Raw genomic sequence first — 46,681 nt, 5'->3', positions numbered from 1 at the left:
AAACATCTACTCTTCCCTGACTTGCTCGTTTGATCTGCTTATTTAATTATTAGGATTGGAATGCTTACATTATGTCTCACGGTCTCCACCGTCGTTCCGAATATTAGGTCACTTATGCCCTTGTGGCCATGCGCTCCCATTACCAGGAGATCCAGATTTTTAGTTTCAACCAGTTGAGAAATTGCTTTCGAAGCAACTCCGTATCCAATGGCGATCTCTGCATCATAACCAAGTTCTTTTAAGTTAAGCTGATATTTTTCCAAGTTATTGGTATCACTTTGTGTTTCGTGATCAAGTACTATCTCACCATGGAAACGTGCGCCCGCAGTTTCTACAATGTGTATCATCACATACTTAGCATCTTTGCCGCCCTGAATCAATGCGTGGCGAATAGTATTTATATCCTTCTTAGAAAAATCAACAGTGATTCCGATCATCTTATATTGTATGCTTTCGATGTTGCCAATTTCCAAAGCACCGCCATGCGGCACATTAGATAAACTTCCGCTGTGTTTCTTATACAATGGAACGAATATCACATATAATAATAACACACTAACGCTCATTATAACTGGTATTACGAACACATAAATTAGCCACACATCTTCGCCCCCGCTTAGCCAATTTGTAACTTCCTGAATCACAAGCTTGACATTTAGTCCTACAATTATAAGTGCGCTTAACCATGCGAGGATCTTAACCCATGGTTTTATAACATATTCCTTCATCGCTTTGTTATCGGAATTAAAATGTATCAAAGGAATAATAGCAAATCCAAGCTGTAAACTTAATACCACCTGGCTCAATACCAGAAGACTTCCAAGCGCTTCTTCGCCGAAATATACTATCGTAAAAAATGCTGGAATAATTGCCAGTAGACGAGTTAATAGTCGCCTTATCCAGGGCTGAATACGTAGATTGAGATGACCCTCCATAACAATCTGCCCGGCTAGGGTTCCAGTTATGGTTGAGCTTTGTCCGGATGCAATCAGTGCTATAGCAAAAAGAGTTGGGGCTACAGAACCAAAAATATTATCCAGTAGCATATATGCATCCTGAATCTCCGCAACTTCATACAGACCATTTTTATAAAAAGCCGTAGCAGCTAGAATTAGTATGGCCGCATTTACGAAAAATGCGAGGTTGAGCGCAATAGTGGTGTCAATAAGATTAAATTTTAGCGCGTCTTTTATCCCCTTGGTGGTACGATCGATCTTTCTTGTTTGGACTAGAGAAGAGTGCAGGTATAAATTATGGGGCATTACGGTAGCACCAATAATTCCTATGGCGATATATAACGCGTTGCCCGATAAAATTGATGGTTTAAATCCTGACAATACTTCACCCAGTATAGGTTTTACAATAAACATCTCTGTCAGAAAAGAAATACCGACTATAAATACCATGGAAACAATAAATACTTCCATCATCCGCATCCCTTTATTCATTAGAAAAAGTAACAGGAACGTATCCAGAATGGTGATAGACACACCCCAGATGAGGGGCAATCCAAAAAGCAAGTTCAGACCTATAGCCATTCCAATTATTTCGGCAAGATCGCAGGCGATTATGGCGATCTGAGCTAAAACATATAAAGGATAATTGATGTACTTCGGGTAGGCGTTTCGGGATGCCTGCGCCAGATCGAGTCCTCTTACTATACCTAAACGGGCGCTAAGGGACTGTAACAAAAGTGCAATTAGATTCGACATAAGCAACACCCAAATAAGCTTATAACCAAATTGGCTTCCCCCTGCAATATCGGTCGCCCAGTTACCCGGATCCATGTACCCTACGCTTACCAGATAAGCCGGACCTATAAATGCCATTAGTTTTCTCCACCCGGTTTTCCCGGATGTGACTACAGAGCCGTGTACTTCACTCAAAGATTCGTCGTTCTTGCTCATAAAATCACTAAAATATTTTTAGCCACTTCGCGACTAATTGTTACTTCTGTTTTTCCATCGACCCCCAGGATTATGGACCCATCGAACTCCACGAGCTCGGCAATGATTATTTTAGTCCCAAGTGTCAGCCTAAGTTTCTCAAGATGTTTAAGAAAGACAGATGAATGTTCATTTACACCCGAAATTGTGCCGCCTTGCCCTTCCTTCATTTCGGCGACCTTCAGAAGCTTCTTATGCATGAAATTACCGATTCTGTCTGGGATAGGGTCACCATGTGGATCAGCGGCCGGGTTTCCGAGGAAGTCATCCAGCCGATCAATCAGAGCAGCGGAATTAATATGTTCCAGTTCCTCAGCAATGTCGTGCACTTCATCCCATTTAAATCCAAGCTTTTCTACTAGAAAAACCTCCCATAAGCGGTGCTTTCGGATGATGTTCACGGCAGCCTTTGCACCAATATCCGTTAACGTTACTCCCTTGTATTTAATATAGTTGATCAGTTTTTTGTCGGCAAGTTTCTTGAGCATATCAGTTACTGATGCGGCTTTAGTGTTTGTTACTTCGGCTATGGCATTAGTGCTGACCTCAGTTTTATTTTGATCACTTAAATGATAGATGGCTTTGAGGTAATTTTCTTCTGTGAATGAATGCATAAAATAATAAATTAAGCAAACCTAATTAAAAATTTAGATTAATCTAAATTGAGATTAAAAATATGTGCAATAAATTTAAGCGTTTTTTAAAATAAAATTTGGTTGCATGGGGAAAAACTCTATTTTTGAACAAGTATGGCTGTAGAACTTGATAAGATAGATTTTAAAATTCTGAAGATTCTTCAGGAAAATGGGCGAATTACAAATTTGCAGCTATCCCATGACGTGGGATTGTCACCGGCTCCAACGCTCGAACGGGTTAGGAAATTAGAACAGGCACATTACATAAAAAGCTACCACGCCTTGGTGGACGAAGAGCTTTTAGGCCTGGGCATAAAGACATTTATTCAGATCCAACTGGATTTCCATAAAAATAATACTATTCAGGTTTTTCTCGAGGAAATCGCAGCTATTAAAGAAATTACAGAATGTCATCACGTTACAGGGCAGTGCGATTTTCTTTTGAAAGTTTACGTGAAAGATATTAAATCTTATGAACGAGTTATTATGGACAAGATCAGCAGGATCTCGGTTGTTAAAACCTTCCAGACAATGATGATCATGTCTACAAATAAAAAAGAGCCAGCAGTACCATTGGAATACTAAATGAGCGAATAAATTTGATAGTTGCCTAAAGATCTTGGAAGTTGAATAAAGGAAAAGTCATAAAACACTGTTCCATTGCTTATTTGATTTGTTCCCAACGGGCTCATTTGCTAATTAACCAACCTGCCAATCAATTCCCGTCTTTCCCTCTTTCTCCAAAATTTCATTTACTCTACTAAAATGTCCATTACCAAAAAAGCCTTTGTGAACTGAGAAAGGAGAGGGGTGAGCAGAGATCAAAACATGATGCTTATTTGGGTCGATCAGGGCTGATTTTGCCTGTGCGTATTTACCCCAGAGAAGAAATATAATTCCTGATCTTTGTTCGGCAAGTGTTTGGATGACCTTGTCGGTAAACACTTCCCAGCCTTGTTTTTGGTGGGAGCCTGGTTTGTTAGCCCCAACTGTTAAGGTGGCATTCAAAAGCAGCACGCCCTGGTCTGCCCACTTGGTAAGGTTGCCATGGCTGGGATATTTGAAATCTTTAAACTCAGTCAATAGTTCTTTAAAAATATTCTGCAGGGAAGGGGGGAATTGCATGCCTTTTTGTACGGAAAAAGAGAGCCCATGTGCCTGATTGGGCTTGTGATATGGATCCTGGCCCAGGATTACGACCTTGACTTTATCAAAAGGGGTATGTGCAAATGCACTGAAAATATCCTTGCTTTCCGGATATATAGTGCGACTAGCAGTTTTCTCGGTTTTCAGGAAGCTACGAAGGTTTATCATGTAAGATTTTTCAAATTCATCCTGCAGGACTTTCTTCCAGCTCTCCTCAAGTTGACCAGACATAATTTCTAAGATAGATATTGGTTAAACGCTCAAATAAACGGATATTTGCAGCAAATTTAACAGATAACAAGACAATGCCTAATTTTATAAGATTGATTATTGCATCCATCGTGTTGGGTGCAGCAGTAACATTAATGGTTTACGGATACTGGGGATGGGGTATACCTTTAGTTTTCGTTGCTATATTAATCGGAGTAACTTTTTTATTTAACGAAAAGATGCTTATTGCTCAGTACTTTCTGAGAAAAGATAAAATGGATCACGCTGCTGTATGGCTTGCGAAAATTACCAACTATGAAACAGAACTGTTCAAAGGACAGCATGGGTATTATAACTTGTTATTAGGCCTTGTCGAATCTAGAAAAGCACCCCTTCAATCAGAAAAATATTTTAAAAGGGCTATAAGCCTCGGCATGACTATGGACCATAATATTGCGCTGGCGAAACTCAGCCTGGCAGGTATTGCTATGGCAAAGCGAAACAAACGTGAAGCTACTGTGTATCTCCAGGAAGCGAAAAAGGCAGATAAAAATAAATTACTTGCTGATCAGATCAAAATGATGAAAGAGCAGATGGGGCAGATGGATAGGACTGTGGTGCAGCAGAGAGGGAACGCAAGGAGATTTTAACAAAATTGAAAGTTGACGGTCGCCAGTTGACAAGTTGTTTTGAAAGTTGACATTTTACGGATGTCATCATATCGGTTATTTCATGGCCTTGTTTCAGCAAACACCTTTCACCTCTCCACTCGATTAAACCATTCCATTACACTCTCTTTCGAAGGCATCGCAATCTCCAGCTTCATCTTCTTACGCATTCCGCCAAGGTCGTTAAACACTTTATTTGGGTTGCCTGCCTTTAATTCTTCTGCTGTCTTATAACCCATTTTATTCAGAACGGGAACCCATTCAGCCGGAACACCCAGGGATGTAAATTCATGTGCAGAAATCATTTTTGTCTTTTTTTCTGGCCTCATTTGTGGGAAAAATAGTACTTCCTGAATCGTACTTTGATCAGTCATGAGCATTACCAGTCGATCGATACCAATTCCCAGGCCTGATGTCGGCGGCATACCATATTCAAGGGCACGCAAGAAATCCTCGTCCATGGCCATTGCCTCTTCATCACCCCGGCCTGCAAGAAGCAACTGATCTTCGAGGCGTTGACGCTGATCGATGGGGTCATTAAGTTCTGTATAAGCATTGGCAATTTCCTTGCCCATAACGAATAATTCGAATCGTTCCACAAGTCCCTCTTCACTGCGATGTTTTTTAGCAAGTGGGGTCATCTCAATGGGATAATCGGTTATGTATGTAGGCTGTATAAGGTGAGATTCCACTTTTTCGGAAAAGATTTCGTCGATCAATTTTCCTCTTCCCATCGTCGCGTCAGTTTCGATCCTCAACTCTTTACAGGTTGTCCTTAGAGTATCTTCATCCATTTTAGAAACATCGATGCCGGTATGTTTCTTAATCGAATCATACATTGAAAGTTTTTCATAAGGACCTGCAAAATCAATTTCGTGTTGGCCAACTTTGATGGTTGCCTGGCCATGTATAGCTATTGCAATCTTTTCAAGGCACTCTTCAACCATACCCATCATCCAGATATAGTCTTTATAGGCTACATAGATTTCCATAGAGGTAAACTCCGGATTATGAGTTCGGTCCATGCCTTCGTTTCGGAACATTTTGCCGAATTCATAAACCCCATCAAACCCTGCTACAATTAGCCGTTTCAGGTACAATTCGTTCGCAATACGCAGATATAAGGGCATGTCTAAAGCATTATGATGCGTATTAAAGGGCCTTGCGGCTGCACCACCATGAATTGGCTGCAGGATTGGAGTTTCTACTTCCATCCATCCCTGGTTATCAAAATAGTTCCGCATGGTGTTAATTACCTTCGATCGGTGCTGGAAGATTTTTTTAAACTCAGGATTTACGGTAAGATCGACATAACGCTGGCGATAACGCATCTCCGGATCAGTAAATCCATCATAAATATGTCCCTCATCATCCCGCTTTACAATGGGCAGCGGTTTTAGCGACTTCGCCAGTATCTTCATTTCACTTACGTGAATTGAAATCTCGCCAGTCTTGGTTGTAAAAACATATCCTTTGACACCAATGAAATCGCCAATGTCTAATAGTTTTTTAAACACAGTATTATAAAGAGTTTTATCTTCTCCGGTACAAATTTCATCCCTGTTAAGATATGCCTGAATTCGCCCGGTTGAGTCTTGAAGTTCAGCAAATGAGGCGCTCCCCATTATCCGACGGCTCATTATCCGACCAGCAAAACTGACGCTTTTATAGGATGTTTTATTACGTTCGTAATTGTCCTTAATATCCTTTGCATTTACATTTACCTCAAATGCTTCAGGCGGATAAGGATTAATCCCCAGTTTGCGAAGTTCAGTCATTGCCTCTCGGCGTAAAATTTCCTGTTCAGATAACCCGTTGCTCATTATTGTATTTGAATTTGTGCAAAAGTAAAGATTTTGAGGGAATTTGGGCTAGAGTTGAAATTGGAATATTGAAAGGGAGGGAGGAAATTTACTTACAGCGTTAGGTTTGACAGCTAACTACCAAAAACCGTTAACTAAATAATTACTACCGTTCCTCCAACTTAATCATTTCAAGTCAGTTGCACAGTTACTTTTGTTGTATAATCTTAAGATTTTTTATCTATCTATGATGATATGCCTGGTTTATCATCAGCGGCCGAAACGATTGGGGCGTTTCGCCGCTTTTTTATCTCCGCCAAATAAGCTAAATTCAATTATTATACGAGTCGCTTAAATATCTCTCATCATCTGCCGTGAAAAGGAAATATTACAAGTATCTGATTTACATTTTTTTGTCTGTTGGAACAGGTGTCATTGCTATTTATAGTTTCCGGTTAAATGTACCTTCGTTTGCATACAACTCGTTCAGTGCAAATAATATTGATCCAAGAGACTCCATACTTGTGATCATTTTGAATAAAAAGGCTTTTAAGTCTCGACTATCTGATCCGAAAAATTCCATTGAAATTGCAGACAGTGCGCTAAGGATAGCTCAGCGAATAAATTATCTCCCTGGCATAGCCGAGTCCTATCGGATAAAGGGAGTGGGCTTTGCCTATTTAGAAAATAATTCATTATCAATGAAGAATTACATCGAAGCATTGCGATGTTTCAAACAACTGAATGATGATAAGAAAATTGCGAGAACTTACAATAATATTGGCACCTTATATAAGCACAATGATCCTGATAAGGCACTGCGCTATTTTAATACTGCTTTTCAGATAGCCCAAAAGGTAAAGGACGAAGAACTAATTGGCGGAATATATTTTAATATCGCCTTGGCGTATTCCAAAAAATTAGAATACGATAAATCGCTGCAATATTTGGAACGTAGCTATGAAATTTTCCGGAAACTTAAGGACACCGTATCGATGGTGATTTATCTGCAAAATACCGGACGGGTTTACTATCGTCTGAATCAGATTGATCTGGCGAAATCCCGATTGATTCAGGCGATTCAAATGGCAAAGGATCTTAAATTATATACAACGCTAGGTAGCTGCTATTTATCTCTATCGTATATTTATTTGGATCAGAATGAGTTTAGTTTAGCTGACTCTGCAATTTCAGTAGGCTTGAATTATTCTAAAAAAGTAGATAGTCGAAGCATGGATAATGACTTTGTGCGGTTATCATACGACTTAGAATTGAAAAGAAAGAATTATGAAAAAGCTATAAAATACCTTTCACTAGCCTATCATAATGACAGTTTGGTATTAAACCAAAATCTCTCTTCGAATATTGATTTTAATTCCCGGCATTATCTACAGCAGCAGAAAATTCAGGAAAGTGAACTGATAATTGCAAGGCAGAAATATAGAGAGGCTACTTCAAAATGGATAAGCAGTTTAAGTCTTTTGGTAGTATTGTTACTAGTAATCGGTGCACTCTTATACAATTCCTGGAAAGAAAAAAATAGAAAACGCAGGGAATTTGCTGACCAGAGTACTATCACGACACTGGAGCAGAAAGCGTTACAAGCAATGATGAACCCTCACTTTGTATTTAATGTAATGAACTCGATTCAACACTTCATTAATATGGCCGATGTCAAAAGTGCTAATCAGGTTCTTTCAGGATGTGCCCGGCTTGCGAGAAAACATCTTGAAATCTGTATGAACGGTACCATATCTGTTCAAGAGGAATTGGCTTACCTCATTTTATATCTGTCGCTGGAGAAGGTAAGATTTCCAGATAAAATGGAATATGAAATCACCATCGATGAAAATATTGATACTGAGGAGATAATCATTCCCTCAATGCTTGTACAACCTTTCCTTGAAAATGCTATCTGGCATGGAATTATGCCTATGGTGGAAGGAGGTATTGTAAAATTGAAATTCCATCTGGAAGATTCAGATCTCGTGATAAGGATTATAGATAATGGGATAGGAATCAACAATTCTGCTCATATAACTAAAGCTGGGCATATTAGCAGGGGAATGGATCTAATACGGGAAAGAGTGAGTTTGTTAAACAAGCTTAGCAAACGGCATATATTTATACACCAGCAACAAACAGGTCATTTTGGAACCGAAGTCCTGATAAGAATTCCAACATAAAAAAAGGGAGTCTTTCGACTCCCTTTCCACTCATCTCTAAAACTTTCCACTAAACAATAAATGGGTCTACTATTCCTAAAACCTGGCCCATTGTTAAAGGTTCATCAAATGACTCGGTTGCAGCGTTGAAGCTGATCGCCTGGCCGTTGATGCCTGTGATCTTAATTCCTGCCTGAGTATCCAGTTCTTCACCATCATATGAAGGTTGAACCGCTGCTAGGCCGATACCGTTATCTTTACCTGTAATCCAAGGTTTAACATTCGCGCCACGTGCTTTGCGCATTTGACGGACCTTAGCTGCATGTCGCGCTTCTACTGAATGTATATTCAGAGCCGCGGTCAATAAGGCACCTTGTCTTAATAGATTCGGAGCCTGACCTTTATATGCTCTTACACCAGTATCTTCAAAAACCTGTGCTACAGCTAGAAAAATGTCATAATTAGTAAACACTGTTGCGAATGGTCCTGTACCTGATCCATTACCTGCAGAAAAATCAAATGTCGGTTTGGCAACAGGAGTTTTTCCTAAACCCTGTAATGCTTTACGAAGGAATGCCACATGCTGGGTTTCGTGATCACGAATAACAGTGATTGCTCCCAAAGAGGCACCAGCTGGAATTAGACCAGGAGCTGCTACTCCTCTTACATAAAATTCTGCTTCCAGATACTCAAGAGTGAGGGCATATTGAAATACTTGCTCAACAGTTGCCGTTGTCTGACCATATGCTGTCTTGAACATAGATCCAATAGCAAATGGAAGAGATGCTGCGGCAACTTTGCTTCCGAAGTTGAAGAAATCCTTCATGGCTTTTCTTCTCGGATTCAATCGTTCGTAGACTTCACCGTCCACTTTTTCAATTTCGTCTAATATATTTAAAATGTTCATGTCTGTTTAATTAAGTAGTTGGTAAATCGTTAGCGTTTATTTTGGTTTTAACAAATGCTGATGCTATCCCTAACACTTCCAAAGGCATACGGGATTTATCGAGCCCGTCGGCATCGAGTACTTCATTGTTAGCAAAAGAATTTGGGGTGAGCAACTCGCGGATTACTGCAGCATGTCTGGCTTCTACCGAAACAATTTTACCTGCAACTGTTAAATAACCTGCATCTCTAAGTAAAAATCCAGCACCGTTGTAAGCAGAAACACCCAGATCTTCAAATGCCTTCGCGGTACCCAAAACACTTGTTCTATCGGCAAAATTGATTGACGAGAAATTTACTTCAAGTCCACCGATTGCGCTGGTTCCTAATACATTCTTAAAAAATTCCCGGTGTGCAACTTCATGATCACGAATGTCAATAAGTATGTCTTTCTCAGCTTGAGTAGCGCCAGTGTAAAATGAACTTGCAACTTGCACATAAAATGCAGCTTCTAACTGCTCCAATGCATAAGCGTAATTCAGGATACCTATGTCGCCACTTCCAAGATACACGCCGGATTCAAGTTTGTCTTTTTTACATCCAGCGGCAACCAAGGCAATCCCTGCTGCACCAGCACCTGCAAAGCGCAAGAAGGAGCGACGCTCTACTTTAGACGAAAAGAAATCTTGCTCTTTTAGTAAAGCCTGATCCTCCGATTTTGTTGAGTTTTTCATATTCATAGGTTTTAATTTTGTCCGCAAACCTGCTTTTCTTAATCGTTATACAGGTTCGATCTCTTTTGGGTTATAATTGAATACTGTTGATTGGCTATATGTACGACAATATTTTAAGAGTGGTTTTTCGATCTTTACAACTTTTAGGAATGTTGCATTACTGCCTATGATAATACTTATAGAAATATTTTTCGATAAATGTGCTTTATGCTATGTTTGTTTATGGGTTTAGAGAAGCTAGACAACTTCATTGAAGCACTAATATTTGCTTCTGAAAAAAGTATAGGCGTGGATGAAATAGGACAGGTGATGGAAGGAGCCCAGTTGAAAAAATTAAAGTCAGAGAAGATAAAGTCGATTATAGACGACATCCGTCGTAAATATGATTCGCTTGATCTGGCTCTGGAACTGGTTTTTATCAACGGTGGGTACCAGTTTCTCACCCGTAAAGAATATTACCCGGTGATCAACCAGCTCCAAATCCAGCGCTCGAAGAAAAAGCTAAGCCAAGCTGCACTTGAAACGCTTGCTATCGTTGCCTATAAACAGCCAATAGCTAAACTTGAGATCGAGCAAATACGTGGCGTAAACTGTGATTACACGGTTCAAAAGCTTTTAGAAAGGGAGCTGATTACTATTTTGGGGAAAGCTGACACCGTGGGAAGGCCAATATTATATGGAACTAGCAGCCTTTTTATGGATTATTTCGGAATTAATTCCACTTTAGACCTGCCTCAATTGTCAGATATCCAAATAGAAAGCAATACAATAGGGCACCCCAAAGATTAGGATTTATTAAATTTTCAAAAGAAGTCTTTTAAAGTCAAAAACTTCCTATTTTTATATTCATAAATCAAAACGAAGTATAATTGCTAGAGATGATAACGTCAATAAAAGCGCCAATAGCCAGGGATACTTTTAGAAGTTCCCTAGATCCGAGGAAGAGGGTTCAGGATGACGACGACGAAGATGATGATGAACTGAACTACAAAAAGCCTGTCATTGACGACGAAGATGATGATGATTTTGATCTTCCTTTGGACGATGATATTAAGGGATTTGACGAGTACAATGATGATGAGGAGGAAGACGATTTTTAAGAATTTATTATTGTAATATTTAGGGCATTCAGTAAAAAGCTGAATGCTTTTTTATGTAGTTAAATATGATTATAAAAGAAGTGGCTGATGCGAGGAGTGCTCATGAGTTTTTGGACGTGGCGAGACGAATATACGAAAGTGATAAAACCTGGGTTTGTCCGCTGGATAAGGACTTAATCGCAGTATTTGATCCTAACCTAAATGTTTTTCACAGCCACGGCTCCATAACAAGATGGGTTTTGAGGTCGGATGATGGGAAATTAATAGGACGTATTGCTGCATTTATCAATGAGGATAAAGCTTACCAGGCAGCGCAGCCGACTGGCGGTGTAGGTTTCTTCGAATGCATAAATGACCAAAATGCCGCCGGGCTATTGTTTGATACTGCGCAGGCATGGCTTGCAGCAAGGGGAATGAGGGCCATGGACGGACCTATAAATTTCGGCGAAAATGATAGTTTCTGGGGGCTATTGATCGAAGGGTTTACTACCCCTTCTTATGGAATGAATTACAATCATTATTATTATCAAAAGCTCTTTGAAGATTATGGGTTTAAGATATTATATGAACAAATCACTAATCATCTGGATGTGAATAAGCCGTTTCCGGAGCGTTTTACAAAGATCGCTACGTGGGTATCTAACAAACCTGGATATACATTTAAAAATCTTGAAGCATTTAAGCTCGAAAAATTCGCCGCTGATTTTGTTGAAATTTATAATGATGCCTGGAAGGATTTTGAAAACTTCGTTCCATTAAACGTTAAAAAAGCCCTCGAAGCTTTTAACAAGATGAAAGCAGTGATGGACGAAAAACTCATCTGGTTCGCTTATGTAAATAATGAGCCAGCGTCCGTTATCGTAATGCTGCCCGATGCCAATCAAATGATCAGGAATTTTAATGGAAAGTTGGGAATTATTCAAAAACTCCAATTCGTTTACAGACGTTGGATAGGAGTTACCCGTATGAGAGCTGTAGTAATGGGTACTAAACAGGCATTTCAAAAACACGGATTGGAGTCAGTACTATTCATAAAGCTTAAGGAATATGTAATACCTTTAAATCAATACAAAGAGCTTGAACTTTCATGGGTGGGCGATTTTAATGATAAAATGTTGGCAATTCACGAAGCGGCAGGTGCAACTTTTGGGAAAAGGCATGCTACGATGAGGAAGGTGTTTGAGACCCAATAGCTATGAGATTGACAATTGACCAGGATGGTTGACGGCAGACAAATTCAGATGACGGTTAACATCCATATATTAAAGACTGCCTGGCTGCTGCTTTAGATCAATGATTGTTTCACAATGAACTGAAATTGTGGCCTCTGTAATAAAAGTTATATTCGGTATGGGGTGAAAGTAGTTACTGTCTACTGTTATTAGATCTTAACCGTCCTAAGCTCTTCATACAAATCTATAATCCTTTTTTGAAGGTCGATAACTTCTTTTTCTCTTTCAGCTACTTTTTTACTCAGTTCATCCAATTCCGAAGTGTATTTTTCCTGGCTTTCCGCGTCGTTGAATGTTAGTAACTGAACGACACTCATGTCGAAGAGTTTTGAAATCTGCTCAAGGCGAGATAAATTTACATCGGTGATGCCAGTTTCTATTTTAGAGAACGCAGGAATCGATATCTCCAGTCGTTTTGCAACATCTTCCTGGCTCCAGCTCTTTTGATGCCTCAATAATCTAATTTTTTTCCCTAATGTCTTCATCGTATTGTTAATTAATTATCTCGAACCAATAATGTCAGCCTATACATCGCTTATTTTGTAAAAATAGCTATATAGCTTTCTAATTTTTAAGTAATTGATTCAAAAACCTTTCCAATATTTAGGAATTATGATTATTGTTTAAATTAATTACGAAAACAAATATTTGCAATAGAGAAAAAAAAAGAAAACGGTCATTCAGCACAAACCAAATTTACGCCTCTTAGGGCTTTGAATGCCGAAGTTTATAGATAAATGACATTGCGGGATCAAGCGCAGAAGGTCAATAGCAACATTAATTTAACATCTTATTAATATAAAATAATATTTTCGATCTATTATTTAGAAAAAATTTGACAATCAAATGTAGATAATGTTATTTCAAACGAATTAATTTTTCGTCTACTATAATATACAATCACGCTGAATCATGAGATTTCGATTGAAATTTTGCTGCTATCCAGTTACTCTGATTCTTATGGGAGATATAGTTCAGGCCATTTGCTTTAGATTTATTAGTAATTATGTCCAAATCTGGATTCTCATAAAAGCCACTGAAGAAAATGATTCCACCGGGCGACAAAACTTCTGCATACCGGTCTATTTGATCCAAAAGAATATTCCGATTAATATTCGCAAGGATAATATTAAAAGTTGCATTTGGAATTGCTTCTTTTGATCCGCAAAGAGGGGAGATGTTAGTCACTTTATTGAGAGTAGAATTTTCTTTAGTACTTTCATAACAGATTTGGTCGTAGTCAATAGCTATAATTTCAGTGGCTCCTAAATGAGAAGCAAGTATCGCAAGGATCCCGGTTCCGCAGCCCATATCAAGTACTTTTTTATTTCTGAAGTCAGTTTCCATCATCAGTTCCATCATTAGGGACGTAGTCTGATGGTGCCCTGTACCAAATGCCATTTTCGGATCGATAATTATCTCAAATTCATATTCCGGATGCGGTTCATGAAAAGTTGCACGAATATAGCATCGGTCTTTAATCCGAAGCGGTTGGTAGTTACTTTCCCAAACCTCATTCCAGTTTTGATGAGGTATTGATTTGACATTGAAGTTGAATCTGAACATATCTGAATACAAGCTAGCAATTTCATTCAGCTGATCACCGACAGATTTTTCTTCAGGAATATAAGCTTTAAAACCGCTTTCCATGTCCTCAAATGTGTCGAAACCTATCTCAGAAAGAGATTTTATAAGAAGATCCTGGTGAAATTCTTCTGCCCCATGAATTGTAAAGTTATACTCTTGATAGTTCATAATTAGTTAAAGATCGAAAGTTATTGGCGAGAATTTGTAAACTACAGCATTTCCTATCTTTTCCAATGAGCATGGATTTTGCTAGTAATCTTAGTCCGTCTAAGAATTAAAAACCTTTATTATGTCTATGAAATCCCTTGCTTTCAAGGAAGCGCCGCCGATTAGTCCTCCGTCAATGTCTTTTTGGCTGAATAATTCAGCGGCGTTTTTGGGGTTACAACTTCCGCCGTAAAGTATCGATAGTTCGTTCGCTAAATCAGAACTATAGTGTTCGGCTACTTTTGCGCGTATAAACGCATGGACCTCCTGGGCTTGTTCGGGTGTGGCAGTCAGGCCTGTACCAATTGCCCAAACAGGTTCGTAAGCAAGCACTAGTTTTTGGAATTGGCTTCCGTCCAGATGAAACGCAGCCTCTTTTAACTGACTTTCAATTATGTCAAAATGAGTTCCGGCGTTGCGTTGTTCTAATGTTTCTCCAATACAAAATATTGGAATGAGTCCATTTTCCAGAACAACATCCAGTTTTTGCGCAAGTACAAGGTCATCTTCTGCAAAAAATGCCCTGCGCTCCGAATGTCCGATAATTACATAATCCGCTCCTGAGGATTTCAGCATAGATGCGGAAATTTCACCTGTATAGGCGCCCGAGTTAAATTGATGGCAATTTTGTGCTCCTAAAGCGACAATTGAATTGCCAATTGAAAGTTGTGTCAGGCTAGTTATATGGATAGATGGTGGGCAAACTACCACTTTCTGCTGACCTTTAACATCTTCGTTGATCAGCTTAAGTATCTCAGCATACAGCTGCAGGCCAGCCGCATGATCTAGATTCATTTTCCAGTTTCCGGCAACAATTTTTTTTCTCATTTATTTAGAATTTTTGTTAAGCAAATTGGTTGTTCGTTGTTGGTTGTTAGGCTGAGCGGATAGACCCGCCACTTATAACTTATTACTTACAACTTATAACTCCTCGTATTGGTAATTTTAACCCGATAAATATCGAGTCTCTACTGCCCACTGTCTACCGTCAATGGCCTTAAAATCTCCTGTATTTATTACTGAGCTCGAAAACCCTTGTCAATATCTTTTTATCCATTTCTCCAAAAACTTCCTTTTTGCGATCATAAACCCGCTCCGCAGTTTCGAACATTTTCGCCAGACTATATGTCCCAAAGCCCTGACTACCTCCCCATGCAAAATCAGGGACATAATTGCGGGGAAAGCCAGCGCCAAATATATTTGCACTAACGCCTACAACAGTTCCAGTATTAAACATTGTGTTGATACCACACTTTGAGTGATCGCCCATTATTAAGCCGCAAAACTGCAGCCCTGTCGGGCGATAATTTTCCATTTGGTAATCCCATAGCCTTACTTCCGCGTAATTATTCTTCATGTTCGAATTATTGCTGTCGGCACCGATATTACACCATTCTCCAACAACTGAGTTACCCAGATATCCTTCATGACCTTTTGCCGAATTGCCAAAGATTACTGAGTTATTTAATTCACCGGCTGCTTTTGAGTAAGGCCCGATGGTGGTCATTCCATATATTTTAGCGCCCATTTTAACAATCGACCCTTCACAAAGTGCAAATGAGCCTCTGATATGAGAGCCTTCCCAAATCTGAGAATCCCTTCCCAAATAAATTGGACCTTGTATAGTATTAAAAGTTGAGCATTCAGCAGTTGCACCTTCTTCTACGAATATGTTATCTCCTAAAACTGTGTTAGTGCTGCTTAATGATGCCGATGAACGCCCCTTTGTCAGAATGCTAAAATCCATTCTAATCTCTTGGTCATTATTGCTGAAAATATCTTCTGGAAATGATATTCTTAGAAGACGGCTTGTGTACTCATTTTTATTGTATTCCTCTGTTCGATTTAAATTGAATTCCTTTACTCCTGACTCGTTTAATTTTACAGCAATCAAAATCCCGTCTGCAACAATTGCATCGCCCTCAGCCAGCCTTTCTATTGCTTCCACCAGCTCTTCGTCAGGACAGATAGATCCGTTAACCATAATATTAAATTCGCTGACGCGGAAGGGATATTTTTCCTGCAGATATTGTTCTGTTAGGTAGAAAGGAGTAGTTTTAAAATAGAAAGCCCACTTTTCAGCAATGGTAAGAATTCCTACCCTAATCGCTGATACCGGTCGGGTATAAGTTAGTGGAAGCAAGTTATTTCGGAACTGGTCGTCGAAAAGAATTACAGTCATGGTCAAAAATAAAAAAAAGTCCCGGCCTTATCGGTCGGGACTTTCATTTATTATTTGAAATATTATTATTTCTTTTCGTAACGTGAACGGAATTTGTCAATCCGGCCTGCGGTATCAACCAGTTTCATTTTACCAGTGTAAAACGGATGAGATGTGTGTGATATCTCTAGTTTTACAAGTGGATATTCGTTTCCATCTTCCCATTTAATACTTTCTTTCGTGTCAATGCAAGATTTCGTTAAGAAAGAATATTCATTAGACATGTCTTTAAACACTACTAACCTATAATTTTTGGGATGCAATTCAGCTTTCATCTTCAATACTTTTTAAGAGGTGCAAATATAGGAAAAAATCTAATTAGTTAAAATGAATTTGAAAATATTTGAAGACCAGCGACTGGAGCCTATGGTCCTCTTATGAATAGTACGCCAAGACTTTTGAAGTCATTAACTCTCCATTCTGCATTGTTGACCTGTCCAAATCCATACTCAGCGTAAATAAAAGGTACCTGTGCACTCGCCGCAGCATCATAATCCCAAATTGGATCGCCGATGTAAACGGGCTTTTAAGGCTGTTCTTTCAACTATCGATCTAATGTTCTCGCTTGTTGGTTTTCCTGTTTTACCAGAGCACGGTCAAGTCCATTAATACATTCTTGACTTCCGGATATAAGGTTCCGCCAAATTTTTTCATGTACTCCGATTCTTTTGGTTTCTAAGCATCCAGAAGTTGTTAACGCATACTTTCCGGGATAAATGTAAAGTGTTCTTTAAAAACTTTATCGATGCTCAAACCAGATACTGCGCGAATAGTAGGTGCATCGATGGAGTACTCGGTTATTCCAAGCCCGGTCAGCAAGTCGCTCCATGCCTTTGCGCAGATTTCGGATGCGTCCCAAAGGGTTCCGTCTAGATCCAAAATCAGGCTGTCGGTTGTGGTAGAATTAATAGTTTTCACATTTCACCTTTCAATCGACTCACATAATTCAATCAAAACTCCACTCATCGCCTTCGGGTGCACAAAACAAACTAGCTTATTATCAGCACCTTTTTTGGGCTTTTCGCTAAGTAATTGAAATCCATCCGCTTTTAATCTGGCCATTTCATCAACGATATTATCTACAGCAAAAGCAATGTGGTGAATCCCTTCACCTCGTTTTTCTATGAATTTCGCAATTGCACTCTCGTCGGAGCTGGCCTGAAGCAACTCAAGCTTACTTTCGTTAATTTTGAAAAACTCAGTGATTACTTTCTCCGTATCGACGATCTCGGTTTTGTAACTTCCGTAACCCAGAAGCCGCCGATATAAATCAGACGAGTGTGCAAGGTCTTTAACAGCGATACCGATATGATCAATCTTCTTCATAATTACCTTTTTATGGCATAAAAATGACCATTTTATGCCTATGTAGGTAGTGATATTTGATAATTACTGCAAAAAATATTTCGTATCTTTGGACTAATGAAAAAACTGAACATAAATATATAAAAATGAATTTGCCGATATACCTAGATAACAATGCAACAACACCTATGGATCCCAGGGTTCTGGATGCAATGCTGCCATATTTTAACGCGAAATTTGGTAATGCTGCGAGCAGAAACCATCCTTTTGGATGGGCGGCTGAGGAGGGTGTTGATTATGCACGTGAGCAGGTTGCAAAGCTAATAGGGGCGAGTGAAAAAGAAATTATTTTCACTTCCGGCGCGACCGAGTCTGACAACCTTGCGATCAAAGGTGTTTTCGAAATGTATAAAGAAAAGGGTAATCACATCATTACATGTGTTACTGAACATAAGGCAGTTATTGATGCCTGCAAACACGTAGAGAAACTGGGAGGCGAAGTAACTTATCTCGGCGTAAAAGCTGATGGTTTAATTGATCTTGCCGAGCTGGAAGCTGCAATAACGGAAAAAACTATACTTGTTGCTATCATGTATGGCAACAACGAAATTGGCGTTATTCAACCGATAAGAGAAATTTCTGCTATTACGCACAAGCACGGAGCCTTGTTTATGACCGACGCAACGCAAGCTGTTGGTAAAATCCCTGTAAACGTTAATGCTGATGGTATAGATTTGATGGCTTTTACGGCGCATAAAATGTACGGGCCAAAAGGAGTTGGGGCACTCTATGTTCGTCGTAAAAATCCAAGAGTTAAAGTAACTGCTCAAATGGACGGTGGTGGCCACGAGCGAGGAATGCGTTCAGGTACATTAAACGTCCCCGGGATAGTTGGATTAGGTAAGGCATGTGAACTTTGTGAGCTGGAAATGGAATCTGAGGCGTCCCGTTTATCGGCTTTGCGCGACAAATTGCAGGCCTCACTAACAACTATGGAAGAAAGTTATGTGAACGGTAATACTGAACATCGATTACCTCACGTTGCAAACATTTCTTTCAAATATGTTGAAGGCGAAGGTTTGATGATGGCAATGAAAGATCTGGCGGTATCGTCCGGATCGGCTTGTACTTCGGCTTCACTTGAACCCTCTTACGTTCTCAAAAGCCTTGGGTTATCTGATGATCTTGCACACTCTTCCATTCGTTTCGGCCTGGGCCGCTTTACAACAGAAGAAGAAGTAGATTTTGCTATAGAACAAACTAAAAAAGCGGTTAATCATTTAAGGGATCTTTCACCACTTTGGGAAATGTTTAAAGAAGGAGTCGACTTGGATAAGATCGAATGGGCGGAACATTAGACGTTATACGTTTACGTAATACGTTGTACGTGATAGACGCTTGAAAGTTATACGTTGTTCGTAATAAGTGTTGACGCATGCTTAAGCGCCCAGTTTGACTAGCCCACAACCAAACAAAATAGAATTTAGATACAAAAAATATTAAATTAATACCTTTTTGACAAAGGAAAAATAAACATCAACAAAATGGCATACTCAGAAAAAGTAATTGATCACTACACACATCCCCGGAATGTTGGAACTTTAGATAAAGCCAGTAGCGCTGTAGGGACTGGATTAGTTGGGGCACCTGAATGCGGCGACGTAATGCGCCTTCAGATCGAGGTTGATGAAAATCATATGATTACCGATGCTAAATTCAAAACTTTTGGATGCGGATCGGCAATTGCCTCATCTTCATTGGCAACAGAATGGCTTAAAGGGAAGTCCATAGATGACGCAATGAAAATTGACAACATGGATATTGTTGAGGAACTCGCACTGCCGCCGGTAAAAATCCATTGTTCTGTATTAGCAGAAGATGCGATTAAGGCAGCGATCAATGATTATCGTGTTAAAAATGGAATGGAAGCTTTAGAAGTTGCTAAATCTCATCATTAAGATTAGCGATTCCTAAGACTGAAAAAAATGGTAACTGTAACCGAAAAAGCTAAAAGCAAAGTAGAGCAGCTAATGTCTGAAAATGGACTGGACAACAGTTATTTTCTTCGTGTGTCTGTTCAGGGAGGCGGATGCTCCGGGTTATCCTATAAGATGGATTTCGACAACGAAGAAAAACCAGGAGACCAGTTTTTTGAAGATCAGGGGGTTCGTTTGGCTCTCGATATGAAATCTTTCCTATACCTAGCTGGGACAGAACTGGATTTCTCCGATGGATTGAATGGGAAAGGTTTTAACTTCCATAATCCAAATGCAACACGGACATGTGGTTGCGGTGAGAGTTTTTCTGTATAACGGACTGCCTAAGCGTCCAATCTGGCAATTGGCAAAAATGGATTAATGAAAATAAGTAGAGGCCCCGGATTTAATCCGGGGCTTTTGTATTTTACAGGTTATCTGTATACTTGCTAAATTAATAAATCGTTAAGCTATCTTAATCACTCCAAGATGAATCCTATAACCGAGTCCACTACCATTCCAATGTTGTTGAGGGATGTGGTCAGTTACGTTCACGATGAAAATACAACCTTTTTACTTCACAAAGTAAATGATTTATGGACAGAATTGAGTTATAAGGATGTGTTACGTACAGCAGATGCGGTTTCAAGTTATTTTCTTGGGATGGGAATTCAAAAGGGCGACCGTCTTGGACTGATCATTGAAAACTCAGTGGAATGGGTGATTTATGACCAGGGATTACAGCAAATTGGGGGAGTAAACGTTTCTATATATCCTACATTAACTGAGCATGAGATTGAATACATACTCATCGATTCAGGGGTGAAGACTATGCTCGTTGGCAACCCTTTTTTGTTCAAGAAGATCTTGAAAATAGCCAATAATTGTCCTGAACTGCAGCGAATAATTCCGGTATTTGAGGGTTATCAGAGACATATTCCTGGAACGGATTTAAATGCCGGAGTTATTAGTTTTGCAGATCTTATCAGTGAGGGGGAGAAATGTATTTCTCAATTCCGGAAGGATATTGATTTGTTACAGAAGGCCATTCACCCCTCAGATATCGCCTCGCTGATATATACGTCAGGTACTACAGGAACTCCAAAAGGTGTAATGCTCACGCACTCTAATTTCGTCCAGAACGTAAAAGTTTGTTTGGATCAAATTCCAGTGATAGATCAAAATGACACATTTCTTTCATTCCTGCCTTTGTCACACGTATTTGAAAGGACTGCAACTTATCATGTTTGCTGTGCTGTAGGTTCTAAAATTGCCTTTGCGCAAAGTCTTGAGCTCCTTGCAAAAAATATGGCTGAGGTAAAGCCAACTGTGATGAGCTGTGTTCCCCGTTTGCTGGAGCGCATCCACGACAAGGCTATGAAAACCGGTACGGCAGCTGGAGGGACTAAAGCAAAGATATTTCTTTGGGCTATTGAAACTGGCAAGAAACACCGTGAGATTAAAGAGTCAGGTGGGACGCCTGGAATATTTTTAAGCCTCCAGCAAAATCTTGCTGAAAAACTTGTCTTTAGCAAGATAAAAGCGAAGACGGGAGGACGGCTGAAATTTATGATCTCCGGAGGTGCTGCACTTCCTAAAAATGTAGGTGAATTCTTCGGAAATCTTGGAATCAAAATTCTTGAAGGCTTCGGTTTAACAGAAACTTCGCCGGTAATGTCTGTCACAGAATATCACCGACAGGTTTATGGTACAGTTGGCAGGATTATTCCGGGAATTGAAGTGGCAATTCAGGATGTTGAAACGAAAAAGATGATTAGCGTTCAAACCCATAATACATTCGATGAGAAATATGAATGTGGTGAGGGTGAGGTAATTGTACGGGGGCATTGCGTAATGAAGGGTTATTGGAAAAAACCTCAGGAAACAGCTGATGTGATCGATAAAGAAGGGTGGTTTCATACCGGAGATATCGGCCGTTTTTATAAAGGAAATCTTCAAATTACTGACCGAATTAAAAACATGCTGGTTAATGCTTATGGTAAAAATATTTATCCAACACCCGTTGAAAATACATATTTAAAAAGTCCTAAAATTGAACAGATATTCCTTATTGGTGATAAGCGGGAATATGTCACGGCCATAATCACTCCTTCCAAAGAAACCCTTCAGGAAACCTTCAATCTCAAAGAAGAGTTCTTTAATCAAAGAGAGCAGTTTATAGGAGATCAGAAAATCATAGATTGGCTCGAGGAAGATGTAAAAAAATATTCAACGGAATTAGCCAAATTCGAACGACTAAAAACTTTTATTGTGAAGCGGAACCCGTTTAGTATAGAGGAGGGAGAAATAACTCCGACGATGAAGGCTAAGCGTAAAGTTATTGAGAAGAAGTACGCCGGGGAAATTGATGAGATGTATTTGCAAGAAACGTAGTAAGCGCTTGAGCGTTTACAATATGCAATTGAAAGAGGAGCTTGGCACATAATTGTCTTCTGTTGGCGCCGCGGCCGAATGACTTCAGCCGGGCTGAGGGGAAGGGCTGAATTTTTCATGCGCTTTATCGTCGGCAAAGTTAAGGACCAGGGGCACCTACTTTTTAAACATCTCTTTTACGGTTTCCATGAACTCTGGCGACCTACGTCTGGATACTGAGTGTTCGGTATTGTCTGACATCTTTACTACCAGGCCATTTCTGTTTGAATAACTCTGCAAATGTGCGAGATTTATCATTGTAGATTTATGGATCCGGCAAAAGCCGCAGTCGTCTAGAATGCTTTCATATTCTTTAAGGTGCTTGGAGACCACTATTTTTTCGCTTTTTTCCACATGGAAAATTGAATAATTACTGTCAGCCTGGATATATAAAATGTTGCTTATGTTAAGGACATGGAATCCATTGGAGTGCGGAAGATTCAATTTTTTAATCTTTTTTATTTCATTAAGATTTTCGTGAAGACTGCTGAAAAGTGGTTCTTGATTACTAGTAAAGAATTCATTTTCAGAGCTCTGCGCTTTTAAATCTACCGCTTTGTCAATTGAATCCTGAAGTTCCTGGATGTCAATTGGTTTGAGCAAATAGTCTACAGCACTCGCCCGGATTGCTTTTATTGCATACTGATTGTAAGCAGTGGTAATGATCACAGATGTGACGTTTTTCTGTAGATCTGGCAAAAGACTAAACCCGTCTTCAACTGGCATTGCGATGTCAAGAAAAACGAGGTCGATAATATCGGCCTTCAAAAGAGTTCTTGCTTCTGCCACGGAGCGGGCAATCCCTTTTATTTTTACAGAGGGGCAATATCCGTCGATCAGGAAAAACAGTGACTTTCTGGAATATTCCTCGTCGTCTACAATAATAGCGTTGATAGGCATAATTCAATGATTAAAACCATACTACCAATGTATAAGTATTTATTTTTAAACTGAACCTGAATGAGGGAACGGTAAAAAGCGCGTTTATCAGTATGTTATGACCTGTTGTTCTGTCATTTCCGGAAGGTCTCTGAACTCATATTGCTGGTTTCGAAGCTGCGGCTCGAAACCAGCTTCTCGAATTGAATCCTGAATTCCCTGTGAGGTGAAACGATGAGGCGCTCCGGCCGCGGAAACCACATTTTCCTCAATCATGATAGAACCAAAATCATTAGCTCCTGCCTGCAAGCAAATCTGGCCAACCTGTTTCCCGACGGTAAGCCAAGACGCCTGTATATTTTTTATATTGGGGAGCATTATACGGCTTAACGCGATCATTCGGATATATTCATCGGCAGTAACCTGATTCGTTATTCCGCGTACTTTTTTTAATAGTGTGCCGTCATCCTGAAAAGGCCATGGAATAAAGGCAATAAATCCCTTCGCAACTTCCGGCTTTTCAGACTGTACTTCACGGAGCCATACGAGATGTTCAAATCGTTCTTCAAGTGTTTCCACATGTCCAAACATCATCGTCGCAGAAGTTGTCAACCCAAGCTGATGTGCTGCCCGCATTACATCTAGCCACTCCTGGCCACCACATTTTCCTTTTGAAATAAGCCGGCGCACCCGGTCGTTTAGAATCTCTGCACCAGCCCCCGGCAAGGAGTCTAGACCAGCCTCTATTAATGCTCTCAGAACATCTCTATGACTAATGCCTTCAAGTTTTGCGATGTGTGCAATTTCGGGCGGTCCTAAAGAATGCAACTTTAGCTTAGGATAAAGCTGTTTTAACTCTTTAAAAAGATCAACATAGAATTTAAGACCCAAATCCGGATGATGTCCCCCCTGCAACAATAATTGCTCGCCGCCGAAGCGGAAAGTTTCTTCGATCTTTTGCTTGTAAGTCTCGATGTCAGTTATGTAGCTCTCATCGTGCCCAGGTCTTCTGAAGAAATTGCAAAATTTGCAGTTTGCGATACACACATTAGTAGTATTAACATTTCTGTCGATAATCCATGTAACTTTACCATGAGGAACCTGCTTTTTGCGAAGCTCGTTGGCTACATATATTAATTCCGGAGTACCTGCATTTTTAAACAGAAACAACCCTTCCTCAGCTGAAAGAAATTCAAAATTCAAAGCACGATTGAGGAGGTCGGAAATATTCATGATATCAAAGATACGTAGCGAATGAACAAATGAGTAAATAAGTTATTGAGAAATTGCTAATCTGACTTTAATATGTAACTTTCTTTTTCTTCAGGATGCGTGAAAATTCAAATTGTTATCTCTCTTTTCAATTTCCAATAATTCCCCCTTTTAATTCCTAAATTTGCCATCTAACCCGTTTGAATTCTATGGTTTCTTTTGAACGCTTTACCCTCGCGAATGGACTTAGAGTTCTGGTCCATGAAGATCCGACAACGCCTATGGCCGTATTAAACATTTTATATGATGTTGGCGCGCGTGATGAGCATCCGGATCAAACCGGCTTTGCACATTTGTTTGAGCACCTGATGTTTGGGGGATCTGTAAATATTCCATCTTACGACGAACCCTTGCAGCGGGTTGGGGGAGAAAATAACGCCTTTACCAGTAATGATATAACGAATTATTATATCACACTTCCTTCGGTTAATCTCGAGACGGCCTTCTGGCTTGAAAGTGACCGGATGTTAAATCTTGCATTTTCCGAGAAAAGTCTGGAAGTGCAACGAAATGTTGTAAGTGAGGAGTTTAAACAGAGGTATTTAAATCAGCCTTACGGCGATGTATGGCTGAAGCTTAGGCCACTTGCATACAAAGATCATCCCTACCAATGGGCCACTATTGGAAAGTCGCTCAAACACATTGAGGATGCAACAATTGAGGATGTAAAAGCATTTTTCAAGAAGCATTATAACCCTGCAAACGCGATTTTAGTAGTGGGCGGAGATGTTAAACAGAAGGAAGTTAAACGCCTCTCAGAAAAATGGTTCGGAAATATACCAGCCATTGAAAAGGCTGTTCGAATGCTTCCTAAAGAAGAAGCCCAAACCGAGGAGCGAGTTGAGACTGTGAAGGCAAATGTGCCTCTTGACGCTATCTATAAAGTATTTCATATGACCTCACGTACTGATGATGGGTATTATTCTGCGGATTTGATCTCGGATATTCTTTCAAGAGGAAACTCATCACGTTTGTTCAGAAATCTATTGAAAGATCAAAAACTCTTTAGTGATATAAATGCCTACTTAACCGGCAGCCTGGATGCCGGTTTATTCGTTGTTGAAGGAAAGCCCTTACCTGGTGTTTCTATGGAGACTGCTGAGGCTGCCATATGGGCTGAACTGGATCGTATGAAGAACGAGCCCGTGCCGGAACAGGAATTAACTAAAGTCAAAAATAAAATGGAATCGACAATGGTTTTCTCAGAAATGAGTTTATTAGATAAAGCGATGAACCTGGCTTATTTCGAACTATTGGGTGATGCGGATCAGCTCAACTCTGAAACGGGGAAATACCTTGAAGTTAGTGCTGAAGATATTCAAAAACAAGCACATCACATCTTCCGAAAGGAAAACTCTTCTACCTTATACTACTTAGCAAATTAGAATGATCGATAGAACAAGGGCTCCTGCTTTTGGCCAGGTTGAACAAATAGAACTGATTAAAGCGAAACCAATTGTATTGGATAACGGGCTTAAGGTTTTTACAGTTGACGGCGGTGACCAGGATCTTATACGAATCGAATTTATCTTTGAGAATATTGTCTACGATGCGTCGAAACCTTTACAGTCGTACGCGGCCAATACCATGCTTAATGATGGTACGAAGGAGCTAAGTGCATCTGAAATTGCTGATAGAATAGATTACTACGGAGCATTTCTTCAGACAGACTTCAGCAACGATCAATCCATTGTAACGCTTTATTCATTAAATAAACACCTGCCCGCAACATTGCCAGTGGTAAAGTCAATAATTTCAGATTCTATATTTCCGCAAGTGGAATTGGATACATTTATCCGTAATCAAAAGCAAAAGCTTAGTGTTAATCTGGAAAAGAATGATTTTTTAAGCCGTAAGATCTTTAATTCTGTATTATTTAATAATTCATTATACGGTTATGATACCCGTGCTGAAGACTACGACCGCCTTACACGAATTCAGCTGCAGGAATATTTTAGCCAGGCTTACAAACCCGCGAATTGTACGGTTGTGGTTGCTGGTAAAGTTACAGACGAAGCATTGAGTCTGGTGGACCGCCTTTTCGGGAAGAACTGGCAAGGAGGAAGCAGTGTGACTCCTAACATTTTTAATTTTTATACAGGCTCAGGCAAGGAGCACTATATCGAGAAAGCGGATGCTTTACAATCTGCAATCAGGCTCGGAAATGTTGCAATTAACCGTTCGCATACTGACTTTCCGGGAATGCAGGTTTTGAACACTATACTAGGCGGATACTTTGGTTCCCGTCTAATGGCAAATATCCGCGAAGACAAGGGCTACACTTATGGGATTGGGTCGGCTCTGGTATCAATGAAAAATGCCGGTTATTTTTTCATAGCCTCAGAAGTTGGTGCCGACGTTTGTACCCCGGCACTGGATGAAATTCATAAGGAAATTGAAATACTAAAAACTGAGACTGTCAGCGAACAGGAGCTGGACCTAGTAAGGAACTATATGTTGGGCTCTATGCTTGGCGGCTTAGAAAATGCGATGTCGCACGCAGACAAATTTAAAAATATCTATTTCTCTGGCCTGGGGTATGAATATTATCAGAATTATATTCAGACGGTAAGAACTATTTCTGCCCTTGAATTACAGGCTTTGGCAAATAAATATTTAGATTGGAATGGGATGGAGAAGGTTGTTGTTGGAAAGAAAAATTAGTGTGTTGAACGACTGGCCAACTTATAACGTAAAACTTATAACGTACAACTCCTTTATGCATTTTTTTAGTAACTTTGCCCGGCAAGTAATAACCCACAATTATTTGCTATGCAACTTGACCCAAACAAATTCGTATCCGAAGGCCTTACATACGATGACGTCCTTTTAATTCCTGCTTATTCTGAAGTTCTGCCACGCGATGTGGATACCAGTACTTTTTTTACTCGTACGATCAAGCTAAATGTTCCCATCGTTTCGGCGGCAATGGACACGGTCACTGAATCTCTTTTGGCTATTGCAGTTGCACAAGCAGGGGGGATTGGGATGCTGCACAAAAACATGAGCATTGCTGAACAGGCAGACGAAGTGCGCAAAGTGAAGCGATCAGAGAGCGGCATGATCCAGGACCCGGTTACGCTTAATGAAGATGCTCTCCTTTCAGATGCATTTCTAATTATAAAAGAATATAAAATTGGTGGTATACCGGTTATTGATCCAGACGGAAAATTAGTCGGGATTATTACTAATCGTGATCTTCGATTTCAAAAAGATCTTACACGCCCGGTAGGGGTTGTGATGACAAAGGAAAATCTAATAACCGCACCGGAAGGCACGACCTTATCTCAGGCTGAACTTATCTTGCAGGATTATAAAATTGAAAAGTTGCCAGTCGTTGACAATAATGGTCGTTTAGTCGGATTAATCACTTTTAAGGATATTCAGAAATTCAAGAACTTTCCTAATGCGTGCAAGGATCAACACGGCCGACTTCGGGTTGGTGCTGCAGTTGGAGTTACCCCTGACACCATGGACCGCGTAGACGCGCTTGTTAAAGCAGGTGTGGACGTAATTACTATCGATACCGCACATGGGCACTCAAAGGGTGTTATCGAAAAATTAAAGGAAGTAAAATCGAAATATCCCAACCTGCAGGTTGTCGTTGGGAATATAGCGACAGGGGCTGCCGCAATTGCCCTGGCAGATGCGGGTGCTGATGCTGTAAAGGTTGGAATAGGGCCAGGTTCTATATGCACTACCAGGATCATTGCTGGCGTAGGTGTCCCTCAATTATACGCAGTTTATGAATGCGCAAAAGCATTGGAAGGCCGGGGTATCCCGGTTATTGCAGATGGTGGCATCAAACAGACCGGTGATATCGCAAAAGCAATAGCCGCCGGTGCAAGTACCATAATGGCTGGGTCGCTATTTGCAGGCGTAGAGGAGTCGCCTGGCGAGACAATTATTTATGAAGGACGTAAGTTTAAATCTTACCGTGGAATGGGTTCAATTGAAGCTATGGAACAAGGTTCTAAAGACCGCTATTTCCAGGATGCTGAGGATGATATCAAAAAATTAGTTCCGGAAGGTATAGTTGGTCGGGTTCCATTCAAAGGATCATTAGCCGAAGTAATGTATCAGCTTATCGGGGGTTTGAGAGCCAGTATGGGTTATTGCGGATCGGCCACCATCGCAGACCTCCAAAATGCCAAATTTGTCAGGATCACCGCAGCCGGTATGCGCGAAAGCCATCCGCATGATATTACGATAACTAAGGAAGCACCAAACTATAGTCGGTAGCCTACGATTTCCGCCCAGACTTACAACTCAAACTCAAAACGTATCGTAAAATTCTATGAAATCCATTTCCGTGTTCTGTGGCGCCAATTTCAACGGGGATCCTGCGATCCTCAAGGCTGTAAATGATCTTGCGGGGGTATTTGTCGACAAAGATATTACTCTTGTTTTCGGTGGTGGCAGGGTAGGCGTAATGGGTCTGATTGCTGATGCAGTTCTAGATCGGGGAGGTAAGGCTGTTGGTGTAATCCCACAATTTCTCATGGACAAGGAAGTCGGGCACACCGGCTTGACCGAGCTGATAATCACCTCCAGCATGCATGAGCGCAAGCAAAAGATGGCCGATATTTCTGATGGTGTGATTACCCTTCCAGGAGGATTCGGTACTCTCGAGGAGTTTTTTGAGGTAGTAACGTGGCTGCAGTTAGGTTTACATAATAATCCAATTGGATTATTAAATATCGAGGGATTTTACAACCCTTTGTTGGCTCAGATGGATGTGATGGTTGAAAAGAAGTTTCTTAAACCTCTTAATCGGGATCTGGTATTAAGCCATTCAGACCCGGCGGAGCTTGTTAATATTATGGAGAATTTTAACAGCAGCCCAGATGAGGTGTGGTTTGAAGTAAGGAATTTGACATAGATAAATTGAAATTTCAGGTTTAAATATGATGCTGCAATTATTTGCAGGTTTATGCGTTAATATGGAACGATTTTTGTGCTAAGAAAAGTAGATTCTTTTCCACGTAAATCCTTTAAAATCAGCTAAATTTTCCTGTAACTTGTCGTTTAAATGGCAGATTTGTTTAACTTTGCAGACTTTTATAGGGAGTATTTATTCATAAATGAGACAACTCAAAATAACCCAATCCATTACCAATCGTGAATCGCAGTCATTAGACAAGTATTTACATGAAATTGGTAAAGTAGATTTAATTACCGCAGAGGAAGAAGTAATTCTTGCACAAAAGATCAGAGAAGGTGATCAGGCGGCACTCGAAAGGCTAACCAAAACTAACTTACGTTTTGTAGTTTCAGTAGCAAAACAATACCAGAATCAGGGTTTAACCCTTGGCGACCTAATCAATGAAGGTAACCTTGGTTTGATCAAGGCTGCAAAACGTTTTGATGAGACAAAAGGGTTCAAATTCATATCATATGCAGTATGGTGGATTCGTCAGTCGATCCTTCAGGCTATCGCAGAACAATCTAGAATTGTCCGTTTGCCCCTTAACCAGGTTGGTTCATTAAGTAAGATCAGCAAAGCCTTCTCAAGACTTGAGCAAGAGTTTGAACGCGAACCATCGCCCGAAGAACTCGCTGATAATCTTGAGACAACGGTTGAAAAGATATCTGATACCTTAAGTAACTCAGGTCGCCACGTTTCTATGGACGCGCCCTTTGTTCAGGGAGAAGAGAATACCCTTCTGGATGTCCTTGAAAACAGTGATCCTAATACAGACAGTAACCTGATCAACGAATCTTTATCTGAAGAGATAAAACGCTCGTTATCAACTTTGACTGAGAGAGAAAGAGAAATAATTGTTCTTTTCTTCGGCCTTAGTACTAATCACCCGCTATCATTAGAAGAGATCGGCGAGAAATTTAACCTTACCCGTGAGCGTGTACGTCAGATAAAGGACAAAGCGCTTCAGCGTTTACGCCATACTTCAAGAAGTAAGATATTGAAATCTTATTTGGGATAATAAGTTTCAGGTATCCTGCCTGCCTGCCGGCAGGCAGGTATCAAGACTGTGCGATTAGCATGGTCTTTTTTGTTTTGAGCTTGCCGTTTTTCATAATCAACATTCCGATCTTAATATTGAACGGACAACCGTCCACCCATTAACGACAATTCCTATATTTGAAAGAAAATAGAAATATGACGATCCCAATTTACCAGGTTGATGCCTTTACAGAAAAGTTGTTTGGCGGTAATCCGGCAGCGATTTGTCCGCTTGATGAATGGTTACCTTCTCCACAAATGCAAAAAATTGCCGCTGAGAACAATCTTGCTGAAACGGCATTTTTTATTCCCTTAGGAAATGATTATGAGTTAAGATGGTTTACGCCCGAACTTGAAATAGACCTGTGCGGGCACGCTACTTTAGCTACTGCTCATGCTCTCTTTACCATTATGGGATATGAACGGGAAGTTATTCATTTTCACACTCTAAAAGCTGGAACATTGAGTGTTCACCGTAATGGCGATAAATACATGATGGACTTCCCTTCGCGACCACCGGAAGCTACAGTGACTCCCCGGGGACTAATAGAAGCTATAGGGGGGAATCCTGTTGAAGTATTACGTTCCCGGGATTATTTTCTGGTTTATGAAACAGAATCGGACGTTTTAGCGCTGGAACCTGACTTTTTTGCTTTAGGGAAAATCGATTCTATTGGCGTTATAGCTACAGCGCCGGGAGACAATTGTGATTTTGTTTCCCGTTTTTTTGCTCCCTCGGCGGGGATTAATGAAGATCCGGTAACAGGTTCGGCACATTGCAACCTTATACCATATTGGGCTAACCGTCTGGGTAAAGAGAATATGCACGCTTATCAGGTTTCCGAACGTCGCGGTGAGTTGTGGTGCCAACTTAAGGGTGACAGGGTGTTGATGTCTGGGAGGGCGGTTACTTATTTGAAGGGAGAAATCTTTGTGTAAGAAAGTATCAACTATCAGGTATCAAGAATCAAGACACGTGTACTGTAGTTATTGAAAGTAAGCGCACAAAATTAAGACCTACGGATGTTGATACTTGATACTGTATACCTGATACTAAAAATTCGGCTTCAATACATACTTGTCATAGAACCTGAAAATATGCTCAGTGGCTTCCTCTGCGGTATCGACCATTCGGAATAGGTTCAAGTCATCCTCGTTTATATTTCTTTCATCCTGAAGCATGGTAGTCGTTACCCAGTCGATAAGTCCCGACCAGTAAGATTTTCCGACCAGGACAATAGGGAAACGCGCTACTTTACCTGTCTGAATTAGTGTCAGGGCTTCAAACATTTCATCCATTGTTCCAAAACCACCAGGGAGTACTATAAAGCCTTGGGAATACTTCATGAACATCACCTTACGGATAAAGAAATAATCAAATTCAAGAATTTTGTCGCGATCTATATATTTATTGTGAAACTGTTCAAAAGGGAGTTCAATATTCAGCCCAACAGATTTACCGCCCGCTTCAAAAGCTCCTTTATTAGCTGCTTCCATAATTCCGGGGCCACCGCCTGAGATTACGCCATAGCCTCTTTCAGTGAGCAGCCGAGCGCAATCTTCAGCTAATTTGTAATATTTATTCTCATTAGAAGTCCGGGCCGATCCGAAAATGGATACGCAGGGGCCTATTTTGGCAAGCTTCTCAAAACCGTCGACAAATTCAGCCATGATTTTGAAAATCTGCCATGAATCGGTAACCTTTATTTCCTGCCAGTTTTTATTTTCAAATGCATTTCTTATTTTTTCATCACTCGTCATATGGTAATTTCTATATCAATTAAAATTGTGTTCTGGCGGTTGTAGGTCTGCTGATCAATAAAAGTCCGATAAAAGTGATCAAACCATTTACAACTATTAATTCATTATCAAAAACATAGCCACCCATTAATGTCGCTGAATATTTATTAAGGAGAAAGACAATGCCCGGTGATAATAAACATATATAAGGTACCAGTTTATCCTTAACTCCCCGGTTTTTAACAAACAAGCCAAATCCATATAGACCTAATAAGGGTCCATAAGTGTAGGATGCGACAGTAAATATGGCGCTTACTACCGCTGCATTGTTTACGGCGTTAAATAAGATGATTACCAAAAACATCAGTAAAGAAAACCCGATGTGAACCATGTGGCGTGTTCGTACTACAGAAGCAGCATTAACGTCTTCTTTTTTGGTAAAACCCAGGAAATCTACACAGAACGAGGTAGTTAGAGCCGTAAGTGCTGAGTCTGTTGTGGCAAACGTTGCCGCTGTGAGTCCCAGCATAAAAACAACTCCCGGGATCAATGCCAAATGATTAAATGCAATTTCTGGGAAGAGGAAATCCGTACGTGGTTTTCCAGTCACGGCATCTACAGGAATTTCTATACCGTTTTTAGTAGCATATATGTATAATAATGCACCAACACTAAGAAAGAAAATATTTATAACAACAAAAACTCCTGTGAAAGTGAACATGTTCTTTTGCGCTTCGCCTATGTTTTTACAGCTCAAATTCTTTTGCATCAAATCCTGATCAAGTCCAGTCATGGCGATAGTCACGAATATACCGCCCAGCAATTGTTTAGTAACGTGGAATTTGCTGGTCATAAAGTCCTCGAAGAAGAAAACTTTTGAATAACCACTGTTTTTTATCGTCTCAAAAGCTTCAGGAATATTCAAGTCTAGGCTGCTACAGATGAAGTAAATAGTAAGAATGACGGACGAAACAAGGAATACTGTTTGCAAGGTATCGGTAATAATGATCGTTTTAAGTCCGCCTTTGAAAGTATAAGACCAGATAAGAGCAAGCGAAATCAATACAGTTGCCCAAAATGGAACTCCATAGGAATCGAAAATAAACCGTTGTAATACTATCACAACCAGATAGAGACGGAAGGCAGAGCCAATAGTACGGCTCAAAAGAAAGATACTGGCTGCAGTTTTATAACTGTGGGTTCCAAGCCTTTCTTCGATATAAGTGTAAATCGAGGTAAGCTTCATCCTGTAGTAAAGTGGAAGCAGTAAAGTGGCGATAATAATAAAGCCAATAGCATTACCCAACACGAATTGAAAATACTTGAATTCATTTCCAGCTGGATTACCCACTTCTCCCGGGACAGATATAAAAGTAACCCCCGATAACGCGGTACCAATCATTCCAAACGCAACAAGATACCACTTGGAATTTCTGTTAGCAGTGAAAAAAGTAGAGTTATCTGAGGACTTCTTAGACGTTAAATAAGATACGCCAATTAGCATAAGAAAATATGCTACAAGAAAGCTGAGTAGTATTGATGGCTCCATATTTTTTTATATAAGTGCCTAAATTAATAATTAAGTTCTTAATACGAATTAATTCATTTTGTAATGTCGGTGTGCATTTATGCGCTATATAAATAATCAGTTAAAAACCTGTGTAAAGATTATTTTTTAAATTTAAATTTGTGAATGAACTTTTCTTCCAAACTGCTTGAAAATGCAGTTAATGAATTTGCAACCCTGCCAGGCATCGGTCAAAAGACTGCTTTAAGATTGGTACTGCATTTATTAAATCAGCCGCAAACTGATGTAGAAAAGTTTAGCAATACACTTTTGCAGCTTAAAAGGGAGATTCGTTTTTGCGAAATCTGTCATAATATTGCAGATCAGAAAGTATGTGAAATCTGCAGCGCAGTTAAGCGTGAAAAATCCTTGTTATGCATTGTCGAAGATACGCGAGATGTCATGGCTATAGAAAATACCGGTCAGTATCATGGTGTTTATCATGTGCTGGGTGGACTTATTTCACCAATGGATGGGATTGGACCATCTGATCTCAACATTGATAGCCTTGTTGAAAGAGCGGATAAAGGAGATATTACAGAAGTCATTCTGGCATTAAGTGCCACTATGGAAGGCGATACTACGATATTCTACTTGTATAAAAAACTAAAAGACAAAGGGATACAAATCAGTGCGATTGCCAGGGGGATAGCTTTTGGAGGCGAGCTGGAATACGTAGATGAGATTACACTAGGGCGTTCGATCGTTACTCGTATTCCATATGAAAACACACTTGCAAAGTAGCCGGGCGTTAAAATTACTTTCTAATGGATCTTAAGAATAAGACAGTTATCATCACTGGCGCTTCGTCTGGTATTGGACGCTCATGTGCGGAGGAATTTGCTAAGCGTGGTGCAAACCTTGTTCTAGGCGCAAGGCAATATGTAAGTTTGTGCGAGATAGCCCAGGAGCTCGAAAAGCTATATAAAATTAAGGCTGTTGCTTTTCCCTGCGATGTGTCAAAGGAAGATGATTGCAAAGAACTTGTAAATAAGGCAATTACGACTTTTGGTCGTATTGACGTACTTATCAATAATGCTGGGATTTCCATGCGCGCGTTATTTGCTGATGTTGATCTTCAGGTTCTTAGAAACCTGATGGATGTAAATTTTTGGGGAGCTGTATATTGTACAAAATATGCGCTGTCAGAACTTCTAAAAAATCAAGGCTCCGTGGTTGGTGTCAGTTCAATTGCAGGATATAAGGGACTACCCGGACGTACGGGATACTCTTCGTCTAAATTTGCTCTGAACGGCTTTTTAGAGTCCCTTCGTGTCGAAAATCTAAAAAATGGTTTGCATGTAATGGTAGCCTCACCAGGATTTACAGCGTCGAATATTAGATATTCTGCCTTAGGAAAAGATGGTAGCACACAGGGAGATACGAGCATGGATGAGGGTAAAATGATGTCTTCCGGTGAAGTCGCGGCTATAATCGCAGATGGAGTAGAAAAGAGAAAACGCTCCCTTATTATGACCGGGCAAGGTAAACTTACTGTACTTTTGAACAAATTGCTCCCTTCATACCTCGATGGATTAGTTTATAAGCATTTTACAAAAGAGAAGGATCCTTTAATCAGATGAAACTTATAATAATTCTTCTTTTACTTTTTTTCAGGGGATTTCAAGTATCATTCGCCACCGCGATCGACATTAAACCCGACATCTCTTATTCTCAAAATCCCACCAGTGGCACTGAAAACCTGCTGGATGTGTATTATCCTGCAGACCTATCGACTGCTAAAGACGTTCTGGTCTTCATTCATGGCGGTTCCTGGAACAGCGGTAAGAAAGAAACTTATTGGTGGCTCGGACGGAATTTGGCTCGAAAGAATGTTGTGACCATAATCATAAATTACAGCCTTAGTCCTGATGCCAACTATGAAAACATGGCTGCCGATTGCGCTAAAGCTTTAAAATGGGTAAGTACGAACAGCAGTACTTACGGTGGAAACAGTAAGAGGATATTTGTTATGGGCCATTCTGCCGGAGGCCACCTTGCGGCCTTGATCCATTCTGATCCAAGGTTTTTTAAAGAGGAATCAATTTCCGATCCGATAAAGGGTATTATCTTAAATGATGCGTTTGGACTGGATATGTTTGAATACCTTACTACAGCAGAGCAAGATGACAACACCAGAAGTTTTCTAAATACGTTTTCAAGTGATCAGGAAGTTTGGAAAGTCGCATCACCATTATCCTATCTAAAGAATTTCCAAAGACCTGTATTGTTATTTGTAGGAGAAAAGACCTATCCTGCTATTAAGATCCAGTCGGAAAGACTACGGAAAATGCTCACGGAGTCAAAACGTCCGACTAATCTTATAATAATTCCTGGGAAGAAGCATGTGCCCATGATTACCCAAATGATATTCAGGGGGAATAAACTTTATGATTACATATTGGATTTTATGAGAGACCTTAATTAGTTGACGGTTGACGCTTAACATCAATTAGTGTCGTCAATCTTCCACTCTCCATTACCCCTTAACCTAACCGTTGATCAATTCCCCTCCATCGTCTGATTCCACTGTTACCTCCGGTTATGAGCGCAAACTTATTGAGAAGCTAGCTCGCTGCTTTTAAATTAGCATGTAGAAACTCGGGTTTAGGCGTCATTTTATTTTCAACGCCGGGTTGGTGGTTCTGTTTTTCGTTTCCAGAAAAGAACTTTGGTTTCATTTTCATACATAGGATATATTTGAACAAACCTGTGGGCAATTCTAAAAGTTGATGAGATTTATACATCATTACTTTGATATGATTTCCAAACTTCGCAGATTTTATATTTTTGCCTTTTGATAACTTCATTATACTATGCTAAACACACCACTTGGCCGTTTCCGGATCATTGCCTTTATAGAAGGTTGTTCCTTTCTGCTTATCGGCCTTACTATGATCCTGAAGTATAGGTACGAAATGCCCGGGCCTAATTACGTAGTAGGAATGATCCACGGCTTACTATTTATATTATACGTGGGTATGCTTTTACATGTGGCTTATGTGTATAAATGGTCTTTTTTAAAAGTTGCGTTGAGTTTTCTGGCATCGCTCATACCGTTCGGGACATTTTATGCGGATAAGAAACTATTTAGGATCGAAGAAAGGGAAGCGAGCAAGAGGACTAAATAATTCAGAGGGAATTCTCCATAATCACACCATCCTAATGCAAGGGCCTCGGCTTTATAATTCCCCCTTTCGTATCACTAATCGTACTCATCACAATAAACGCTTTATGATCAATCAGCGCTACTTCCTGTTTCAACTTTGAAACCTCTAAGCGGGTAACTACAGTAAAAATTATATCGATATCCTTACTTTTGAACTGAGAGCTTTCAAAACCCCGTTCGCCTTTGTAGATCGTAACGCCGCGTCCAAGATTTTTGGTTATTGCATCGCGAATCTGAGTACTCTTGGCTGAAACAATTGTTACGCCGGTGTACTCTTCTATACCCTGAATAATAAAATCTACAGTCTTTGATGCGGAAAGATAAGTTAATATGGAATATAAGGCAGTTTCAATACCAAGTACAAAAGCCGCAAGCAGGAATATCACTACGTTAATCAGCAATATAATGTCACCCATGCTCAGAATGCTTTTTCTATTCAAATAAACTGCTAAAATCTCTGTCCCGTCAATTACACATCCGCCGCGTATTGCAAGGCCGATTCCTGCCCCCAAAAAGAAGCCCCCGAATATCGCGGTAAGTAATTTATCATTAGTTATAACAGGAAATTGAACAAAATATATAGTAGCAGCTAATACAACAATTGCTATGGACGTGACAATTGCAAACCGTTTGCCAATTTGTTTAGCGCCCAGGATGATGAAAGGTATATTAAACAAGACCAGCCAAACGGATACAGGAATACCTGTCGATTCGGTCAATTGGAACGTTAACAATGATATGCCGGTAATACCTCCATCAATAAAATGATTAGGAAGAAGAAAGCCCTTCAGGCCAAAACAGGCAAGCGCGATCCCCAGTAAAATAAGTCCTGCTCTTCCCAAATTAATTTTATACTGCAGTATCTTTCTGGATCGTCTCGTAGCTTTCATGTTTTAAAAATACTCAAAAGGTTTGCAGCTAAAGAAAAGTTTAGCCATATTTGCTTTCCGAGATGAAAGCAAACAATTTATATACAAAGTGGTGGTGGCGGATGAGTAATCATTTGGCGATCAGTAAAAGTATATAGTATTCAACATAAAGAAACTAGATATGAAGGGTTGCCAAGGCAACCCTTTTTTCATGTGATATAGGTTGCTTTTTAATGGCAATGAAGCTTGCATGAGCTTTTTTCATGTCGCTGTGTGAGTGATAAGCTTATACAGGTTTTATTAAAAGATTTAATAACACAACCGTGAAGAAAATATTAAACCATCTGTTTGAGCAAAAAACATTTCGGCAGGAGGAAGCGAAAGAGATCCTCACGAACATAGCACTTGGGAAGTATAATAATTCTCAGATGGCGGCTTTTATGGCAGTTTACTGTATGAGGAACATTACAGTAGATGAACTCCAGGGATTCCGAGATGGTATGCTTGATTTATGCCTTAAACCAAACCTGGCTGATTATGACCTCATAGACCTTTGTGGAACTGGCGGTGATGGAAAGGACACGTTTAATATTTCTACACTTGCATCATTTGTGGTGGCCGGGGCGGGATACAAGGTTGCAAAGCATGGCAATTATGGAGTTTCTTCAGGTTGTGGTTCGTCAAACGTCATGGAGTTTTTGGGATATACTTTCACGAACGATTCAGATAAATTGCGTCGAAGCCTGGACACTGCAGGTATTTGTTTCCTTCATGCCCCACTTTTTCACCCGGCTATGAAAACAGTTGCTCCCATTCGAAAAGAACTTGGCGTGAAAACGTTTTTTAATATGCTTGGACCGATGGTAAATCCGGCACGTCCTCAAAACCAGTTAGTGGGTGTGTTTAGTCTCGAATTAGCAAGGCTATATGCTTATTTGTATCAGAAGTCTTCAGTGAAATACACGATAGTGCACGCCCTCGGGGGATATGATGAAATCTCCTTAACCTGCGATTTTAAAACGTTTTCGGGAAGCGGCGAGCATATTCACTCTATCGCTCAGATGGGTTTCGAAAAAATCGATCCTTTGAAGATTGGTGGCGGGAATACCGTCGAAGATTCTGCTCTTATTTTCAGAAATGTGCTAAATGGCACGGGAACTGCGGAGCAAAACAATGTGGTAACTTGTAATGCTGCTATCGCAATTCAGACAATTAAACCTCAAATATCTTTTGCCGATTGTTTTTATGAAGCGCAGGAATCTTTAAATAATAAGAAAGCATTGGAAAGTTTCAAGAAATTGATAGCATGATAATCAAGGTCTGCGGTATGAGAGAGCCTGACAATATCAGGGAATTAGCAGAGCTAAAACCTGATTATGTGGGATTCATTTTTTACCTGCATTCAAAACGGTTCGTCGGAAATCTTCAGGCGGATGCTTCGGTTTCGCTTTCACCTGGAGCAAAAAAGACAGGAGTATTCGTCGATGAAACGATGGATGCTATGGCTGATATAGTGATTAAACATGACCTCGATGCGGTGCAACTGCACGGTGAGGAGAGTGGAGAGTTCTGTAGGACATTCAGGAAATTCCTTCATAATATGCAAACCGAAAAGCATGTAGAATTAATTAAAGCTTTCGGGATTTCTGAGCAGTTCGATTTTGGCACGCTGGATAACTATGAAGATTTTGTGGATTATTATTTATTTGACACAAAAAACGCGGGACATGGTGGGTCTGGAGTAGCTTTCGACTGGAGCATTCTTGAGAATTATCAGGGTAAAAAACCATACTTTCTAAGCGGGGGACTAAGTCCGGATAATATTGATGGAATTAAAGAAATTAAAGATGTAAGATTCTATGGAGTAGATCTTAACAGCAAATTTGAAAATGCGCCAGGAGTGAAAGATATTGGCAAACTAAGAGATGTTTTTAAAAGAATTAGGAGCTTCTAATTTCTAACCTGCCGGCCGGCTGGCAACCCACCTGCCTGACGGCAGACAGGCAACTAGCAACCAACAACGGAATATGAACAAAGAATTTATAAAAAGTTCGGTGAACTGGGGAGTAAGTGAAAACGGGTATTTTGGAGATTTCGGGGGTGCTTATATCCCTGAAATGCTTTACCCGAATGTCGAGGAACTTCGAACAAGGTATCTGGAGATTATATATGAGTCTGCTTTTCAGGAAGAATTACATCAGTTGCTGAAAGATTATGTGGGTAGGCCTTCACCCTTATTTCTGGCGGGAAGGCTATCGGAGAAGTACGGTGCGACAATCTATCTGAAGCGTGAAGATTTAAACCATACAGGAGCCCATAAGATCAACAATACAGTGGGACAAATTTTGCTAGCTCAGCGTTTAGGAAAAACGCGGATCATCGCCGAAACCGGGGCTGGGCAACATGGCGTTGCTACGGCTACTGTTTGTGCTCTTATGGGTCTTGAATGTGTAGTATATATGGGCGAAGTTGATATTCAGCGTCAGGCTCCTAACGTAGCGCGCATGAAAATGATGGGAGCAACAGTAGTTCCAGCTACGTCAGGAAGCAAAACCTTGAAAGATGCTACAAATGAAGCTATGAGGGACTGGATAAATAATCCGGTAGACACACATTATATCATTGGTTCAGTAGTCGGTCCGCATCCATATCCGGATATGGTTGCACGATTTCAGGCTATCATTTCTGAAGAAACCAAATTGCAGCTCAAAGAAAAGACCGGATCTGAATACCCTGATATTGTAATGGCCTGTGTGGGTGGCGGTAGTAATGCCATGGGTATGTTCTATCATTTTCTGGATGATGAAAAAGTGAAGCTTATTGCAGTGGAAGCGGCTGGAAAGGGCGTTGACAGCGGAAAATCGGCGGCAACTACAGCCCTTGGTCGAGAGGGTGTTCTTCATGGAAGCCGCTCTATATTAATGCAAACAGAAGACGGGCAGGTTGTGGAGCCTTATTCAATTTCCGCAGGACTTGATTACCCTGGTATCGGACCGCAGCACGCGCATTTGTTTAAAGCGTCACGTGGCGAGTATGTAAGCGTAACGGATAATGAAGCAATGGATGCTGGGCGCCTATTGGCCGAACTGGAAGGTATCATACCGGCTATTGAAAGTGCGCATGCATTGGCCCATTTGGAAAAAATGAAATTTAAAGGAGATGAAATTGTGGTGATCTGTCTTTCTGGACGTGGGGATAAAGACCTCGATAACTACATGAAACATTTTAACCTATAGAAGCCATTCAAAGACAATGAACAGACTTAACAAACTTTTTGAGAATAAGAAGACGCCTATTTTATCCATTTACTTTACCGCAGGTTATCCCAATTTAGAAAGTACGCTCGATATTGCGGAAGCCCTGGAAAAAGGAGGTGCAGATTTTATTGAAATCGGTTTCCCCTATTCTGATCCGGTTGCAGATGGGCCTGTAATCCAGGCAAGTTCGCAGATCGCATTAAACAACGGAATGACCCTTCCCATACTTTTTGAACAATTGAAAGAACTGAGGAAGCGTGTGTCTATTCCAGTATTGCTAATGGGCTATGTAAATCCGGTGCTGCAGTATGGTGTGGAAAACTTTTGCAATAAGGCAGCTGAAGTAGGTGTAGATGGTGTAATTGTGCCAGATTTGCCTATGTATGAATATGAGAATCTGTATAAGAGCTGTTTCCTGGAAAACAAATTGAGCAACATTTTTCTGGTAACGCCTCAAACTTCCGCAGAAAGGATTAAAAAAATTGATGAGTTGAGTAATGGGTTCATTTATCTGCTGTCCTCGTCATCTACAACTGGAAAAGAACTAAAAGTTTCTGACGATGCTGATACATATTTTCAAAGGATAAAAGATATGAATTTGAAGAATCCTACGATGATTGGCTTTGGGATATCCGACAAGAAGAGCTTCGACAAAGCAGCGGAATATACTCGGGGGGCTATTGTAGGAAGCGCTTTTGTTAAGACATTAGCTCAGCCCGATGCTTTAGCAAATATTCCTGCCTTTATCAGTACAATCCGGACATAGCGTCTAACATATTAATCAATAGAGACTACTAACTATGATATTAGTTCTACCTACCCAACGAAACAAAAACGCAAAAGGACGCAAAGTTCAACGCAGAGTACGCGAAGTTTTAAACATGTGCTTATAACATAAATCGCTTTTAATGACTCGTCCTTTGCGCGAACCTTTGCGTCCTTGGCGTTTAAAGTAGGCGCTAAGCCAATTCTCTTAGTATTTTTCACCTACTGTTGCCCTACATCAAATCTGGTTTAAATACCAATTTAAAAAATTGCCAATCTATTTGTTTAATTTCAATAGTTCTGTAACTTGAATTAGAAAGCGGCTACGTGAGTTCGATATACCATCCTTAAAGATTATCTCATGAATCTATTAATAGTTTTAGTTTTCGTCATTGGATATGCGGGAATTGCCTTTGAGCACCCACTAAAAGTTAATAAAACGGCAAGTGCCCTCCTAACAGGTGTATTATGCTGGACTATTTACATGATGAGTAGCTCAGATATAGACCTGGTTTCAGGGCAGCTTTACGAGCATTTGGGGCAGATATCTGGTATACTATTCTTTTTGCTCGGTGCGATGACTATCGTGGAGCTTATTGATGCACACGATGGTTTTGAGGTGATCACCAACCGGATTAAAACCACAGATAAGAGAAAGCTACTGTGGATCATTTCCATTTTAACATTTTTCTTATCCGCTGTTCTGGATAATCTTACTACGACCATTGTAATGGTTTCCCTACTCAGGAAACTCATAGATGATAAACAGACCCGTATGTTTTTTGTAAGTATGGTGGTCTTAGCTGCAAATGCCGGAGGTGCCTGGACACCTATTGGCGATGTCACAACAACAATGCTTTGGATAGGAGGGCAGCTTACAACCGGGAATATCATTGTTAATTTGTTCATCCCAAGCATGGTATGTTTGATTGTTCCATTGCTGGTGCTTTCTTTTTCCATGTCAGGCAAGGTTGAAACTCCGCAGGTGATGGAAAGCCACCAAGCTGAAAAGACAAGTTCTTTTGATAAGAAATTAATCCTCGCTATGGGAATAGGTGCCTTGTTGTTCGTGCCTTTCTTCAAAACAATCACACACTTGCCTCCCTTTATGGGGATGTTATTTGGCCTGGCGATTTTGTGGATTATAACAGAAATTATGCACAAGGATAAGAACGATGCTGATAAAGATGCTTATTCGGTAGTCCACGCTCTTCGCAAGGCAGACGTACCGAGCGTTCTGTTTTTCCTGGGGATTCTGGTTGCTATTTCAGCGTTGGAATCTACACATCAATTACAGGACCTCGCAGCCTATATGGATGAAAAGATCGGGAACCTAAATGTTATTGTCATTTCAATCGGGCTACTCTCCGCGATAGTTGACAATGTACCGTTGGTTGCGGCCGGGATGGGAATGTATGATATGACCACTTATCCTACTGACCACTATTTCTGGTCGTTCCTTGCGTATTGTGCCGGTACGGGCGGCAGCATCCTGATTATTGGTTCGGCAGCCGGCGTAGCGGCTATGGGTATGGAGAAAATTGATTTTATCTGGTACCTTAAAAATATCACGTTTCTGGCCTTTCTCGGCTATATGGGGGGCGCAGGAGCATTTCTTCTTCAGCACTATCTGCTCGGTAGCTAAAGGAATTCAGGACAAAGCCCAGGCTATTGCTATGCTCACCAAAAAGGGATAATTTTAATTATGGAAACTATTCTGTTAAGCGTACTATTGCTAGGTCTGGCGGTCGCTGGAATTGCGGTTCGGATCCTTCTTAAAAAAGACGGACAGTTTTCAGGAACCTGCAGCAGTAATAATCCATTACTACAAAAAGAGGACGGCGTGTGCAGCATATGCGGAGCCAAACCGCTCGAGAATTGCAAGTCTAATTAACCTCCTTGATTAGGTTTTTCATTCCATCCGATTGGAATGTTTTCCATTTTCCGTCTTCAGCATAAACAAAAAATACGTCAAGTTTTAAGTCTTTATTTTCCTGCAGAAATTCTTTAGCCCGGTCAAGTCCCATGACCATAAAAGCAGTCGCATACGCATCTGCGCTCATTGCATCATCTGCAAGTACCGTTGCACTTAAGATGTTCTGTTTCGCAGGGTAACCGGTTCGGGGATCAATGATATGAGCGTATTTCATCCCGTCTTCTTCATAAAACTTTCTGTAATTTCCTGAAGTGGCCAAGGCCCTGTTTTCTAGTTGGACAATGGCCTGAAGCTTCCGTTCCGCTCCCTGCACTTCGTCAGGCCTATCGATTCCAACTGTCCAATTATCCTGGTTCTTACTGCCTTTTGCGATTAACTCACCACCCAGTTCTACCAGGTAATTATGTACACCATGTCTGTCCAGATACGCCGCTAAAACATCTACAGAATAGCCTTGTGCGATTGCGTTGAAGTCGATATTGATTTCGGGCCGGGCTTTAATAACCTTGTCATTTTCGAGTTTGAGCATTCGGTAACCGACCAATTTTCGTAAACTGTCAATTGTCAGGCTATTAATTGATAATTTTTTTGCCGGTCCAAATCCCCATGCGTTTACAAGTGGCCCGACAGTAATATCAAATAGGCCCTGTGTTTTATCGGAAACCTCCATTGATTTTAAGAACACATCTCTAAAATATGAGTTGATAAGGACATCTTTTTCATTTCTGTTTATCCGGCAGATAATTGACGATTTTACCCAGGTAGAAAGTGAAAGGTCTAGCTCCTTTAAGATGGACTCTATAGCGGATTTATGTTTGCCGGGATTTTCAGAAATGTATGTAATATGCCAGGTAGTGCCCTGTGCTTCCCCCGAAATCTTATGAATTGCTGCTTTGTCTTTACAGCCCGAAAGCCATAGTAGAGAGAACATCATTACCTGGCACAATTTCATACAATTCCGTTAGCCGCCAAAATCGTCGAATGCAATATTTTCACGTGGTACACCCAGCTCATCAAGCATTTTGAATACTGCTGAATTCATCATAGGCGGCCCGCATAAGTAATATTCTATTTCTTCCGGTTCTGGATGGTTTTTGAGGTAGTTCTCGTACAATACATTATGTATAAAGCCTGTAAAGCCCGTCCAGTGGTCCTCTTCGAGCGGTTCCGATAAGGCTATGTTATATTGGAAATTTGGGAAATCTTTTTCAATACCCCTGAAATGTTCGGTGTAAAATATTTCTCTGAGCGAGCGTCCGCCATACCAAAAGCTGATCTTTCTGTCGCGTTCTTTCTCTGTATGAAATATGTGAAAAAGATGGGAGCGTAAGGGCGCCATACCTGCGCCGCCGCCTATATAAATCATTTCTTTTTTAGTTGGTTTGATTTGGAAATCGCCAAAAGGACCGGCAATATTCACCTTGTCGCCGGGCTTGAGTGAAAAAACATAGGAAGAGCAAATCCCGGGATTTACGTTCATAAATCCGCCGGACTGCTGATCGAAAGGAGGGGTAGCCAGCCGGATATTAAGCATAATAATATTCCCCTCCGCCGGATGATTGGCCATCGAATAAGCACGAAATATCGGTTCCGGATTCTTCATTTTAAGATCCCAGATCTTAAACTTATCGTAATCATCGCGAAAGCGGTTATCAATTTTGTAGAGCTCGTCTTTGAAGTTAACGTTTATTACAGGAACGTCTAATTGGATATAACATCCCGATTCAAAGTCCAAAAATTCCCCTTCGGGCAGTCTGACAACAAGCTCTTTTATATAAGTAGCCACATTGTTATTCGACACCACTTCACACTCCCATTTTTTAATGCCAAAGACTTCATCAGGAATCTTAATTTCCATATTCTGCTTCACTTTCACCTGGCAACCAAGTCGCCAATGATCCTGTTGCTGTTTGCGTGTAAAATATGGCACCTCGGTGGTTAGGATTTCACCACCTCCGGAAAGAACCTGGCATTTACACATTGCGCACGTACCACCGCCTCCACATGCAGAAGGAAGGAAGATTTTCCGTTGTGATAAAGTAGTGAGAAGGGTTGAACCTGCTTCAGTTTCAATAATCTCCTGATTGTTTATATTAATCTTGACCAGGCCTGAAGGCATCAGTTTTGTTTTGGCTACAAGTATAATATAAACAAGCACAAAATTAAACGCAGAAAATATCACTACACTGGTGAGGATAGTGGTCATGTCAATTGCTAGAAGAACCATAGTGCTGATCATTTTCTTAAACGCCGCTTTTAAAGGGTAATACCCATGAAACTCATAAAGCCAATAGCCATTAAGCCTGTAAGGATAAATGTGATGCCGAGGCCTCGAAGAGGAGCAGGAATATTCGAATACCGGATTTTTTCACGAATTGCAGCTAGTGCTACTATGGCAAGTGCCCAGCCAACTCCGGACCCCAGACCGAACACTGTTGCTTCACTTAAGGTGGAATATTCTCTTTCCTGCATAAACAAAGCCCCTCCCAATATCGAACAATTCACAGCGATCAGCGGAAGGAAAATACCCAGCGTGGCATATAAAGCAGGAGTATACTTTTCAACCACCATTTCAACTAGCTGTACAATGGATGCGATTGTTGCAATAAACATTATGAAGCTGAGGAAACTTAGGTCAACAGTTGCAAAATCTTCAGACAACCAGGTTAACGCTCCGGGTTTAAGCAGATATTTTTCCAGAACGTAGCAAACAGGTACCGACACAGCTAATACAAAAATAACTGCCATACCTAGTCCTACTGCGCTCTTGACTGTTTTGGAAATGGCCAGGTAAGAACACATGCCCAGGAAATAGGCAAAGATCATGTTCTCGATAAAAATGGCCTTGATAAATATGTTTACGTGATCCATATTTTTATTTAGTTTCTATCAAGTTTCTGTTACGGCTCCTTTGTATCCAGATTATAATTCCTACAATAATCAGGGCCATTGGCGGCATGATGACAAGACTGTTGTTAAAGTATCCCATATCGTACAGTGATTGGGGAAT

At 40.4% G+C, this 46,681-nt stretch carries 48 protein-coding genes; 26 read left to right on the top strand and 22 right to left on the bottom strand.

Annotated features, from left to right (window positions below; genetic code table 11):
• Positions 1-38: 38 nt before the first annotated feature.
• Together ACLL8Z_RS12585 and ACLL8Z_RS12580 are read right to left on the bottom strand one after the other, a co-directional pair.
• Positions 39-1,907: an Nramp family divalent metal transporter gene (locus tag ACLL8Z_RS12585; RefSeq protein WP_411275134.1), complete on the bottom strand. Its 1,869-nt coding sequence runs from the start codon at positions 1,905-1,907 to the stop codon at positions 39-41.
• Positions 1,904-2,560, bottom strand: coding sequence for a metal-dependent transcriptional regulator (locus ACLL8Z_RS12580; protein ID WP_411275133.1), 657 nt, complete (start codon positions 2,558-2,560; stop codon positions 1,904-1,906). The genes ACLL8Z_RS12585 and ACLL8Z_RS12580 overlap by 4 nt, the downstream gene beginning before the upstream one ends.
• Before the next feature lie 135 nt (positions 2,561-2,695).
• Here ACLL8Z_RS12580 and ACLL8Z_RS12575 point away from each other — a divergent pair, with 135 nt between their 5' ends.
• Complete coding sequence (locus ACLL8Z_RS12575; RefSeq protein WP_411275132.1) at positions 2,696-3,166, top strand: Lrp/AsnC family transcriptional regulator; 471 nt, start codon at positions 2,696-2,698, stop codon at positions 3,164-3,166.
• Between the two features lie 114 nt (positions 3,167-3,280).
• Here ACLL8Z_RS12575 and ung read toward each other — a convergent pair whose 3' ends face one another.
• Positions 3,281-3,958 (bottom strand): uracil-DNA glycosylase, encoded by a 678-nt coding sequence (ung, locus tag ACLL8Z_RS12570; protein WP_411275131.1) that lies wholly within the window; start codon positions 3,956-3,958, stop codon positions 3,281-3,283.
• Positions 3,959-4,032: 74 nt separating this feature from the next.
• Between ung and ACLL8Z_RS12565 the strand changes: the two genes are divergently transcribed.
• Complete coding sequence (locus ACLL8Z_RS12565) at positions 4,033-4,587, top strand: DUF2892 domain-containing protein (protein WP_411275130.1); 555 nt, start codon at positions 4,033-4,035, stop codon at positions 4,585-4,587.
• Positions 4,588-4,694: 107 nt separating this feature from the next.
• On the opposite strand, the gene lysS is transcribed toward ACLL8Z_RS12565, so the two are convergent.
• Positions 4,695-6,428, bottom strand: a complete 1,734-nt coding sequence (gene lysS, locus ACLL8Z_RS12560; protein WP_411275129.1) for a lysine--tRNA ligase — start codon at positions 6,426-6,428, stop codon at positions 4,695-4,697.
• Positions 6,429-6,781: 353 nt separating this feature from the next.
• Here lysS and ACLL8Z_RS12555 point away from each other — a divergent pair, with 353 nt between their 5' ends.
• Complete coding sequence (locus ACLL8Z_RS12555; RefSeq protein ID WP_411275128.1) at positions 6,782-8,593, top strand: tetratricopeptide repeat protein; 1,812 nt, start codon at positions 6,782-6,784, stop codon at positions 8,591-8,593.
• Positions 8,594-8,642: 49 nt separating this feature from the next.
• Here ACLL8Z_RS12555 and ACLL8Z_RS12550 read toward each other — a convergent pair whose 3' ends face one another.
• A complete protein-coding gene (locus ACLL8Z_RS12550; protein ID WP_411275127.1) occupies positions 8,643-9,479 on the bottom strand; it encodes a ferritin-like domain-containing protein in 837 nt (278 codons plus the stop codon).
• A 10-nt stretch (positions 9,480-9,489) separates the two neighbouring features.
• Positions 9,490-10,191: a ferritin-like domain-containing protein gene (locus ACLL8Z_RS12545; protein WP_411275126.1), complete on the bottom strand. Its 702-nt coding sequence runs from the start codon at positions 10,189-10,191 to the stop codon at positions 9,490-9,492.
• 207 nt (positions 10,192-10,398) lie between these two features.
• Here ACLL8Z_RS12545 and scpB point away from each other — a divergent pair, with 207 nt between their 5' ends.
• The 3 genes from scpB to ACLL8Z_RS12530 all read left to right on the top strand — a co-directional run bounded on the left by scpB (position 10,399) and on the right by ACLL8Z_RS12530 (position 12,484).
• A complete protein-coding gene (scpB, locus tag ACLL8Z_RS12540) occupies positions 10,399-10,980 on the top strand; it encodes an SMC-Scp complex subunit ScpB (protein WP_411275125.1) in 582 nt (193 codons plus the stop codon).
• A gap of 89 nt (positions 10,981-11,069) precedes the next feature.
• Positions 11,070-11,291: a hypothetical protein gene (locus ACLL8Z_RS12535; protein WP_411275124.1), complete on the top strand. Its 222-nt coding sequence runs from the start codon at positions 11,070-11,072 to the stop codon at positions 11,289-11,291.
• Positions 11,292-11,356: 65 nt separating this feature from the next.
• Entirely contained in the window at positions 11,357-12,484 is a 1,128-nt protein-coding gene (locus ACLL8Z_RS12530; RefSeq protein ID WP_411275123.1) for a GNAT family N-acetyltransferase, read from the top strand.
• A gap of 188 nt (positions 12,485-12,672) precedes the next feature.
• Here ACLL8Z_RS12530 and ACLL8Z_RS12525 read toward each other — a convergent pair whose 3' ends face one another.
• The 7 genes from ACLL8Z_RS12525 to mce form a co-directional block, all read right to left on the bottom strand.
• On the bottom strand, positions 12,673-13,008 hold the full coding sequence (locus ACLL8Z_RS12525; RefSeq protein WP_411275122.1) for a helix-turn-helix domain-containing protein: 336 nt from the start codon (positions 13,006-13,008) through the stop codon (positions 12,673-12,675).
• Between the two features lie 415 nt (positions 13,009-13,423).
• Positions 13,424-14,278: a 50S ribosomal protein L11 methyltransferase gene (prmA, locus tag ACLL8Z_RS12520; RefSeq protein WP_411275121.1), complete on the bottom strand. Its 855-nt coding sequence runs from the start codon at positions 14,276-14,278 to the stop codon at positions 13,424-13,426.
• A gap of 99 nt (positions 14,279-14,377) precedes the next feature.
• Positions 14,378-15,145: a triose-phosphate isomerase gene (gene tpiA / locus ACLL8Z_RS12515; protein WP_411275120.1), complete on the bottom strand. Its 768-nt coding sequence runs from the start codon at positions 15,143-15,145 to the stop codon at positions 14,378-14,380.
• A 169-nt stretch (positions 15,146-15,314) separates the two neighbouring features.
• Positions 15,315-16,499 (bottom strand): putative sugar nucleotidyl transferase, encoded by a 1,185-nt coding sequence (locus tag ACLL8Z_RS12510; protein ID WP_411275119.1) that lies wholly within the window; start codon positions 16,497-16,499, stop codon positions 15,315-15,317.
• 65 nt (positions 16,500-16,564) lie between these two features.
• A complete protein-coding gene (locus ACLL8Z_RS12505) occupies positions 16,565-16,813 on the bottom strand; it encodes a type B 50S ribosomal protein L31 (RefSeq protein ID WP_079701873.1) in 249 nt (82 codons plus the stop codon).
• A 418-nt stretch (positions 16,814-17,231) separates the two neighbouring features.
• A complete protein-coding gene (locus tag ACLL8Z_RS12500; protein WP_411275118.1) occupies positions 17,232-17,456 on the bottom strand; it encodes a hypothetical protein in 225 nt (74 codons plus the stop codon).
• A 3-nt stretch (positions 17,457-17,459) separates the two neighbouring features.
• Positions 17,460-17,864: a methylmalonyl-CoA epimerase gene (gene mce, locus ACLL8Z_RS12495; RefSeq protein WP_411275117.1), complete on the bottom strand. Its 405-nt coding sequence runs from the start codon at positions 17,862-17,864 to the stop codon at positions 17,460-17,462.
• A 125-nt stretch (positions 17,865-17,989) separates the two neighbouring features.
• Here mce and ACLL8Z_RS12490 point away from each other — a divergent pair, with 125 nt between their 5' ends.
• From ACLL8Z_RS12490 to ACLL8Z_RS12475, 4 genes are all read left to right on the top strand, one after another.
• Positions 17,990-19,201, top strand: a complete 1,212-nt coding sequence (locus ACLL8Z_RS12490; RefSeq protein ID WP_411275116.1) for an IscS subfamily cysteine desulfurase — start codon at positions 17,990-17,992, stop codon at positions 19,199-19,201.
• A gap of 186 nt (positions 19,202-19,387) precedes the next feature.
• Positions 19,388-19,801 carry a Fe-S cluster assembly scaffold IscU gene (iscU, locus tag ACLL8Z_RS12485; RefSeq protein ID WP_411275115.1) on the top strand — a complete coding sequence of 138 codons (414 nt, stop codon included), beginning with the start codon at positions 19,388-19,390 and terminating at the stop codon, positions 19,799-19,801.
• Between the two features lie 27 nt (positions 19,802-19,828).
• The gene (locus ACLL8Z_RS12480) at positions 19,829-20,155 is read left to right on the top strand and encodes a HesB/IscA family protein (RefSeq protein ID WP_411275114.1); all 327 of its coding nucleotides are present in this window, start codon (positions 19,829-19,831) and stop codon (positions 20,153-20,155) included.
• Positions 20,156-20,308: 153 nt separating this feature from the next.
• Positions 20,309-22,213 (top strand): AMP-dependent synthetase/ligase, encoded by a 1,905-nt coding sequence (locus tag ACLL8Z_RS12475; protein WP_411275113.1) that lies wholly within the window; start codon positions 20,309-20,311, stop codon positions 22,211-22,213.
• Between the two features lie 156 nt (positions 22,214-22,369).
• On the opposite strand, the gene ACLL8Z_RS12470 is transcribed toward ACLL8Z_RS12475, so the two are convergent.
• Together ACLL8Z_RS12470 and mqnC are read right to left on the bottom strand one after the other, a co-directional pair.
• Positions 22,370-23,152, bottom strand: coding sequence for a LytR/AlgR family response regulator transcription factor (locus ACLL8Z_RS12470; protein ID WP_411275112.1), 783 nt, complete (start codon positions 23,150-23,152; stop codon positions 22,370-22,372).
• A gap of 87 nt (positions 23,153-23,239) precedes the next feature.
• A complete protein-coding gene (mqnC, locus tag ACLL8Z_RS12465) occupies positions 23,240-24,364 on the bottom strand; it encodes a cyclic dehypoxanthinyl futalosine synthase (protein ID WP_411275111.1) in 1,125 nt (374 codons plus the stop codon).
• Positions 24,365-24,552: 188 nt separating this feature from the next.
• Here mqnC and ACLL8Z_RS12460 point away from each other — a divergent pair, with 188 nt between their 5' ends.
• From ACLL8Z_RS12460 to ACLL8Z_RS12435, 6 genes are all read left to right on the top strand, one after another.
• A complete protein-coding gene (locus ACLL8Z_RS12460) occupies positions 24,553-25,788 on the top strand; it encodes a M16 family metallopeptidase (protein WP_411275110.1) in 1,236 nt (411 codons plus the stop codon).
• 1 nt (position 25,789) lies between these two features.
• On the top strand, positions 25,790-27,067 hold the full coding sequence (locus ACLL8Z_RS12455; RefSeq protein WP_411275109.1) for a M16 family metallopeptidase: 1,278 nt from the start codon (positions 25,790-25,792) through the stop codon (positions 27,065-27,067).
• A gap of 108 nt (positions 27,068-27,175) precedes the next feature.
• Entirely contained in the window at positions 27,176-28,645 is a 1,470-nt protein-coding gene (guaB, locus tag ACLL8Z_RS12450; protein WP_411275108.1) for an IMP dehydrogenase, read from the top strand.
• Between the two features lie 55 nt (positions 28,646-28,700).
• Positions 28,701-29,285 carry a TIGR00730 family Rossman fold protein gene (locus ACLL8Z_RS12445; protein WP_411275107.1) on the top strand — a complete coding sequence of 195 codons (585 nt, stop codon included), beginning with the start codon at positions 28,701-28,703 and terminating at the stop codon, positions 29,283-29,285.
• Between the two features lie 202 nt (positions 29,286-29,487).
• Positions 29,488-30,348 carry an RNA polymerase sigma factor RpoD/SigA gene (locus tag ACLL8Z_RS12440; RefSeq protein ID WP_090697759.1) on the top strand — a complete coding sequence of 287 codons (861 nt, stop codon included), beginning with the start codon at positions 29,488-29,490 and terminating at the stop codon, positions 30,346-30,348.
• Positions 30,349-30,524: 176 nt separating this feature from the next.
• Positions 30,525-31,307 carry a PhzF family phenazine biosynthesis protein gene (locus ACLL8Z_RS12435; RefSeq protein ID WP_411275106.1) on the top strand — a complete coding sequence of 261 codons (783 nt, stop codon included), beginning with the start codon at positions 30,525-30,527 and terminating at the stop codon, positions 31,305-31,307.
• 114 nt (positions 31,308-31,421) lie between these two features.
• On the opposite strand, the gene ACLL8Z_RS12430 is transcribed toward ACLL8Z_RS12435, so the two are convergent.
• Entirely contained in the window at positions 31,422-32,129 is a 708-nt protein-coding gene (locus ACLL8Z_RS12430) for a TIGR00730 family Rossman fold protein (protein WP_411275105.1), read from the bottom strand.
• Positions 32,130-32,148: 19 nt separating this feature from the next.
• Positions 32,149-33,657, bottom strand: a complete 1,509-nt coding sequence (locus ACLL8Z_RS12425) for a sodium:solute symporter (RefSeq protein ID WP_411275104.1) — start codon at positions 33,655-33,657, stop codon at positions 32,149-32,151.
• 144 nt (positions 33,658-33,801) lie between these two features.
• Between ACLL8Z_RS12425 and recR the strand changes: the two genes are divergently transcribed.
• Genes recR through ACLL8Z_RS12410 form a run of 3 tightly spaced genes read left to right on the top strand, consistent with a single transcriptional unit; the run spans position 33,802 to position 36,103 of the window.
• Positions 33,802-34,419 (top strand): recombination mediator RecR, encoded by a 618-nt coding sequence (gene recR, locus ACLL8Z_RS12420; protein ID WP_411275103.1) that lies wholly within the window; start codon positions 33,802-33,804, stop codon positions 34,417-34,419.
• A 23-nt stretch (positions 34,420-34,442) separates the two neighbouring features.
• Complete coding sequence (locus tag ACLL8Z_RS12415; protein ID WP_411275102.1) at positions 34,443-35,258, top strand: SDR family oxidoreductase; 816 nt, start codon at positions 34,443-34,445, stop codon at positions 35,256-35,258.
• Positions 35,255-36,103: an alpha/beta hydrolase gene (locus ACLL8Z_RS12410; protein ID WP_411275101.1), complete on the top strand. Its 849-nt coding sequence runs from the start codon at positions 35,255-35,257 to the stop codon at positions 36,101-36,103. Before ACLL8Z_RS12415 ends, ACLL8Z_RS12410 begins: the two co-directional genes overlap by 4 nt.
• A gap of 139 nt (positions 36,104-36,242) precedes the next feature.
• Here the strand turns inward: ACLL8Z_RS12410 and ACLL8Z_RS12405 are convergent, their stop codons facing one another.
• Positions 36,243-36,485 carry a hypothetical protein gene (locus ACLL8Z_RS12405; RefSeq protein ID WP_411275100.1) on the bottom strand — a complete coding sequence of 81 codons (243 nt, stop codon included), beginning with the start codon at positions 36,483-36,485 and terminating at the stop codon, positions 36,243-36,245.
• A gap of 6 nt (positions 36,486-36,491) precedes the next feature.
• On the opposite strand from ACLL8Z_RS12405, the gene ACLL8Z_RS12400 reads away from it, so the two are divergent.
• Positions 36,492-36,806, top strand: coding sequence for a DUF3817 domain-containing protein (locus ACLL8Z_RS12400; protein ID WP_411275099.1), 315 nt, complete (start codon positions 36,492-36,494; stop codon positions 36,804-36,806).
• Positions 36,807-36,837: 31 nt separating this feature from the next.
• On the opposite strand, the gene ACLL8Z_RS12395 is transcribed toward ACLL8Z_RS12400, so the two are convergent.
• Entirely contained in the window at positions 36,838-37,734 is an 897-nt protein-coding gene (locus ACLL8Z_RS12395; RefSeq protein WP_411275098.1) for a YitT family protein, read from the bottom strand.
• 302 nt (positions 37,735-38,036) lie between these two features.
• Between ACLL8Z_RS12395 and trpD the strand changes: the two genes are divergently transcribed.
• From trpD to ACLL8Z_RS12365, 6 genes are all read left to right on the top strand, one after another.
• Positions 38,037-39,023 (top strand): anthranilate phosphoribosyltransferase, encoded by a 987-nt coding sequence (gene trpD, locus ACLL8Z_RS12390; RefSeq protein WP_411275097.1) that lies wholly within the window; start codon positions 38,037-38,039, stop codon positions 39,021-39,023.
• A complete protein-coding gene (locus tag ACLL8Z_RS12385; protein WP_411275096.1) occupies positions 39,020-39,667 on the top strand; it encodes a phosphoribosylanthranilate isomerase in 648 nt (215 codons plus the stop codon). Before trpD ends, ACLL8Z_RS12385 begins: the two co-directional genes overlap by 4 nt.
• A gap of 73 nt (positions 39,668-39,740) precedes the next feature.
• Complete coding sequence (gene trpB, locus ACLL8Z_RS12380; RefSeq protein WP_411275095.1) at positions 39,741-40,949, top strand: tryptophan synthase subunit beta; 1,209 nt, start codon at positions 39,741-39,743, stop codon at positions 40,947-40,949.
• 16 nt (positions 40,950-40,965) lie between these two features.
• Complete coding sequence (gene trpA, locus ACLL8Z_RS12375; RefSeq protein WP_411275094.1) at positions 40,966-41,736, top strand: tryptophan synthase subunit alpha; 771 nt, start codon at positions 40,966-40,968, stop codon at positions 41,734-41,736.
• Positions 41,737-42,096: 360 nt separating this feature from the next.
• Entirely contained in the window at positions 42,097-43,380 is a 1,284-nt protein-coding gene (gene nhaD / locus ACLL8Z_RS12370) for a sodium:proton antiporter NhaD (protein ID WP_411275093.1), read from the top strand.
• A gap of 60 nt (positions 43,381-43,440) precedes the next feature.
• Complete coding sequence (locus ACLL8Z_RS12365; RefSeq protein WP_411275092.1) at positions 43,441-43,629, top strand: hypothetical protein; 189 nt, start codon at positions 43,441-43,443, stop codon at positions 43,627-43,629.
• Here the strand turns inward: ACLL8Z_RS12365 and ACLL8Z_RS12360 are convergent.
• Genes ACLL8Z_RS12360 through nqrE form a run of 3 tightly spaced genes read right to left on the bottom strand, consistent with a single transcriptional unit; the run spans position 43,622 to position 46,542 of the window.
• Positions 43,622-44,623, bottom strand: coding sequence for an FAD:protein FMN transferase (locus ACLL8Z_RS12360; protein ID WP_411275091.1), 1,002 nt, complete (start codon positions 44,621-44,623; stop codon positions 43,622-43,624). The two genes, ACLL8Z_RS12365 and ACLL8Z_RS12360, sit on opposite strands and share 8 nt — an antisense overlap.
• Positions 44,624-44,632: 9 nt before the next feature.
• Complete coding sequence (nqrF, locus tag ACLL8Z_RS12355; protein ID WP_411275090.1) at positions 44,633-45,898, bottom strand: NADH:ubiquinone reductase (Na(+)-transporting) subunit F; 1,266 nt, start codon at positions 45,896-45,898, stop codon at positions 44,633-44,635.
• A gap of 29 nt (positions 45,899-45,927) precedes the next feature.
• Positions 45,928-46,542, bottom strand: a complete 615-nt coding sequence (nqrE, locus tag ACLL8Z_RS12350; protein ID WP_411275089.1) for an NADH:ubiquinone reductase (Na(+)-transporting) subunit E — start codon at positions 46,540-46,542, stop codon at positions 45,928-45,930.
• Between the last annotated feature and the right edge of the window lie 139 nt (positions 46,543-46,681).

The organism is Daejeonella sp., from assembly GCF_046590655.1.
Taxonomy (GTDB): domain Bacteria; phylum Bacteroidota; class Bacteroidia; order Sphingobacteriales; family Sphingobacteriaceae; genus Daejeonella.
Note: the sequence above shows the minus strand (reverse complement) of the source record. Positions and strands in the feature narration are given on the sequence as shown.

What these genes read in the sequence shown, in the direction of transcription:
- lysS (WP_411275129.1), bottom strand. Translation starts at nt 6,428, where the DNA reads ATGAGCAACGGGTTATCTGAACAGGAAATTTTACGCCGAGAGGCAATG.
- mce (WP_411275117.1), bottom strand. Translation starts at nt 17,864, where the DNA reads ATGAAGAAGATTGATCATATCGGTATCGCTGTTAAAGACCTTGCACAC.
- ACLL8Z_RS12415 (WP_411275102.1), top strand. Translation starts at nt 34,443, where the DNA reads ATGGATCTTAAGAATAAGACAGTTATCATCACTGGCGCTTCGTCTGGT.
- guaB (WP_411275108.1), top strand. Translation starts at nt 27,176, where the DNA reads ATGCAACTTGACCCAAACAAATTCGTATCCGAAGGCCTTACATACGAT.
- ACLL8Z_RS12360 (WP_411275091.1), bottom strand. Translation starts at nt 44,623, where the DNA reads ATGAAATTGTGCCAGGTAATGATGTTCTCTCTACTATGGCTTTCGGGC.
- ACLL8Z_RS12400 (WP_411275099.1), top strand. Translation starts at nt 36,492, where the DNA reads ATGCTAAACACACCACTTGGCCGTTTCCGGATCATTGCCTTTATAGAA.
- ACLL8Z_RS12435 (WP_411275106.1), top strand. Translation starts at nt 30,525, where the DNA reads ATGACGATCCCAATTTACCAGGTTGATGCCTTTACAGAAAAGTTGTTT.
- ACLL8Z_RS12395 (WP_411275098.1), bottom strand. Translation starts at nt 37,734, where the DNA reads ATGAAAGCTACGAGACGATCCAGAAAGATACTGCAGTATAAAATTAAT.
- ung (WP_411275131.1), bottom strand. Translation starts at nt 3,958, where the DNA reads ATGTCTGGTCAACTTGAGGAGAGCTGGAAGAAAGTCCTGCAGGATGAA.
- scpB (WP_411275125.1), top strand. Translation starts at nt 10,399, where the DNA reads ATGCTATGTTTGTTTATGGGTTTAGAGAAGCTAGACAACTTCATTGAA.
- mqnC (WP_411275111.1), bottom strand. Translation starts at nt 24,364, where the DNA reads ATGAATATTTCCGACCTCCTCAATCGTGCTTTGAATTTTGAATTTCTT.
- ACLL8Z_RS12565 (WP_411275130.1), top strand. Translation starts at nt 4,033, where the DNA reads ATGCCTAATTTTATAAGATTGATTATTGCATCCATCGTGTTGGGTGCA.
- ACLL8Z_RS12505 (WP_079701873.1), bottom strand. Translation starts at nt 16,813, where the DNA reads ATGAAAGCTGAATTGCATCCCAAAAATTATAGGTTAGTAGTGTTTAAA.
- ACLL8Z_RS12510 (WP_411275119.1), bottom strand. Translation starts at nt 16,499, where the DNA reads ATGACTGTAATTCTTTTCGACGACCAGTTCCGAAATAACTTGCTTCCA.
- ACLL8Z_RS12445 (WP_411275107.1), top strand. Translation starts at nt 28,701, where the DNA reads ATGAAATCCATTTCCGTGTTCTGTGGCGCCAATTTCAACGGGGATCCT.
- ACLL8Z_RS12385 (WP_411275096.1), top strand. Translation starts at nt 39,020, where the DNA reads ATGATAATCAAGGTCTGCGGTATGAGAGAGCCTGACAATATCAGGGAA.
- ACLL8Z_RS12545 (WP_411275126.1), bottom strand. Translation starts at nt 10,191, where the DNA reads ATGAAAAACTCAACAAAATCGGAGGATCAGGCTTTACTAAAAGAGCAA.
- nqrE (WP_411275089.1), bottom strand. Translation starts at nt 46,542, where the DNA reads ATGGATCACGTAAACATATTTATCAAGGCCATTTTTATCGAGAACATG.
- trpB (WP_411275095.1), top strand. Translation starts at nt 39,741, where the DNA reads ATGAACAAAGAATTTATAAAAAGTTCGGTGAACTGGGGAGTAAGTGAA.
- ACLL8Z_RS12405 (WP_411275100.1), bottom strand. Translation starts at nt 36,485, where the DNA reads ATGAAGTTATCAAAAGGCAAAAATATAAAATCTGCGAAGTTTGGAAAT.
- ACLL8Z_RS12525 (WP_411275122.1), bottom strand. Translation starts at nt 13,008, where the DNA reads ATGAAGACATTAGGGAAAAAAATTAGATTATTGAGGCATCAAAAGAGC.
- ACLL8Z_RS12530 (WP_411275123.1), top strand. Translation starts at nt 11,357, where the DNA reads ATGATTATAAAAGAAGTGGCTGATGCGAGGAGTGCTCATGAGTTTTTG.
- ACLL8Z_RS12480 (WP_411275114.1), top strand. Translation starts at nt 19,829, where the DNA reads ATGGTAACTGTAACCGAAAAAGCTAAAAGCAAAGTAGAGCAGCTAATG.
- tpiA (WP_411275120.1), bottom strand. Translation starts at nt 15,145, where the DNA reads ATGAGAAAAAAAATTGTTGCCGGAAACTGGAAAATGAATCTAGATCAT.
- ACLL8Z_RS12430 (WP_411275105.1), bottom strand. Translation starts at nt 32,129, where the DNA reads ATGACGAGTGATGAAAAAATAAGAAATGCATTTGAAAATAAAAACTGG.
- ACLL8Z_RS12440 (WP_090697759.1), top strand. Translation starts at nt 29,488, where the DNA reads ATGAGACAACTCAAAATAACCCAATCCATTACCAATCGTGAATCGCAG.
- ACLL8Z_RS12580 (WP_411275133.1), bottom strand. Translation starts at nt 2,560, where the DNA reads ATGCATTCATTCACAGAAGAAAATTACCTCAAAGCCATCTATCATTTA.
- ACLL8Z_RS12535 (WP_411275124.1), top strand. Translation starts at nt 11,070, where the DNA reads ATGATAACGTCAATAAAAGCGCCAATAGCCAGGGATACTTTTAGAAGT.
- ACLL8Z_RS12460 (WP_411275110.1), top strand. Translation starts at nt 24,553, where the DNA reads ATGGTTTCTTTTGAACGCTTTACCCTCGCGAATGGACTTAGAGTTCTG.
- ACLL8Z_RS12475 (WP_411275113.1), top strand. Translation starts at nt 20,309, where the DNA reads ATGAATCCTATAACCGAGTCCACTACCATTCCAATGTTGTTGAGGGAT.
- ACLL8Z_RS12490 (WP_411275116.1), top strand. Translation starts at nt 17,990, where the DNA reads ATGAATTTGCCGATATACCTAGATAACAATGCAACAACACCTATGGAT.
- ACLL8Z_RS12585 (WP_411275134.1), bottom strand. Translation starts at nt 1,907, where the DNA reads ATGAGCAAGAACGACGAATCTTTGAGTGAAGTACACGGCTCTGTAGTC.
- ACLL8Z_RS12575 (WP_411275132.1), top strand. Translation starts at nt 2,696, where the DNA reads ATGGCTGTAGAACTTGATAAGATAGATTTTAAAATTCTGAAGATTCTT.
- iscU (WP_411275115.1), top strand. Translation starts at nt 19,388, where the DNA reads ATGGCATACTCAGAAAAAGTAATTGATCACTACACACATCCCCGGAAT.
- prmA (WP_411275121.1), bottom strand. Translation starts at nt 14,278, where the DNA reads ATGAACTATCAAGAGTATAACTTTACAATTCATGGGGCAGAAGAATTT.
- recR (WP_411275103.1), top strand. Translation starts at nt 33,802, where the DNA reads ATGAACTTTTCTTCCAAACTGCTTGAAAATGCAGTTAATGAATTTGCA.
- nqrF (WP_411275090.1), bottom strand. Translation starts at nt 45,898, where the DNA reads ATGGTTCTTCTAGCAATTGACATGACCACTATCCTCACCAGTGTAGTG.
- ACLL8Z_RS12455 (WP_411275109.1), top strand. Translation starts at nt 25,790, where the DNA reads ATGATCGATAGAACAAGGGCTCCTGCTTTTGGCCAGGTTGAACAAATA.
- ACLL8Z_RS12550 (WP_411275127.1), bottom strand. Translation starts at nt 9,479, where the DNA reads ATGAACATTTTAAATATATTAGACGAAATTGAAAAAGTGGACGGTGAA.
- ACLL8Z_RS12470 (WP_411275112.1), bottom strand. Translation starts at nt 23,152, where the DNA reads ATGCCTATCAACGCTATTATTGTAGACGACGAGGAATATTCCAGAAAG.
- ACLL8Z_RS12410 (WP_411275101.1), top strand. Translation starts at nt 35,255, where the DNA reads ATGAAACTTATAATAATTCTTCTTTTACTTTTTTTCAGGGGATTTCAA.
- ACLL8Z_RS12425 (WP_411275104.1), bottom strand. Translation starts at nt 33,657, where the DNA reads ATGGAGCCATCAATACTACTCAGCTTTCTTGTAGCATATTTTCTTATG.
- trpA (WP_411275094.1), top strand. Translation starts at nt 40,966, where the DNA reads ATGAACAGACTTAACAAACTTTTTGAGAATAAGAAGACGCCTATTTTA.
- nhaD (WP_411275093.1), top strand. Translation starts at nt 42,097, where the DNA reads ATGAATCTATTAATAGTTTTAGTTTTCGTCATTGGATATGCGGGAATT.
- ACLL8Z_RS12365 (WP_411275092.1), top strand. Translation starts at nt 43,441, where the DNA reads ATGGAAACTATTCTGTTAAGCGTACTATTGCTAGGTCTGGCGGTCGCT.